Source organism: Oscillospiraceae bacterium MB24-C1, from assembly GCA_030913685.1.
Lineage (GTDB): Bacteria > Bacillota > Clostridia > Oscillospirales > Ruminococcaceae > Yanshouia.
In genome coordinates, this window is sequence record CP133187.1 from 922,744 (window position 1) to 980,414 (window position 57,671).

The window sequence follows — 57,671 nt, forward strand, 5'->3', positions numbered from 1 at the left end:
AAGGGCTGCGGTATTGTGTACATATCCCACCGGCTTGAAGAATTGCAGCATATTGTTGATCGGGTAACCATCATGCGGGACGGTCAATACATCACCACTATGAATTATGCCGACACCACCATTGACGAGATTATTACCCACATGGTGGGACGTGAGATCAAGGAGCAGTTCCCCCGTGTGAGCTGCCCAAAAGGGCAGGAGATTTTTGCGGTTAAAAACCTCAACGCCGGGCGAATGGTGCGGGACATTAGCTTCTCCCTGTATGAGGGGGAGGTGGTCGGTATCGCTGGTCTAATGGGGGCGGGTCGCACTGAAACCACCCGTGCCATCTTTGGTATCGACCCCAAAGAAGGCGGAGAAATTTATCTGGACGGAAAAGAAATTCAGATCAATTGCCCTGAAGATGCCATCAAGGCGGGCGTCGTGCTAGCGCCGGAGGACCGAAAAAAAGACGGACTGTGTACCAAACTAAGCATCCGGCATAATATTGCGCTACCAAATCTGGATTTGCTTTGTAATAAACTTGGTGTGATCGACCGAAAAAAAGAGGATGCACTCTGTGAAAGGGCGATTACCAGCCTTGCGGTTAAAACCACCGGCATTGAGGTGAATGCGGCCAATCTTTCAGGCGGCAACCAGCAGAAGGTGGTGGTGAGCAAGTGGCTGGTGCGTGACAGCCGGGTTGTCATCTTTGACGAACCGACCCGCGGTATTGATGTGGCGGCCAAAGTGGAGATTTACAACATTATCAATCAGCTCAAACAGCAGGGCATTGCAGTGATGATCGTATCGTCGGAAATCCCGGAAGTTATGGGGATATCAGACCGGATTTTGGTGATGTGTGACGGACGGATTACCGGTGAGGTTATGGCCCAACAGACCAATCAAAACGAAATTCTGACTCTTGCCACCCGCTTTGAAAACAAGGTGGCAGGTGCTGTTTGAGAAAGGGAGTAGGCAGGATGAAACAACAATCCGCTCTGATGCGTTTTTTTAAGATTAGGGGGATGGGTACCGCCCTGACCGCCTTTGCCGGACTCATCATCATTTATCTGGCGTTCGGTATTATCAACCCGACGGTGTTTTCCTTTCACAACATGATGAATCTGCTGCGTTCAATGTCCAAATATCTGCTGATCGGCATAGGGCAGAGTTATGTGCTCATTACCGGAAATATTGACCTTTCGATCGGCTCGGTGGTGGGCATGAGCGCCATGATTTCGGCTACGCTGATGACAAAAGGCGTGGCAGCGCCGATCGCCATTTTGATTACGATCATATGTTGCCTCCTCGTGGGGGTAGCAAACGGTATATTGGTGGGCAAATTTAAATTACCGCCCTTTATTGCAACGTTGGGCACCATGTTTGCAGCCCGCGGCGTCGCTTATATGGTAAACGGTAACCGGAATACCGACGCCATCGCCTCAGGCATTGGCAAAGAATCTGCAGATCAGCTGCAAAGCTTCTTTTATTACGGAAAAACCCTTGGTATTTACAATACCTTTTGGATCTCAATTTTATTGTTTGTGGTGTTTTTCTTCCTGCTGTCCAAAACCCGGACAGGGCGGCATATTTACGCCATAGGTTCCAATGTGGATGCGGCTAAGCTTTCGGGTGTAAACGTGGAAATCACCACGACAAAGACCTATTTGGTCAGCGCTTTTTGCTCCTGCGTGGTGGGTCTGATTCTCTGCGCACAGGCAGGCATGGGTAATATGGAAGCGGGCATGATGTACGAAATGTACGGCGTGGCGGCCGGCGTTATCGGCGGTATATCCCCCTTGGGCGGTACCGGAATTCTACTCGGTACATTGGCCGGCTCAGCCGTGTGGCAGACGCTGGAAAATGGCCTGAACATGATCGGTGCCCCTGTTGGCATACAGCGGATTGTCATTGGCGTGATTGTGACATTTTCGGTGCTGTTGGATGTGGTGCTGCGCCGTGGCAACTCGTTTAAAAAAAAGCTGCCAGAAAAAACAGCAGCAAAAGGTTAACAGCCCCGCAGAAAAACTGCGGTTGTTAATATTAAGCGCTGACTGAAAACAAATGAAACAGGCACTGTTTTGTCTCTGAAAAAAGCCGTCGGACACAGGCGGGCTACGCCCGAAGGAAAGATAGCACCGCCAGAAGCAAAGTAGATTGCTCGGTTTATGTGTTTTTAGTTCGTGTCTAGTATGAGATAAGTTAAATGAAGGAGGAATTGTTTTGAGTAAAAAGATCGTGGCAATTCTCTGCACGTTGGGTCTTGTAGCTTCGCTGATAGTCGGATGCAGCAGCGGCGCGCAGCCCAGCACCAGCCAAGTGGCGCAGCCCCAGAGCAGCAGTAGCGACAATAGTGACAGCAGCGGTGAAGGCACCGGCGATGTCAAGATTGCGTTAATTACCATGGATTCCATTGACCAGCACTGGGTTACCCTCAACGAAGGTGCACAAAAAGCGGCCTCCGAGCTGGGTGTGACGGTGCAGTTCCTCTCCCCCAACACCAAAGACGACGCGCAACAGATTGAATGCGTCAACAACGCGGTCGCGGGCGGGTACAACGCCATCATCGTGGCAGCCAACGGCCCGGACGCCATTTCTTCGGCGTTAAAGGAAGCAGCGGATGCCGGCCTAAAGATTGTCTATGTGGACTCCCCTGCTAACGTTGCAGCTGAGGCAACCTTCTCCACCGACAATAAAGCGGCGGGCAAAACCGCAGGCGAAGAGATGCTCAAGGCTTTGACGGCGGCGGGCGTCACCTCGGGCAAGATTGGCATTGTCAACGTCAACGCAGCTACCGACTCCTGCGTCAAGCGCGAAGATGGCTTCCGCTCGGCGTTTGAAGGCAAGGGCTTTGAAATTATGGAGACTCAGTACGGTGAGGGCGACGCGGCGAAATCCCAGTCCATTGCTGAAAACTACATCACACAGGGCGTTGTGGGCATTTTCGGTGCTAACGAAGGCTCCACCACTGGTGCGGGCAACGCTATCAAGGCAGCGGGCGACGGCAAAGTCATCGGCGTGGGCTTTGATAAGTCCGACGCTATCATGAACCTGATTGAAGATGGCCATCTCCTTTGTACCATGGCACAGAACCCCGACGTGATGGGTTACGAAGGCGTAAAGGCAGCGGTTGCATCCATCAAGGGTGAATCTCTGGGCGGTAAGGTGACCGATACCGGCGTTTCGGTTCTGATCAAGACGGGCGGTAGCGCAGTGTCCGCATCTACAACCGCCAGCAAGGACTGGAAGATTGCACTGATTACCATGGATTCCATTGACCAGCACTGGGTTACCCTCAACGAAGGTGCACAAAAAGCGGCCTCCGAGCTGGGTGTGACGGTACAGTTCCTCTCCCCAAACACCAAGGACGACGCACAGCAGATTGAATGCGTCAACAACGCGGTCGCGGGTGGGTACAACGCCATTATCGTGGCAGCCAACGGCCCAGATGCTATTTCTTCGGCATTGAAGGAAGCGGCAGGTGCCGGACTGAAGATTGTCTATGTAGACTCCCCTGCAAACGTTGCGGCTGAGGCAACCTTTTCCACCGACAACAAAGCGGCGGGCAAAACCGCGGGCGAAGAGATGCTCAAGGCTTTGACGGCGGCGGGCGTCACCTCGGGCAAGATTGGCATTGTCAACGTCAACGCAGCCACCGACTCCTGCGTCAAGCGCGAAGAGGGCTTCCGTTCGGCGTTTGAAGGCAAAGGCTTTGAAATTATGGAGACCCAGTACGGCGAGGGCGACGCGGCGAAATCCCAGTCCATCGCTGAAAACTACATCACACAGGGTGTTGTGGGCATTTTCGGCGCTAACGAAGGCTCCACCACCGGCGCGGGCAACGCAATCAAGGCAGCGGATGGCAAGGTTATCGGCGTGGGCTTTGACAAGTCCGACGCTATCATGAACCTGATTGCAGATGGACATCTGCTTTGTACTATGGCGCAGAACCCCGACGTAATGGGTTACGAAGGCGTCAAGGCAGCCGTTTCTGCTTTAGAGGGTGCAAGCCTGGGCGGCATCGTTACTGATACCGGCGTTTCAGTTCTGACTAAATAAAATCAATATCAAACCTGATGCATCGGCCAAAAATCTTGTCATCTCACCAGTAAACTTATAAGACGCCGGTTTTACGATCGGCGTCTTTTTCTTGAAAGGCCCTATTCAATGTGCTATTATCACTAATAGAAATATCGGAGGACTGCCGTTATGAAACGCAGTGAAATTAACGCCGCGCTTAAAGAAATGGAAGCTTTCATTGAAGAATATCGCTTTGCCCTGCCCCTTTTTTGCCACTTTTCTCCAGAGGATTGGCAGCAAAAAGGGCACGATTATGACGAGATAAGGGACAATCTGCTGGGTTGGGATATCACCGACTACGGGCTGGGTAACTTTCACAAGATTGGATTTTCTCTGATTACGATCCGCAACGGCAATTTGGCCATGCGAGATACATATCCCAAAACCTATGCGGAAAAGCTGCTGTTTCTGCGCGAGGAACAGTATTCTCCCATGCACTTTCATTGGAACAAGATGGAGGATATCATCAACCGGGGCGGTGGCAATGTGCTGATTCAGGTATACAATTCCACCCCCGATGAGGATTTGGACAGAACGCGTGATGTTCATGTTCATCTGGACGGACGGGAGTTGGTGGTGCCCGCCGGAACACAGGTGCGGCTCACGCCCGGTGAAAGCATCACGATTCAGCCTTTTTTATATCATGATTTTACGGTGGAGGCGGGCAGTGGCCCGGTGCTGCTGGGCGAGGTAAGCCAATGCAACGATGACAATTCCGACAACCGCTTTTATGAGCCGATTGGGCGCTTCCCCATTATTGAGGAGGACGAAAAGCCCTACCGCCTGCTCTGTAATGAATATCCGCCTGCAAAATAGAAAAGAGGTAGGCTCTATGTACGATGTAACAGCTATTGGCGAGCTACTCATTGATTTTGCTACACTCAGTACAGACAAAAACGGATACCCCACCATGGCGGCCAAGCCCGGCGGTGCGCCAGTGAACTATTTGGCCGCTCTGACCGCCTATGGCAGAAAGACGGCTTTTCTTGGCAAGGTCGGAGCCGATACCTTTGGCGGGTTGTTGGTAGAAGCCGTTAAACAAGCCGGCATTGAAACCGGTGGCATCCTTCAGGATCCCACGGTCTTTACCACGCTAGCTTTTGTCACCTTTGATAAAAATGGCAACCGCACCTTCAGTTTTGCGCGCAAGCCGGGTGCGGATACCTGTTTGCGCTTTGAGGAATTGGATTTATCTTTTATTGATGCAGCGCGGACGTTACACTTCGGCACCCTTAGCCTTACCGACGAACCGGCGCGAACCGCTACACAGCAGGCAGTTGTCTACGCAAAACAGAAGGGTAAGCTGATCACCTATGACCCCAACCTTCGCCTCTCGCTCTGGCGCAGCCCGCAGGAGGCCGAAAAGCAGATTCTCTGGGGGCTTTCCCAAGCAGATATTGTTAAAATTAGCGACGACGAAGTGCGCTTTCTCTGGGGTTGCGATCAAGAAGAAGGCGCAATGCGCATTCTTGAGGAATATGGTGCCCAGCTTGCTATGGTGACATTGGGCCCAAAAGGCTGCTATCTGAAAAACCGCCGAGGCGCTGTGTTCTGCCCAAGTATCGACGTCAAGACTATCGACACGACTGGCGCGGGGGATATTTTTGGTGGTAGCGCGGTTAGCCGCATTCTGGGGATAAACAAATCCCCAAGCAAGCTGACGCTTTCAGAACTGGGCGAGGTGGCCCGCTTTGCCAGCGCGGCTTCCAGCCTCTCCACCTGCAAAATGGGCGGCATCCCTAGCATTCCGCCTATGCAGGAGGTGCTCGAAGCTATAGAGAAGAATTTCTAACCCAGAAAAGCGAAAAGTGGTTGACAGCAGGCAGAAGCAGGAGGTGGCGCGGATGCTTCAAGTGGTGATTGCAGATGACGAGGTAAGAGTCTGCCGTTTGGTGCAGATGCTAGTCGACTGGGATACATTGGACATGGAACTGGCGGGTATCGCTTCCAACGGGCTGGAGGCCTTGGCGTTGGTGGAGCAGACAAAACCGGATGTTTTGATTACCGATATCCGGATGCCGGGTTGCGACGGGCTGGAGCTGATTGAACGGGCGAGGCAAATTTCCCCCGAGCTGGAAATCGTCATTATCAGTGGCTATGCACAGTTTGAATACGCGCAATCTGCCATTCGTTACGGTGTGGGCGATTATTTGCTAAAGCCTATTAAGCAGGACGCGCTGAATGCCACGTTGAAGAAACTGGCTGAGCGCTGCCAAAACCGCGTAGCTTCAGTCATAGCCATGGAGGATTTGCGGCAGAGCAGCAAAAAGGATCATGACCGACTACGCAGCCGCCTGTTGGAAGATTTATTGCAAGGCAGGCTGGAAACCCCCACCTGCGAGCAATTAAAAAACGAATATGGTTTCCCGGTGGGTGCGGGCCTGTTTCAGGTATATATCCTCAAGATGGACTATCCACCCGACGCAGTAGAAAACGCGTCTCTTTCGGTGCTGCAAAGCAAAGTAACGCAAGTGTTGGAACCGATACTTAAGCCGCTTTACACCTCCGGGCTGCTGCAATTTTACCGGAGTACCGGCTACGGCGTGCTCCATTTTGAACCCCATCAAAAAAGCGCTATTCGTCGTGTGCTTCGCGATTGCTTAAATCAGTTGGTAGCACAGCAGTTTTTCTTTGGTTCAGTGGATTTTTCGCTGGCAATTGGCAAAGCGGTACAGTCGTCTTTGGAGCTGCCGCAATCGATGCGCAGTGCTCAATTGGCCATTTGTGAGCGGCTGGTGGAAGGAACCGGACGACTGCTGGAATCGGCACCCTCCCCTTCCCCTTTGCGGATGCGACAGATACTGGACAAATACAACCACGGTATAGAACGGGCTGTCGATGCTCTGAGCGCTGATGAGGCGGATAAGGTGGCTGAGGAGTTGCGCCGTTCGGTAGCTCAGACGCCCAATATTCGAGGCTATGAGCTGTTGGAACTGGTATTGTCCGCCGGCCGAATGTTTGCAGTCAGACTGCATCTAAATGATCAATCCGACCCGGTAAAGAAGTTTGCGGAGCAATGTGAGCTTTGTGGCAGCGGCGAACAGCTTTTTGACCGCCTACGCCGATTCCAGCGCAGGCAGCTGGAGCAACTGTGGGAACAGCAGGAAAATGAGGCCATCCGCCCTATTCGCATTGCCAAGCAGTATATTCAGCAACATTATAATGAGCCCATCTCGCTGGAGGATGTTTGTTCCGCCACAGGCTTTAGCGTCAGCTATTTCAGCACCATGTTTAAAAAGGAGACCGGAGAAGGTTTTTCTAAATATTTGGCTCGGATACGTATTGAACAGGCTAAATCCCTATTGCAGGATACCGGTCTGCCTATCGCGGAGGTATGTGACCGGGTAGGATATAACGACCTGAAACACTTTACCACCACTTTTAAAAAGGTAACCAGCCTGAATCCCGGGCAGTACCGCAAGCTATACGGATAAGCTGCGGTGTTTAGAAAAAGTAGGAAGTTTGAACAAGTTTCAAGCTTCCTTGATTTTAAGTGTGTATTGCGCGCTACGGACAATCGCAATGTATGCACATTATCATCATCCGTTTTGGTCGTTTGTACCTTGAGTAAAGCGAAAGGAATGGTCAAAAGTATGAACCGGATCAAAGTCGGTTGGGGATATCTTTCTTTTCGCTTGGCTGTTCTGCTGGCTGTTGGAAGTCTGGCAGCACTGCTGGGCGCTTTGCTGCCCATTCCCCCTGTGATACTGGTGTCGGGCTGGCTGGCTTTTGCGTATCTGGGTTGGGTACTGGTGGTACGTCCGTATTGGCGAATAGAGCGGATGCTGACTTTGTTTTTAGAGGGGTATCCAATTTCCGAAGCCGAGGAGGTACGCGACTGCGCGGTTTCGCCCGCCAACAAGCAACTTTTTGACCAGATGCGGGAACTGTTAAGCCCCATGCAGCTTTTCCATATGAATAAACGACAGGCACAGTATTTGGCGCTGCAAAACCAGATTAATCCGCACTTTCTTTATAACACGCTAGAAAGCATCCGCAGCGAGACGTTATTGGCGGGGTTAAAAGAGGTGGCTGAGATGACGGAATCGCTGGCAACCTTCTTCCGCTACACCATTACCAAGGTAGAAAACTTAGTTTCGGTAGAGGAGGAGCTGCAAAACTGCGAGACCTATTTTAGCATTCAACAGTACCGCTTCGGCGATCGGCTTAAGCTTGAAATTCGTTGTGCGCCCGAGGAACGTGAAGAAATCTTTCGTTGTCGCCTGCCCAAATTGACAATGCAACCAATTCTGGAAAACAGCATCATTCACGGAACCGAGCTTAAAGTGGGAACAGGGCATCTGATCATCTATTTGGAACAGACTGAGAAGCGGCTGCTCATCCGTATATCCGATGACGGCCTTGGTATGGACGAGGAAACGCTGGCCAAAATCAACCGACGCATGGGCAAGGGGAACTTTGACATCGCCTTGCAAGAGCAAGAAAAAGGTGGCCTTGCCCTTGCCAATGTGAACAACCGCATCCGATTGCTATTTGGTGAGGAATACGGTCTGCATGTGTTTTCTATCCCCGGAGCGGGAACCGATGTGGAAATCACCTTACCCGCCATTAGCAGTGACCGGGAGGTTCAAAATAGCGAGGTACTCTTATGAGACGAGAAGTGCTGCGAATGGAGCGTGTATGCTGTCTGGAGCAAGATGTTATCCAGCTGGAGGATTTTAACCTGAGCATCTTTTCCGGAGAAATTATGGGTCTGCTGCCTTTAAACAACCATGGACTGACCGCGTTGCTAAAACTGCTGCAATACAACACACCGCTGCGGTACGGCTATGTCTATTACCGCGAGGAGCAGGTCAACACATGGCGCACCGCAAATCATCGTTACAACCGTATCGGGCTGATTCAAAGTGAAAGCTGCTTAGTTGAAGATTTGACGGTGGTGGACAATATCTTTGTGCTGCGGCAGGGTTTTAAGTCCTGGCTGGTTGAGCCTCATATCCTACGCGAACAATTGCTGCCTTTTTTAGAGAGCATTGATATTTTTATTTCGGCCGACTCCTACGTAGGGGATCTGTCCCCATTCGAGCGGATTGTGGTAGCTGTGCTTAAATCGGTGGTGGCGGGTTACCGGCTGATTGTGCTACGCGATATTAGCGCAAGCCTTTCAGAAACCGAGCTACGGAAGATACACCGCTTACTTAACCACTATTCGGAACAGGGGTTTTCGTTTTTGTATGTAGACTTCCATTTTGAAGAACTTTGCCAAGTGTGTCACAAGGTGGCCCTGATGTCCAATGGCAGAATAATAAAGATTCTTAAAACAGATGCCGATACACCGGAGACTTTTGAGCATTATACTAAGGTATACAACGGCAAGGTTCGGCCGCAAATTGCCAAAATTGGGACTGCCGATAAGACGTGTGAGCCTGTTTTTGAAATGGCGCATATGCGGGGCCAATGCATCCGCGATTTGAGTTTTCATGTGGCAGCTGGCGAATGTGTGGTTCTTCAGGATTTGGACCACCAGATTTTTGGCGAGCTACTTGCTGTACTCTACGGAGAGACAAAACCCAAAAGCGGCACCATTCGGCTGGCAGGAAAGCCGGTACTGCCCCGGCCGGGTGCGGAGATTGCGGTCATTCAAGAGCTGCCAACCAAAACCATGCTGTTTGAGGAATTAAGCTACTTGGACAATCTTTGCTTTACGCTTGATTGCCGATTGCCCGAAGTTTGGAGAAGCCGCAGCGTACGAGAAGGAATACGCAGAGAGTATACACCGCTGCTCGGCAACAAGGTGTTTGACCGTCGGGTGGATATGCTCAACGAAATGCAAAAATACGAGCTAATATATCATCGGGTGGCCATTCAGCGGCCTAAGGTAACGTTTTGTATTCAACCCTTTCGTCGCGCGGACATGGAACTGCGTATGCACATTTGGGAGCAACTGAAGATGCTGCTAGATCAAGGGATTGCAGTGGTAATTCTAGCGGTCACATTGGCAGACAGCTTGTCGTTGGCCGATCGTCTCATCCGCATTCGAAAAGGAAAAATCGAAAAAATCTACGAGAGATCCAACTTTCACACAATGTCGATCAGTGCGCCGTGGCTTACGTTATATCAGGACGTCTATCCACCGACCGAGGATGTACCCAAATAAAACGAGTGACTCAAAAGGGGTCATTACGAACGTGGGATTGCCCTTCGCTTCAATCAACTCACCCAAGCCCCCAGTCTAGTGGTGTTTTTTGATTATAAACCAAAAGCGGCAGCGATTGATGAAGGCATATGGAAAGCCTGAAAGCGGTAATGGAAAAAAGAGCGTGAACCAAAACACAGCAAAAAACGAATAATGTGAATTTTTTATAATCTTTGTTAATTTTTTAATTTTCTAGTTGACTTTTACATTATTTGTGAGATAATTAAAAAAATAACAATGTTTGATGGAGGTATTACTAATGGCTAGGTTTACACTACCGAGAGACATATATCATGGCAAAGGTGCACTTGAGGCACTGAAAACATTTGAAGGCAAAAAAGCGGTTATCTGCGTTGGCGGCGGCAGCATGAAAAAATTCGGCTTTTTAGATAAGGCCACAGCATATTTGAAGGAAGCGGGAATGGAGGTTCAGATTATCGACGGAATCGAGCCGGATCCTTCGGTAGAAACCGTATTAAAGGGCGCAGAGAAGATGCTGGAGTTCCAGCCTGACTGGATTATTGCGATGGGCGGCGGATCCCCTATTGACGCGGCAAAGGCGATGTGGATTAAGTATGAGTATCCCGACATTACCTTTGAGGATATGTGCAAGGTTTTTGGGCTGCCTAAGCTGCGCAAAAAAGCGCTTTTCTGTGCGATTTCATCCACTTCCGGTACCGCTACCGAAGTTACCGCCTTTTCTATCATAACCGATTATTCCAAGGGGATTAAGTATCCGATCGCCGACTTTGAGATTACGCCTGACGTTGCGATTGTTGATCCTGATCTGGCGGAAACGATGCCCAAAAAGCTTGTTGCGCACACCGGTATGGATGCGATCACGCACGCCGTTGAAGCGTTTGTTTCCACCGCACATTGCGACTACACCGATCCGTTAGCGCTCCAAGCCATCAAGATGGTTCAGAACGATTTGGTCGCGTCTTATAATGGCGATATGAGTAAGCGCGAAACCATGCACAATGCACAGTGCCTCGCCGGCATGGCATTTTCCAACGCACTACTTGGTATTGTTCACTCGATGGCGCATAAAACCGGCGCAGCATTTGCTGATCTGGGTGCGCATATCATACATGGTGCAGCCAACGCAATGTATTTGCCAAAGGTTATCGCATTTAACGCCAAGAACGAAACCGCTGCACAACGCTACGGCGTTATCGCGGATTACATGGGACTTGGCGGTTCTACAACTGAGGAAAAGATTAAGTTGTTGATTAACTATCTGCGTAAGATGAACGATGATTTGAATATTCCACATTGCATCAAGAATTACGGTGCGGACAGCTATCCGACTGAAAACGGCTTCGTGCCGGAAGCGGTTTTCCTTGAGAGATTGCCCCAGATCGCCGTTAACGCAATCGGAGATGCCTGCACAGGTTCAAATCCCCGCCAGATTACCCCGGCTGAAATGGAAAAATTGTTAAAGTGCTGCTACTACGATACTGAAGTTGACTTCTAAAAATAAACTAGTTACTAAAAAGTCAGAACCACCACTAATGTGATGGTTCTGACTTTTTATATACCCGCTATGCCAGTATGGCTTTATCGTTAGCAAATTCTTTACCGGACACAACTTCAAATTTATGCATTAAATCAGCTACTGTTAGCTTTTTCTTTTCTTCGCCTTTAATGTCTAAAATGACCTTGCCCTCGTGCATCATGATCAGACGATTGCCATGGGCAATTGCATCTTTCATGTTGTGTGTAACCATTAAAGCCGTTAAATTGTTTTTGGTAATGATCTGGTCCGTAACACGAAGCACTTTTTCAGCGGTTTTAGGATCAAGTGCGGCGGTATGTTCGTCCAAAAGTAATAGCTTTGGCTGCTGCAATGTAGCCATCAGCAATGTCAGCGCCTGCCGCTGACCACCGGACAACAACCCAACTTTAGCCGTCAAACGATTTTCCAGTCCCAAATCTAAAATTTTTAAAAGCTCATGATACTTTTCCTTTTCCCGCCTAGAGATACCCCAACCCAATGTGCGACACTTGCCGCGGCGGGAAGCCAATGCAAGGTTTTCCTGAATTTCCATGGTTGCAGCAGTCCCTGTCATAGGGTCTTGAAAAACACGCCCCAGGTAAACTGCTCTTTTATGTTCCGGTACGCCGGTAATGTTTTGACCATCTAGAACTATTGCGCCTTGATCAACAGGCCACACCCCTGCAACAGCATTTAGCGCCGTCGATTTACCGGCACCATTGCCGCCGATAACGGTGCAGAAATCACCAACGTTAAGATGCAGGTCAACTCCGTTTAAAGCAACTTTTTCATTAATGGTACCAGGATTAAATGTCTTGTAAACATCTAATATTTTTAACACTTTACTGCCCCCCTTTATTGCACATTGCTTTTAGAGCAGCCTCAGACAACTTTGCAGTGCGTCTAAAGGAACTTTTGCTTTTCGCCTGAAGGTGAGGAACTGCCAGAGAAATAGCAACAATTATTGCAGTGAAAAGCTTTAGGTCATTAGAATTTAGCTTCAGCCAAAGAACTACACCGACAACAATGTAATAAATAACACCGCCAAACACCACAAAGACCATACGGAGTGCAAAGTTCGGGAACTTTCTTAACAAAACACCGCCGAAAACCTCCCCGATGATAACAGCCGCCAGACCAATCACGATGGCGCCGCGTCCCATATTTACGTCCGCGAAGCCTTGATACTGTGCCATAAGTCCACCTGCTAAACCGATAATACCGTTAGAAATTGAAAGTGCCAAAACCTTGGTAAAGTTTATGTTTATGCTGTTGGCTTTACTCATAGCCGGGTTGCAACCGGTAGCGCGAATTGAACAGCCCTGTTCGGTGCCAAAATACCAGTATAAGACCGTAATTAGAACAACAGCCAAAAGACCAGCGGTCAAAATCGCCTTTGAAACATGCATAAGAGAAATCAGCAGCTTATATTTTTGAACACTAATAGCTTGGTTTGCAGCCATTCCCATGATATGCAAATTGATAGAGTACAAAGCTATCTGGGTTAAAATACCGGAAAGAATCGGCGGAATTCCCAATGCGGTATGCAACAAGCCGGTGACAAGGCCTGCTGCTAATCCCGCAGCCACAGCAATAAGTAGAGCGACCGGCACAGGAAAACCGGCAAGCGTTAGCATAACAGTGACTGCGCCTCCAGTCGCAAAAGATCCGTCGACAGTTAAATCTGCAAAATCCAGCAAGCGAAAGGTAACATAAACACCAAGCGCCATAATACCCCAGATCAGTCCCTGCGCGATGCAGCCTGGAATGGCATTTAAAAGGTTAAGTGGGTTAAGGGTCGCAAAATAGTTCATTCTTTTTCCTCCAGTTGAGATACAGAAAGGTACTGCCAAAGCAAATCACAAAAACCGTTTCTCTGAAAATGAAGGGCGCTATATTTCAACAGCGCCCCTTCAATGTTTTAGAAAAACCTTTGCCTATACTATTTGCTCTCAATAGCCGTGTAATTTCCGGGAATTTTAACACCGAGCTTTTCAGCGCGATCGGGCATATATTTATAAGTAGTTTCAGATGCATATTGGACTTCCATTGTAGAAACATCCGCACCGTTTACAAGGATTTCGTAAGCCATCTCGCCTGTTGTGTAGCCAATATCATAATATCTGATTGACAAGGTAGCAATACCGCAGCCTTTGCAAGCACCTTCTTCACCACAAACAACAGGAATACCAGCAGATTCTGCAACGTTGTTGATTGCTTCAGTGCAAGAAGCAGCGGTATTATCAGTTGGAATATAGATAACATCGCTGTTTAAGCAAGCGTTCTGGGCAACAGCAGTAACGTCGTTGGTGTCGGCAAAAGTGTATTCAGTCAACGTGTATCCCATTTCAGTCAGATACTTCCCAATTGTTTCAACCTGATACTTTGAGTTTGCTTCTGCGGAGCAATACAAAATCCCTATATTTTTCGCATTTGGAAAAAGCTCCTTAATCATTTCAGCCTGCTTATCCAGAGGTGCCAAATCAGACGTACCGGAAACGTTGTATCCGGTTACACCGGTCCAATTATCAATATCCAGCGCAGTGGCATAGTCGGTAATAGAAGTTCCAAGTACCGGAATCGTGTTTGTTGAGGAAACAGCTGCCTGTAAAGCCGGTGTCGCATTGCCAAGTATCAGATCATAGTTATTGGAAACAAACTGGTTGCAAATAGTGGAGCACGTTGTGGAATCTCCGGCCGCGTTTTGCTCGTCAAAGACAACCTTATCGCCCAGCTTTTCAGATAGTGCGTCTTTAAACCCTTTTGTAGCAGCATCAAGAGCCTCATGCTGCACCAACTGGCATATACCAATGTTAAATACGGTGTCGGCATTAGAAGTGCTAGCTGCATTGGACGCTTGCGGAGACTTTGTTGAAGCTGCGGCTTCACCGCTGGTATTGCCACAGGCGACTAGGCTCAATGCCACTGTCGCAGCCAGAATAAGAACAAGAAACTTTTTCATTTTTCAAATTCTCCTAATTAAAATATTAATCGCCGCTTTAAAGCTTTAAAGCGACATAATCATTATATCATTTGACTTCAAAAAGTTCAATGTTTATGTTCACCATAATTAGCGATGCTTTAAAGCGCTAAATTCAACTATTTAAACAAGTCTGTGACAAAACTACCGCCGGCTGTATCTAAAAGCTTAAAATTTGCATTCCCTCAAAGATTGTATATGAAAACTGTAAAGAATCACTATCAAAATAAGATGCAGCCTATTTTAGCCTAAAAACACTTGCCGGGATTCTATGCACATTTTTGTCGGCCGGGTTATATGCAAAAATAGTTCCTCGTAAATAAAAATTAACAGCCGGAGGATAGCCCTCCGACCGTTAAAAAGCAAGCGTCTGTTACATTAGCGCAACCTAAACCTTGAACTAGGATACGTCTGTAATAAGGATTTTCTTTTTACTTCATTGATTTAATAAGCCCTATCTCTTTTGCATAATGCTGATATTTGTCGTAGATAGGTGCAGTTTGGATGGTGAACATCGAAGTTGTCCAGGGGTTTGTTACCACCTCGCATTTGTCGCCCTCTAAAAACTTTGCCGCTTTTATTTCCGCCTGGCTGTAAGCTTTGCGTTGAACCGCCACAGACTGTGCAGCAGCCTCGCGTATTATCGCCTGATCCTCTGGCGAAAGCGTATCAAAAACATCTTTTCCAGTTATGAGTATGCTTGGCGCCATAGAGTGCCCATCAAGCGTAATATACTTGGCCTCGATGTAATAGCGGCTGCTTATATAATTTAGCAGACTGTGTTCCAGGCCATTTATACGCCCTGTTTGCAACGAACGGTATATGTCGCCGTAGGCGAGGCTCACCGTCTGCGCCCCCAGAAGCTCCACCATGTCGGAATAGATCTGATTTTTCGGAACGCCAAGACGCAATCCCTCTAAGTCAATGGTACGGCTCACCATCCTTACCGAGTTGCAATAGATGCGCTGTCCTTCATCATAGAAGGCCAGTCCAATTATTTTATTCTTTTCAGCCGATGATAACAGCTTCTGCCCCAGCTCACTATCGAGCACCTTGTGAAGATGTTCCGTGCTTTTTATGAGATACGGTAACTGAAGAATATCCAGTATCGGCGCATAATCCACCAGCGCAGCGGTATCCACACACGCAAAATCTATTCCACCAAACTGCACCTGCTCAGCGATAGCGTATTCGTCGGTTCCAAGCTGACCGTTGCAGAAAAGTTCAATTTTGATTCTTCCGTCAGTCTTTTCAGATACCAGCCGGGAAAATTCCGCTGCGCCCAGCGAGGAAGGATAGCTTGCTGAATGTATTTCTGCAAGGCGCAGATAAATAACATCTTTTTCATCGCCCGATTTGCCGTCCATCACTTGTGTTCTTATTACAACGGTGATTATGATTAAAAAAATTGAAAACGCGAGAACACCAAATACAGAAAAAAATGAACTGGAATATTGCTTATTCGGTTCGTTCACGCCCATCACTCCGTTTCAGTAAGCATTCTTCAAGCTTCAGCGCCTTCTTCTGGAATTTAGAGGGCGACATTCCGGTTTCACGTTTGAACACACGCGCAAAATAATTTGGCTCGCTGTATCCGACGCTGTAGCAGACGTTTTTAACTGATACGCCCGGTGAGGAAAGAAGCTGCTTTGCATTTTGTATCCTCATCTGGGTGAGATATTCTATAAATGACTTATCAAACTGTTGTTTAAAAAGACGGCTGAAATAATAAGTGCTGAAGCCGACTCTTCTAGCAGCGTCCTCAAGCGTTATATTGTTTTTGTATTCCACCTTGATGTAATCGACAATTTCTTGCGGCCAAGTGTCGTTGTCTGCGGCTTCATCAGTTATCAGGCGGTCGATGATCTTTTGCAAATAATGTAATGCGAACTGTTTTTTATCCTCGGCGTCAGAGAGTGCCAGCAGCCGTTCCCACAGCGGATAGCAGGGAGATACCGACACCTTTTCAAGCGCCTTGCGGTTAAGCAGCACAAGCAGCTCATATATCCTTATCGCCGTTCTATCGTTCTCTTCAATTATGGTGTTGAGCAAATGCTCTAGTAGCAGGTGGGTATCATCGAACTGCTTTTGCTCAAGATGCTCACACAACAGTCGCTCCTGCGTACTTTGCGAACCGAAATGCTCGGAGCTGAGCATTTTAGAAGAGAACCAACCGATGATTTCTCCGGCTGGCAGCTTTACGTTTTGCGCTTCGATAAAGCCCATTGGTAGACGCGCAATATCGGGCGAAAGGCTGCCGAATGATGCACTAGCCGTTATGCCGTTTTCAGAAAATATGTTGATGAGTATCTTGATAAAGTCGTTGTAATAATCTTGATCATGATAGCTGTCTGACAGCAGCGCGATATAGAGCTTGTCAAACCTGCGACATGAGGGTACATAAAGACCCTGCGTACCCTGACGCTGAACTGCTGTAATGCAAAACTCGCGGTATTTTGAAACGGCAGCCGAACCTGAAAACCCGGCATTTCCGTTAGATTTCAGCGTTATCACTGCTGCAATACCATATTGAACATCCGGATAAAGCTCGGTTATCATACTTTTGAGCGTTTGCTTGTCCACGCCTGCAAATACAATCTCTGAAACAAGCTCGCTTTCAAGATATCCTGCGCTGCTAAAAGACTCGGCCTCCGCAATGCGAACAGTCGACTCACGTAGCGAATCGACAGCCCTCATGGCGGTTTTAAGGGCTTGTTCCACAGTTTCGTCACTCGCGGGCTTGACGAGAAAATCCACAGCGCCGAGGCTCACGCTGTCCTTGGCGTAATTGAAATAAGTGAAGCCGGTGAGCATTATTATTTTGCAATCGGGATATTTTTCAAGTATCAATTTGGCGGCGTCTATGCCATTCATTCTCGGCATCTTGATATCCATAATGACGATGTCGGGAGCGAATACCTCAGCAATATCCACGGCGCTTCTTCCGTTTTCAGCAAGTTCGATGTCAAACTGTTCTTTGAAAAGCTCATGGGTAATATCTTCAAGCGCTTCGCGCTCAACAGCTTCGTCGTCGGCGATAAGCAGTTTATACATCTTCTTCCTCCCTTTCTTCAAGCGGTAGTGTAATGCATATCAGCGTCCCATGACCTCCGGATTTTATGCGGATACCTGCACCACTTATCAGTCCTATACGCTTTATAATATTTGTCAGGCCTATTCCGGTGGTGTGCCCAGTGTGCTTCATTTTGCCACTGCACAGGTTTTCCAGACATTCTCGAGTCATGCCTACGCCGTTATCATATACGCGTAGCAACATCATATTTTTGCGGCGGCGTGCATCGATTAATATTGCACCGCCTTCCTCAAGATCCTCTATTCCATGGATGATTGCATTTTCCACCAGCGGCTGTAAAAGCATGCTGGGAATAAGTACGTTTTCACATTGGCCGTCGCCCGTCACCTTGTATTGTATTCTCTCGCCGAAACGATGCTTTTGAATGTAAATATATTTTTGAACGATCTCCAGCTCATCCTTGAGTGTAGAAAAGTTATTGATGTGATTCAGGTTGTAACGAAACAGGTCGGCAAGGCTGTAAATAAGCGTGGTTGTGGTTTTGGGCGTATCACGCACTGCTGCGCGCGCAATGACATTGAGGGTGTTAAAAAGAAAATGTGGATTTATCTGGCTTTGTAGCGCCAGATATTGTGACTCGTTGAGCAATTGGCTCATTTTAAGGTTTTCCAGTTCCTTCTGATGCAGCTCCATCTCCAGCTCAGCGCGCTTGTTGAGATGCTCTATTGATTTTTCGACGCTTGCCTTCATGACGTTGAAGCTTCGTGTGAGCTGCCCCACCTCGTCATCATTAGTTATGGGCAGATCAGGCGTGTCAAAGTCGCCGTTGCTTATCCGCTCAGAGGCGTTTGCCAGCGCCGTTATGGGGCGGGCAATGTAGCTGGAAAAGTTGATGGTCAATAGCAGGCAGAACAACGCGTTTGCAGCAAGAAAGGTGAGGTTGAGCGAACTCATGAGATCAGCCCGCTCGGTCATACTTTGTTGGTTCTTGGCGTTTTGCGTCAACAACAGGTTCAGGTGGGCGCTTATGTAGCTCGATAGATACCTAGACTTGCTTTGCATACGGTAATAGGTGATGTAATAATCAACCTCTCCGGCGTTCACCTGCCAGAAAATCAGATTGCAGTCTCGGATAAAATTTTTCGCGGTGTTGCTTATAGCGCGCAGGCTGTAGCTTTCAGGAATGATTGTATCTGTCTTTGAGCAAAGGGATTCAATGAGCCTTTCTACCTTTTTGCGCTCCTCGGAATACACCGTATAGGCCTGCGGTCGCTTTTGCTCTACATATATGTCCACCTGTTTGCTTATCGTCTCAAGAGATGAGGAAAGCGCATTGATACTGTAGTATACCTGCTGACTCTGGGTATTGAAATTTGCTATCGTTTTTACCTGCCGAGAGTAGTAGAGGCTGGTCACGGTATTAAAAATTATCATCAAAGCAAAAACCACCGCCAGCTTATAGCGTAGCGATAACCGCTTGTATCTTGATAGTATTGACATCGTTACCATCTCCTGTATGAAATAAAAACGCCCGAGTACAGCAATCACTTTATTATACCAGCATTCAACCCTGTTGAAAAGAAATAGAAAGCTAAAGCATCCCCATCTGGCTTTAAACCAAACGGAGATGCCCAAAAATGATACTTTAAAATGCTGCTGGAAAGAGAGTTTGGGGTATCACAAGGAAAACGTTGGGGAAGCAAACCAAAATGGTAAGAACCGCCAATGCTGCAAGAAAATACGGCAGCACACCCTTAAAGGCTTCCTCTATGCTCAAGTCGCTAATTGATGAGGCAATGAGCAGGCAAAGACCATATGGCGGGGTGGTGAGGCCGAGCGCAAGCGTGATGACGATGATAAGGCCCAAAATGAGGGGGCTTATTCCAAGTGCCTTGGCAGAGGGAAGGATGATCGGCACAAACAATATCATGGCGGGAACGGAGTCCATAAATGTTCCTACGAACAGGAAGAAGGCCACCGTTACAAGAATGAAAAACATGCTGCCGCCGGGCATATTGAGGAAGAACTTCTCAACGATTACATTGAGCTGATAGTAGCTCAAAAGCTCACCAAGTGCGCAGGCTGTAGCGAGAGCAAACAGCGAAAGCGAGGACTGCTTCGCAGTATCGACGAGAATTTTGGGCAAATCCTTAATGCTTAGCGAGCGATAGAAGAACAGGCCAATGATAAGAGCATAAACGCACGCAAAAGCGGAAGATTCGGTTGGCGTAAACATGCCGGTTACAATGCCACCGATAAGGATAACGGGTGTAAGGAGTGCAGGCAGCGACTCCAGTACCATTTTGATAACGGTTTTAACAGGTACACGATCCGATTTGGGGAAGTTGCGCTTTTTACCCATGACTGCAACGACGCTCATCATGGCAAGGCCTATCATTAATCCGGGGAGCATGCCGCACAGGAACAAAGCGCCGGTGCCAACGTTTGCTATGCCAGAATAGACCACCATCATGATGCTTGGTGGGATGATTGAACCAAGTGTGGAGGAGGCTGCGGTAACACCAACCGCCGTACCCTTGTCATAGCCCTGTTCCTCCATGGCGGGAATAAGAATCTTTCCAACACCGGCAGTATCCGCCTGAGAAGAACCGGAGATTCCGGCGAAAATCATCGAGATAAGTATGTTGGCGTGCGCCAGACCACCCCTGACATGGCCAACAAGCGCAACACAAACTTCGATTAACCGCTTTGTGATAGCGCCGGAGTTCATGAGGTTGGCCGCCAGAATAAACAGCGGGACGGCAAGCAGCGTAAAGCTGTTGAGGCCGTTAAACATCTTTGAGAACACGACCATATTGGGTATTGCATCAAGCGAAAGAATTCCAATGAGTGATACCGCACCAAGAGAGAAGGCTATAGGCACGCCGATAGCGATAAAGACAATAAACAGAATCACTAGAATGGCAAACATTATGCCTCGCCTCCTTTCCTGATAATTTTAATATTGATATACAGCTTTTCAAGGATATAAACTACCATGGTAAACGCGCTTACGGGAACACACAGCCATGTGGGTCCGCGCTTGAACGCGGGGATGCTCACCCACTTATAGTTCCAGAACTTTTTGGTGAGCAGCGTCCCATAATAGAACATGAATACGCAAAACCCGAGCATGACAAGAAGAATAACAATGTTAAGTGCCGCTCTCTTTGTTGGATTGGTAATCTTGTCTTCAAGCGCTGTGAATGCGAAGTGTTTGTCATCTCTGACCATGGCGGCAGCGCCAAGGAACACAGATATGATGAAGGAATACATTGAAACATCCTCGGTCCAAAGGGCGCTGATACCCAGGTAGCGGGTTAGCATCTGCGCTATTACCGCTATAAGAAATATACCCAATGCTACCGAGCAGAAAAACACTTCGACTTTTTGTAAAATGTCGATAGATCTTTTCATTAGTAACTCTCTTTCTCGAAAAAAGCCACCCGAAAACTCAGGTGGCTCTTCGTTTTGCAAGTTGAAACAGGATGCTTTACGAACGGGCAGCGTCGCGAACCATCTTCAGGTAATCTTCCATGCCGTTGTCGGCAGCGAACTTATCCTGAATCGGAATAGCAATCGCCTTGAACGCTTCAATGTCCATATCCTTGAACTCGGTGACAACGCCGCCGTCAGCGATGACCTTAGCCTTGGACTCACCCATCATAGCGTAGGTAACATTGCGCTCTTCGGCAGTGGCCGCAGCAGCTGCTTCGTCAATCCAGCCCTTCTGCTCGTCGGTCAGACTCTCATAGAAGTTGCCATCCATAAGGAAGAGGCGGGTGGTAAAGTCATGGTGAGTCTCACCGACATACTTACCATTGGTAGTTTTGTGATGATCCTTGAGCATGAAGTTAGTGTAGTCGTTCTCAGCAGAGTCTACAACGCCCTGCTCAAGTGCCTGATAAAGCTCGCCCCATGCCACCTGGGTGGGGATAGCGCCACACTGTTTCCAGAAATCACTTACAACACCGGAGGTCTGGGTACGAATGGTGATACCCTTCACATCGGCGGGGGTCTTTATAGCCTTTTTGCCGTAGTAATCACGAACGCCGGCAGACCAGTAGCCCATGATGCGGAAATCCTTGTTGGTCTTTTCGAGAATAACGTCACGCATTGCGTTGCCGAACTCACCGTCGAGGGAAGCCTCCCAGTGGTCAAAGTCATCGAACAGATAGAGAAGGGAGAGCATATCAACTTCGGGAACGCCAATGGCGGTCATGAAACCAGGGGAAGCAACAACCATCTGGCAGGCGCCCATGTTCAGCTTCTCAATAAGCTCGTTCTCGTTCTCACCGAGTGTACCATCATGGCAGGTAACGGTAATTTTGCCGCCAGAAACACTCTCGGCGACTTCCTTAAACTTTGCAAGGCCGAAGTGATAGGGGTTTTCGGCAGAGGTTTGGTTTGAGGCGATTATAAAGTTGAGGGTGGGGGTCTCAGAAGCGGCCGCACTGCTTTCCGCGGGAGCAGCGGAGGACGATGCGTTTGACTTTGTAGAACTGCCACAGCCTGCAAAAAGCGTCAGTGCAAGTGCAGACGAAAGGAGAACTGCGATGAACTTTTTCATTTTTTTCTCTCTCTTTCCTTGAGCACACATTCGTTAATAAATGCGCACAAATTTATTAATATAATAATTATAATGTGAAAATTAGTTTTAATATATATATATTATTGCTGAGTAACAATAATATTTTGTTCGTTTATAAAGCAGTAGCGGGCAATTTTAATTTTATCTTAGCATTTTTTTGCTTAGCAAGATACTTTATTGCTCTATGAGACAATAAAACATCAGTAAATATAGCGATACTACACATTTTTTACCCATCGTGACATAAATCGTTCCTACGTGGAAATCGAAGTTTAGCTTTAGATATCAGGGCCATCCACGCGACAAAACGCGACTGGAAGTCCTTGTTTTTTATTTATCTTCTTTTACCAACCGTTTGATTAGCAAAGCAAGATTATTAACAGTCGTTCGGTCTAGAAAATGCTCAATTTTTTCAACCTGCTCAAGTTCATTTTCAGAAGCATTGAGCGCACATAAAAAACGGTGTATGACATCGTGACGATAAAGGAGATATTCCCCCATCTTCTGTCCCTTTTCAGTTAAAGTGATGTCTCCATATTTTTCGGTGTGAATATATTCGGCGTGGCTTAGCTGCTGTAGCATCTTAGTCACCGAGGACGGCTTTACATGAAGACGTTTTGATAAATTGCTAACCTTTATGCGGTTATTACCCAGCGTTATACGATAAATCATTTCAAGATAATCTTCCATTGCGGTTGTCAGCTCAATCTGTGTATTAAGCTGATAGCCTTTCATTGTATAAAATCCGCTTGTTTTATCCATTTTAATCGCCTCTGTCCCTTCGTATAATCGCTGTAACACATCACAAAGCAGTAGAATAATATAAGGTTGAATGTTTCCTTATCCTAAAATTATTCGAAGGGTGATCATTATATGAACCAGATTAACAGTCTCATCGACTTAATCCCGGGGCAGCATGCTACTGTGCGTGAATTGCGTTCAGCCGGCAGCATGCGACGTCGGTTACTGGATATTGGACTAATTGAAAATACCGAGATCGAGTGTATCGGCCGAAGCCCAGGTGGCGACCCCTCTGCTTTTTTAATTCGCGGCGCAGTAATTGCCATACGCTCGGAGGATTGTCACAATATTTTAATTCAGCCTTGTTAGAAAGCGGTGATTAGAAATGGGCCTGACAAACAGTTCAGTCGGTATTAAAGCGATAGATTCCGGTTTGGAAATTAAAAAGCGCGCACCCACCGATAAGGTGATCGCAATTGCAGGAAACCCAAACGTCGGTAAAAGCACCGTGTTTAACGGATTGACTGGAATGAATCAGCATACCGGCAACTGGCCGGGGAAAACCGTCTCAAACGCACAGGGGTACTGCTCTAGTAAAAGGCACGATTACGTTATGGTGGATATACCCGGTACATATTCGCTGATGGCCCATTCTGCCGAGGAAGAGGTTGCCCGAAATTTTATCTGCTTTGGGGAACCGGATGCCGTGGTGGTCGTCTGCGACGCCACCTGTCTGGAGCGAAACCTCAACCTTGTTTTACAGACAATCGAAATTTCTTCAAAAGTTCTTGTTTGTGTTAACTTAATGGATGAAGCAAAACGAAAAAATATTTCAATTGACTTACCAAAGGTTTCTGAACGATTAGGCGTTCCGGTTGTCGGCACCATCGCCCAAAAGAAAAGGAGCCTCACTAATCTTTTGGGTACGCTCGATAGCATTACGGATGGCGATCTTCATACTGCCCCCCTCAAAGTTCGCTATCCGGAAGAGGTTGAACATGCAATCGCCCTAATCGAACCGATTATCAAGCAAAAAACAGGTGGAAAACTTAACAGTCGGTGGCTGAGTCTAAAGCTTCTAGATCAGGATAAATCGCTCATCAAAGAGATCAACGCCTACCTCGGTGATAACTTTTTACAGGATGAAGAGCTGAGCGCAGCATTAGAAGTAGCAAAACTTCAATTAAAACAGAAAGGTATCGGGCCGGATCAACTTAAAGATAAGGTTGTATCCGCGCTCGTGACGGCGGCGGAAAAGATATGTCGGGGTGCAGTTATTTACGAAAAGGAAAAATACGATGCATTCGACCGTAAGGTTGACCGCATTCTAACCAGTAAGCGAACCGGCTATCCCATCATGATTTTGTTGCTGGCAATGGTGTTCTGGTTAACCATCAGCGGCGCAAATCTCCCTTCACAATTGCTGGCCAACGGTTTGTTCTGGGTGCAGGACCGGCTGACTGACCTTTTCCGCTTTATGAATGCGCCAGAATGGCTACACGGCTTACTAGTTCTCGGTGTTTATCGTGTTTTGGCGTGGGTCGTCTCGGTTATGCTACCACCTATGGCAATCTTTTTCCCGCTTTTTACACTGCTGGAGGATGCAGGCTACCTGCCCAGGGTAGCATACAACCTTGATAAACCTTTTAAATGCTGTTGCGCGTGTGGAAAGCAGTCTTTGACCATGTGCATGGGGTTTGGCTGCAATGCCGCCGGAATTATCGGGTGTAGAATCATTGATTCGCCGCGCGAGCGATTGCTGGCCATTTTAACAAACAATTTCGTACCTTGTAACGGGAGATTCCCCACGTTGATTGCCATATTAACCATGTTTTTTGCCGGCGTACAGGGTGGCACTGCTGCTTCTCTGTTATCTGCCATACTGCTGACTTCAGTAATCCTACTAGGCGTATTTGTCACATTCGCCGTCACAAAGCTACTTTCCAAAACATTGCTTAAAGGCGTCCCATCTTCATTTACATTAGAACTGCCACCTTACCGAAAACCGCAGATCGGCAAAGTGATTGTTCGCTCGGTTTTTGATAGAACACTTTTTGTATTGGGAAGAGCCGTAGCGGTTGCTGCACCCGCCGGTCTGGTGATATGGCTGATGGCCAATATAATGGTGGGTGGAACCAGCGTTTTAAATCATTGTGCTACCTTTTTAGACCCTTTTGCACAGCTGATGGGTTTGGACGGCGTTATATTGATTGCTTTTATTCTAGGCTTTCCCGCAAATGAAATCGTCATCCCAATTATTATTATGGCCTATATGGCCCAGGGGAGCATTCTTGAGCTGGAAAGTCTAGCGGAGATGAAGCAGTTGTTTGTGGCAAACGGCTGGACTTGGGTCACCGCAATCAGTACCATGTTGTTCTCGTTGATGCACTGGCCCTGCTCCACGACGCTGTTAACCATTAAAAAGGAAACGGGCAGCTGGAAATGGACCGCCTTGGCAATGGCTATCCCTACGGCAATTGGTATAGGCGCCTGTATTTTATTTGCGAGCATTGCAAAACTTTTTGTTTAGGCTTTCTCTCCCGCAAGAAAAAACAGCACAGAGCCATATGACGGCCTGTGCTGTTTTTCAGTTTTTATTTTCATAATCAAAAAGCTTTTAGGGAACACATTTGGTTAACCATTCTTGCAATGGTACTAAATATCAACATGCCAAAACTTCAATTCCTATTTATACACCACGCCAGATAAACTCTGGCACGCTCACGAAGCTTACCCTGTGTACAAATCATAGCGTGATACATTTCATCATTCATTTTGAACACGCCAATCTCCCCTGACAAAAGGTTTTCAGGCAACGCTAGTCCAAGGGTCTCAAAAAGCTAAACCACCCTGTCATCCCCACCTTTTCTATGCGCTAAAAGCGCAAGATGTACAGTCTTTTGAAACAAAAGAGAAAAAACGGTTCCATGAAATGAATTGGTATAGACCTGTTTGGCATTGTGGAAAAGTCCCAGCCACTCCTGTACCGTATAGCCAGCACAGGCCTGCGAGCCCATCTGTAAAAATATACCCGCACCAATACCGATTGCGGACACCCCAATTCCAACAAAGATAAGTTCAATGTCGGAATAAGTCTGTGCCAAAATGGACGAAAGGCAAATCGAAAGATGCTCCTGTGCATTATAACACGGCACAATCAGCGTTACGGTTTTGATGTTAGCCCCCTCCCTGCCGCGCTTTGAGGCGGGCGCGCAAAATATTGGCGTAGTCATGTTTTTCCTGATTGGCGAAGCTTATTCCCGTATTACTACCGTGGATGCGTCGGGAAAGCGTCACATCCTCCACACTGGCAACGGGCAGACCGCTATCCTTGAGTTTGAGCTGCCACGCAATGGTTTCGCCACTTTTAAGCGTGGCATCAAATAACCCGACCCGGCGAAATGCCTCTTTGCGTATCAAAGCACAGCCCGGCAAGCAGCCCGAGTAAGGCTCTTTGCGCGCACCGGCCAAATACCGTTGCGCATTCGGGATACCCAGCTCCACAAAATCCTGCGCGCGGGAGAAAACGGCAACCAGGTTGGGGGTTTGATGAAGCGCCTTCCAAAGACGTTGCAAGCTATCGGGGCAGAGCAGGTCATCGGCGTCTAGAAAGAAAAGATACCCGTAGCTACTGTGGGTAATACCATGGTTGCGCGCTGCGGCAGCCCCCTGCTTCACCTGCTGAATTAAGGTCACGCCCAAGCTCTGCGCTTTATCGGCAGTGCCATCGGTGGAACCATCATCCACAACGATAATCTCCAGAGGGAAATCCCTTTGCTGGTGCTGCACGCTTTCAATAACTTTTGCCAAAAATTTTTCTGCGTTATGGGCGGGGATGATAACCGAAACACCAGGCTTTCCCCGTTTATGTACGTCGCGAAGACTTTGGCAGTAGACTTTTTTCAACCGGTTAACCATCGTCTCATGCTCTGGCAATACCATTGTGATCATCAGGTGTTCGGGGCTTTTAATATAAAAAATCCACGGTTTCTTGTGTTGAAACCTTGGATTTATTTTCTACCTAAAGTAGCCAGCCTACAGCTACCGCCTGCTCTCTTGCCTTAAAATGCGCCCTATCTATAGAGCATACCGCAATCGCCGGCAATAGTAAGACTGACAATGGTTTACATCGACGTTATAACGGTCGTTGCTGTACCGATGGTAACTGCGCGCGGGCAAAGCGAATTAACTCCTCGCGTTTATGGGCGCGCGTTACCACACACACCGCCGCCTCCTTACCGCATAGAAAGCATCGGCGCGGCGGCAACCCAATATCACTTCTGCTCCATGCGTGTAGATCCTTCCCCATGACATCCAGATCTAGTAAGCGACCGCCGGGTAGCGTCTCCTCCTGCTCGACGCAAAAACGCTTTAATGATGCAGCAGTACAACGGCAGCCTGTCAACATCATGGGGCCGTCGGCAGTATCTGTAATTTCCAGACAGACCGGCGAAAAACCCGCCTGCGACAAATGCCCCATCAGCACTTGACATTGTTGATGAAACCAGACTGAAAAAGAAGGTTCGCCACGCGCTGGCAATGGTATGCAAAGCGTAGCCGACAAAAGTGACGGCCAGTCTGCCGCCAATGACCGGCGGCGCTGCCATCGCATTTCTCGCACTTTCAAAATATTATCCAGCTGCATATCGACCATTACCTTGCTCCACTTCTCATAATTAATCCACTGTATTTTAGGGCTATCCCGCGTTATACTTCCTTAACCGTTTGCCCCGATCAGCCGGGTGTACACGGTCTCAAAATCCGGACTATTCAGATATGCCCAGGTTGTGGCGGGTACAAGAGCTTGCACCTCGGCCTTCTTGCCTTGTGCCAGCAGCGCTCTGACACGGCTGGCACTTACCGCCTGACCTTTTAGCGCCAGCCTTTCGATAAGATGCACGCGAATACCCGCGGGTTCCAGCTGGGCAACTGCGGCGCAATTGTAAAGCTCGGTTACGGGCGAAAACGGTTCGGTACCCAAAAAGCGATCGGTAATCCCCAAAGAAGGCGCAATATAGCGGGCAAAGAGCGCCATATCGACAGCCGCCTGCACAGCGGCAAGCTCAGTCGAACGCGTAAAATAAGACGGGAAGGTCAAAGACGATATGACATAACGCCCGCCGGACAGCACCGTCACATTTGGCAGATGTGCAACACCCCTGCATAACAGCTCAAACCGCACTTCAAACGGAAATTCCGAGAGATTTTCCTGCACCGCCAGAATAATCACCCGATCGCAACAGCGGCTTGTCTGTTCAACAAGGTGCTGGTGCCCCAACGTGAACGGGTTGCAATTCATGACCACCGCACCCACCCGCCCGCGGGAGGGGCCTGCCTGAGCAGAAAGCGTACGGCAAAACTGATCTACACCCTGTGCGCCCCATTCCAGCAACGCGGCCTTTCCCGGCACAGAAACGACGGCGCGGAATCCGAGCTGTCTGAAATAGTCGGCTTTTTCAGGCTTAGTGAATAAGTGCAGGTGGTAGACGCCTTTTTGAGCAGCCACACGCAGCAGGTGGGTGACAACCTTGGCGGATAAATCCTCCCCCTGACAGGACGGTGAAACCGCGATCATTTGCAGCATATCTCCGACGAGCGAACCAGTCGCCAAAAGCATGTCGCTATCCTCTTCATAAATTCCCACGGTGTAATTCGGCGTCTGAGCTGAGCATGTCAATCCGCAGTGCTCAAGCAGTGGGAGAGCCGCTTGTATCGTGATTTTTCGCTCTAAATACATATCTTATTCCTCTGTTTCTCGGCGGGCTGCGACGTGTGGCACAACAGGTTAAACTGTTGTTTTTCTGGTGCTTGAGCCGCAAAACACGGGGAGCCGTCCCTGTAATCATCGAGCAATCTCCAGATAAATTCCATTCTTATTTATGCATATCCAGAACCCACTGTGGGGCGAGTTGCGGGGGTTCCTGTCCCAAAGCCACAGCCGCTTTGTAGGCCGCGATTGCCGCATCGCGCTTCTCTTCATAGGCTGCCTTTTCCTCGGCCTTTTCCAGCACTTCAAGAATCCTGTCGCGGGGAACGGCGGTAACGCCGTCGTAATCGCCCACGATCAGGTCACCGGGGCTAACGGTGATGCCGCCGCAGGTGACAGGCTGGTTGATCTCTCCGGGGCCTTTTTTGCCGGGGCCGCGCTGCATAAATCCTCTGGCATACACCGGCATGCCCAGCGCAATGCAGCCGTCGTTCGGAATGCCCAACCCCTTCATACCGTCGGCCAGCTGAGCAGTGCTAAGCTTAGAGGCGCGCACAATAATTTCCTCGGGCAAAAGCGCGGGCATTGGATGAAACGCCATACAAATCAGTCCTCCAATTGAATCTTAGTGTTCAGCAGTTGCGCATTGACGACATCTCGCCGTCCAAGCGGCAGACCACCGTCTACTTTTTTAATATTATCAAAGCAGCGCACAATCATATTCACATCATTATCCGCAGTGTTTCCACCGATGTGCGGCGTTATGACGACGTTTTTCATGGTGTAAAACGGGCAATCGGCCCCGGGCGGTTCGGCGGCAAAAGCGTCAAGGCCTGCACCTAACAGCTTTCCGGTCTGCAATGCCTCGGCGAGGTCATCCTCATTGACGATGCCGCCACGTGCCGTGTTGATAAGAATAGCGGTTGGCTTCATCATTGCCAGCCGGGTTTTATCAATCAGGTTGGTGGTCTGTTCAGTCAGAGGTACATGTAAACTGACAATGTCGGAGGTCGACATCAGTTGATCCAGCGGGCAAAACGTGATTCCAAGTGCCTGTTCCTGCGCTTCTGGGATGCGGAACATGTCATAATACTGTACCGTTGCGCCGAAGCCCTGAACAATTTTGGTTACCTTACGACCAATGTTGCCAAGCCCTACCAGACCGACTGTCTTTCCGTTGATAAGGTAGGATGTACTTGAAAATTCATCTTTGGCCCAGACATTTTCTTTTAACCGGCGGTTTGCGGCAAGCAGGTGGCGGTAAACGGCAAGCATGTGCAACACCGCCAGCTCGGCCACCGGCTGAGAATTGATGCCAACACAGGTGGCAACGGGAATATCCCGAGCGCTGATGCCCGGAATATCGAGCGAGTCATAGCCTGCGCCCCACTTTTGAATGAACTGGAGCCGGTCAGCCGCTGCCAGATCGTCACCTTCCAGCCGGATGGTGCGGATAATGATGTAATCGGCCTCGCTTAACTTGCCATAATCCTCCCGGGTGGGGACGTTGTACATCTCAAAACCTTCAGGCAGCATGTGATAAAGCGTTTCCCGCGTTTTGGGATGGTAGGGGCCGACCAATGCAATCTTTTTCAATATAATACTCCCCTTCTTCTAAATGAGGGCGCACATGCCTTCACCGCACAGGGAAGGCATGTGCGTAAAATTAAAAATTATTTCTCCAACTGACGGATCACATCTATAACGGTGCCATCTCGATATTCAACCAGTGCGACAACACGGTCGGTGCAGCGGATAGGCTCCGGAATGCCGGTGATTGTCTCGGCCAGATGCTTCATCTCTTCAATTCCGCATATCGCCACGTCGGCGTTTTTAAGGGAGTCGCGCAGCATATCATAGCTGCGATGCTGCGGGTTTAATGCGACACCCACCTCGGTGACAACGGCTGCAACCGTCTCACCGGGGGTACACAGTGTAAAGACTTTATTGACAATTGAAGGGGTGCGCCCGCGGAACAGCGGCAGGGCCAATATTGGCACCTTTGCGCCGGCAGCAACATCCGGGCCGCCGCCCAATCCCCCAAGCATCTCACCGCTTGATCCGGTCAGTATGTTGACGTTGAAGTTGACATCCACTTCCAGCGCGCCCAGCACGGCGATATCCAAACGGTTGACCATACAGCCCTTGTTGTGTGGGTTTGCATAGCGGTTGGAGTCGCACTCGACAATGCGGCTATTGCCCAACATGGCGCGAGCCGCCACAGCGTCGAAGGACTGCACCGCTTCGACGTAATTGATCAGGTCGGCGTTTAATAAATCAACTATTCCGGATGTGACACCGCCCAAAGCAAAGCCCGCCTTGATGCCCTTTTCCTGCATGTAATCGCCTACGTATTTGGTACAGGCGATCGGGATGGCACCTGCGCCCGTCTGAAAAGAAAAGCCGTTTTCAAAGCAGCCGCAATGGGCGATAACTACGGCGGTGTTTTTAGCAATCAGCAGGTCGCGCGGGTTTCGGGTCAGGCGGGCAGCACCCTTGCCGATTAGATCACTGTCGCCAATTTCATCTAAGCAAACCACCATATCCACCGTCTCCTGACGGATAGTGGCCGGCGTACAGGGGTAAGGCACAATGGTATCGGTAACCGCAATAACCTTTTTGCCGTGCTGTGCATCGACATGGCTGTAGCCCAGCGCACCGCAGGCGTTTTCGCCGATGACGCCGTTGGCGTTGCCGTATTCGTCGGCGGCAGAAACGCCGATAAAGGCAACATCCACCGTCAGCTCCCCGGCTGCAATCGCGCGTGGACGTCCGCCGTGTGGGCGCAGAATGACCGGCTTTTCCATCGCACCCGCAATGACAGCGTCGCCAAGTTCGCCGCGGATGCCACTGGCCTCCACTCGGTCGATTACGCCGCTCTCAATAAAATGTACTATCGAGGGATTGCGCAAATTGACAACGGCGCTCGGCGCAAAGCGCAGGCCGCGTATCCCCATTTCTTCAATGGTGGTCAGAACCTGACCGATAATCTTGTCTCCCTCGCGAAAATGATGGTGAAATGTGATCGTCATGCCGTCTTTCAGGCCACTTTCCTCAATGGCTGCCCGCAGACCGACACACAGTTTACTTCCACCGCCAAAGCCCATTTTTCCTGTTGCGGGGTTGACGGCTGCAAACGGCCCGGTGTAGGGCTTTATGATATGGCCGCCGCATTCCTCCGGGAGATTGACTCCCGCTTTATTCAACGCCATCTTCATCCCCTCCATTCCATTTTCCGGTCGCTTTTGCAAGCGCCATCGTGCGGCGGGCGCGTTCGACCACAGGGGCATCGATCATCTTACCGTCAAGGGCGATAACACCGGAGTTGCGCGCGTTCGCCTCGCGAATTGCCGCAAAAATGCGCATCGCTTTGTCTATCTCTTTGTCAGTGGGGGTAAACAACGTGTTGATACGATCCACCTGACGCGGATGGATGGCGACCTTACCGTCATAGCCGATGTTTTTGATGGCAAGGGTGTCCTCAACCAGCCCCTCCTCATCGTTGATATCAGAATACACCGTGTCGATGGCCTGAATACCCGCCGCTCTGGCAGCCAGTGCAATGACGTTTCTAGCGTAATACAGCTCGGTACCTTTTGCGGTGCGGGTGGTCTTCATGCTCGCGGTAAAATCCTCACCGCCGAGCGATAGTGCGACGAGTCGCTTGCTGGCCATAGCGGTTTCTCGGGCGTTGAGCAGACCAGACGCCGTCTCAATGATCGCCATGATTCCAATGCTGTTTTCCTCGATGCCGGCGTCTCGTTCAATGCGGGAAATTTCGTCGCAGACCTCGTGGACGATCTCTGGCGATTCACACTTGGGTAGGCGTATCAGATCCGGCTTAGCCCGCACGATAGCTTCAAGGTCTTGGCGTCCGAACGGTGTATCCAATCCGTTGATGCGCACGACCAGCTCGCTTTGAGAGATGCGGGGCCGGCGCAACGTGTTATAGACCAGAAAGCGCGCCGCATCTTTTTCAGCGACCGAAACCGAGTCTTCAAGGTCGTAAACCAGGCAGTCGGCGCGGTATAACGGCGCCTGCGCTATATTGGCCGGATTTGAAGCGCTGGCATACAGGACACTTCTTCTCAATCGATCTCGGTTCATTGCACATCCCCCCTGCTCCAGTCAAATGTTGTTTGATCGCCGGCCCGAAGCAAGGCGGTTTGTACCCGGGAGAGGATCACATGATCCAAGGCGCCCCGATCGACGAGACGGATTGCAGCATCGGGAACCTGCATGATCTGGGCGGCGCGGTGGACTGTCTCGAGAATAGACTTGCCAAATTGCGCTTTAAGTACGCTTTCAAGCTCAAGGGTAACACCGCCGCCCTCATTGGGCTCGACCGTCACCAGCACGTCGCCGGATTCCAATCCGCCGGCCTGCGCCATACGAACTATTTTCATTGGTTTTTGCTCCCTCCAAATCAGGCTGTCTTGATCTTTTTCTTGCCAAAAACATATTTTTTGCCGAGACTGTACAAGAACACGCCGATAATGGCAAGAAAGATAACAAGGCTGACGGGGCGTGTGACAAAAATAGCGTAACTACCGCGCGAAAGCATGAGCGACTGGCGGAAATAATTCTCGGTTAGGGGTGCCAGCACCACCGAAAGAATCAACGGTCCGGCGGGATATTTAAGCTTCTTGACGCAATAGCCGAACACGCCGAAGATCACGATGAGCCAGACGCCAAAAAAGTTGTAATTAAGTGCATAGGCGCCGACACAGCAGAACACCAGCACCAGCGGAGAAAGGTTCTTTTCAACAATGCGGATCATATTGACGAACAGCGGAATCATCAGCACGTTGGAAAAGAGTAGGAATAGGTTTGCAAGGCACAGTGCCGCGATCATCTCCCAGACAATTCCGGCAGATTTGACCATGAGTAGCGGCCCAGGCTGCATGCCAAACATAATCAGTACACCCAAAAAGATAGCGGTACCACCAGAGCCCGGAATGCCCAGGGTAATAAGCGGTACCAATGCGCCGGGTACCGAGGCATTGTTGGCGGCTTCGGGGGCGGCGAGGCCTTCTTCAGCACCCTTGCCGAAACGTTCCGGCGTTTTTGAGACCTTTTTTTCGGTTGCATAGGCCAAAAATGTGGCAATGGTGCCGCCCGCACCGGGCAGAATGCCGACCAACGTGCCGATAACTGAACCGCGCAGCATGGAGGGCAATGTCCTTTTAATGACACCAATACCGGGGATGAATTCACTCATTTTAAAGCTTGGCTTACCCAAATTTAAGCGCGTCTCATTCTCAACGTTAAAGAATACCTCGCCCAGACCGTACATACCGATGATGACAAAGACGAAGTCGATACCTTCCAAAAGTTCGGGGGCATAATCCCAACGGACGTAACCCGAGATATAGTCCGCGCCAATCATGCCAATGACAAAACCGATGGCAGTCATCATAACCGCTTTAAGAATCGATTTGCCCGCTAGCAACGCGATGGTTGCAAGGCCGAGCAGCATCAGCATAAAGTACTCTGGTGCGCCAAAGTTGATGACCAGACGGCTGATCGTGGGCGCCAGAAAGATCAGGATGAGCAACCCAAAGCTACCGCCGATAAAGCTGGCTATGGCCGAAAGACCCATCGCCATGCCACCCTTGCCCTGCTGCATCAAGGGGTAGCCGTCCTCGGCCGTCATGATGGCGGGGGCGTCGCCGGGGGTGTTGATTAAAATGGCGGTAATTCGTCCGCCATACATGGTGCCCATATAAACGCCAACCAACAGTGCCAGCGCCTGGTCAACAGGCAGCGTAAAGGTCAGCGGAATCATCAGTGCAATGCCGGCAGAAGGGCCCAGTCCGGGCAGCGCGCCGACAACGGTGCCCACAATGGAGCCGAGCGCGATAATCAGCATATTGGTTATGGTTAGCATTGAGAGCGCGCCCTGCCAGAGTGCAGATAAGGTTTCTATCATAGTTTTGACCCTCCTTTACAGAAAATTGAAGATGGTGATGGGGATATCCAACCAGAGGTCAAAGATGGCCCATACCACCAACGTTGCCGTTAGTGCAACTTTTAGGCTGTCTAACAGCGGATTTTTCTCCACCCAAAATACAATGTAAAATATGAACAACGCTACAGAAGCAATGATCCCGAAATGCTCCATCAGAAGAATCATTGCGATAAGACCTACAAAATACAAACCCAAGCGAATGAGTTGGTGCTTGTTCAACGAAAAGTCCGGCGTGGACTTGTCAAAAAAGAACAGTATCACACAGCAAGCAATGATAAGGCATAGCATAACCACCGGCAGGAAGCCCGGCCCTATTGTGTACTGCGTCTTGAGCGGCCACCCGATGGCCGCAGACAGCATAACGCCGCTGAGCAGTGCCATAACCAGCAGAAACAGCCGGTTACTGGAAAGTTTCATAATGTTTCCTCCTGTTAAAGTCGTGAAAGAATAGAGGTTAGAACACGCATTCTTTAAATAAGTGAAGGAGCGATAATTGACGCTCCTTCACTTAGAGGTTGCGAGGTATAGACAGTAACGCCTGAAAGACTCCTAGATGAGGCCCATTTCCTTCATGGCGGTTTCATACTCACCGTTGAGCGTATCGAGATAGCTAGCGAAATCATCGCCTAACAACAGGTTTTTCTGAACGCCGTTGGCTCCCAGATACTGTTCGTTCCAGGAATTGCTAGCGCTCAGTTCGGTGAACAGCCCCATATAATACTGCTTGGCTTCTTCAGAGATATCCTTGGGGGCGGCAATGCCACGGAAAACACCAAGGTTGATATCGTAGCCCTGTTCGATGAGTGTGGGGATCTCGGACAGCTCTTCATTGCGCTCGGCAGTAGCCAGACCAATGCCGATAAAGTCGCCGGTAGCGAGATACTCACTGCAGCTATTGACGTTGGTGCAAATGAAATCTACCTGCTTGCCGAGCAATGCGGTAACCAGTTCGCCGTCGCCCTGATAGGGGATGTAGTTGATATCCTGCTCGGAAGCGGCGATCAGCTTATTGCAGATGATGTTGTCGATAGACCCGGTGCCGGTACCGCCAGCGGTACGGGGTGCGGATAGCAACTCTTCCATGCTGGTGATGCCGGAGTCTTTATGTACCACGATGATCGAAGGATCAATGCCCAGGCAGGCAATGGGGGTAAAATCCTTGTAGGTCACACCGGTTTTGGTCGACAGCGGCGTGGTTAAAAAAGACGAGGTGACGCACATCAGGTAATAGTCGTCGCCCGCGTGGGTATTGACATAACCCATGCCCACAGCACCGGAGCCGCCTTCCTTGTTCACAACGTTCATGACAGCACCGTCAGCAAGGTTTTCAGCGTTGATTATCTTGAGCGCGGTGCGCAGCATAATGTCATGTCCGCCGCCCGGACCGTAGCAGGCTACCAACTCGATAGGCCGTTCCGGAAAGGTGCTGGTCGCAGGAGAAGCAGCGGACGAACCAGCCGCGACAGGGGCTGCCGACGGGGCGCTGCTGCTCTTGCCGCCGCAGGCAGAGATACTCATCACCATCACTGCGGTAAGTGCAAAGGCTATCAGTTTTTTCATTATCTTTTCCTCCTTATTTTTACCCTTATTTCAAAGCACTCTTGCTAAGAAACCTAAATTAATCAGTTCTAAACCTCATAAATGTTCTAGTCCAAGATACAAATCTAAGGGAACTGTTTTAAACTTGAATTACTGGGGCCTCGACATTGCTGAATGACCCAACAGGCGGAATACTTTGATGATATCGGCTATGCTAAAACATGCTGTGAAGTAGTGGCAAATATTCATTTAGCACATTTGTCTTAACGATTAATATTTTATCAAGATTTTGACTAAATTGTAAGCATTTTTTCAAAAATTACAAAAATACAGCGTTGTATCTAAACATTTGATTGAATTAGCTACTTTTCGCTTTCATTTGCTTGTCTAATTATAAAATTCGTGATAAAATTTATTACATATTATTTCAACCTGCAGGAGGACAGTTATGTCTACAGATATCATAATGACGCTAGAGCAGCAACTACCGAATATGACAAAATCGCAAAAGCGGGTTATTAATTTTATTATCGATAATCCCGTACGGGCAGCTATGGCTACCATCAACCAGTTGTCAACTGAATCGGGAGTTAGCACCGCTACCATTGTGCGCACAACCATCGCGCTGGGGTATGGCAGCTATTCAGACTTTCAGCGTAAGCTTCAGTCACATCTGATGCTATACGCCGTTCCGCTACGCCGCATCGAGTCACTGTCCGAGGGCAATGATTCAGAAAAGGCATATGCCGTCAATACCATTCTTCAACAACAAATAGACAATCTTGTCCAAACCAGCAGCCACATTACCGAGCAACAGGTTGACGATAGTGTTAAAATTTTGAAAAAGGCGTCTCATATTTATATTATTGCTGAAAGAAATTGCCGTGTAACCGCTTACTACCTGTACCACAATCTCAACCGCATAACCGACCGTGTCGATCTGTTGACCTACTACGATTTTAACCTTCCTGAGCATTTGCATCGTATCAAGCCGGGTGATGCCGTTATCTCAATTTGCATGCCGCGCTATGCTGCGCGAATTGTCAACGCCACCCGCATTGCAAAAGAGCGTGGTGCAAGTGTCATCAGCATAACCGACGCCGCCACCTCGCCCTTAGCGGAGTATTCCGACTGTCTGTTTTCGGTACGTCAGCAGAGTTACGGTCTGCACAATTCGCAAATGTCTTCCCTGCTAATTGCGGAAATTCTGATCATTCGCATCTGCTGGGAGGATGTTGAAACAGCAAAAAATAATCTATCGGAGGTCGAAGAGATTTTTCAGTCGCTGCGCCTAAAGCCTGCACACGCGCTAGTTTCCCGTTGAGTAAATCAACCGCCCAGAAAATAAAATTATCTTTACAGGTAAGCTTTATATAATGCTGTTAATCGACCTACTCAAAAGATATTAAAAGTGTCGAAGAACGGGGTTTACGCAAATGCGTAAACCCCGTTCTTCGTATAAGCGTGCAAAAATCCAGATATGAAAGTACAAGGAGCCCCTTTTCAACTAATCAATTTTTAGCCCTATTTGTCGTCCAAGACAGTACGTAATCATCTCATAGCTGTTTTTCATATTTTTTCAATTCGCTACCGGGATAGCGTAGATTGCTAACTGATCCCCTAGCTTTTTAGTTCTTTTTAACAAAACCATTCTAGCTCCGTTTTTTAAAATAAAAGCCCCTGCATTCTTTGCAAGTCTAGCCCAAGGGCTGCCCACTCAATAATTGTCATTTTTTTTAATTTCTAAAGTATTTTTAGTGATAAATTTATTAATTTTCCCCTTGAAAAACAAATTCAAAAATGATATGATTTATTAAGTTTTGTGTTTTTGGCATTAATTTACAAAAATATTTTTTATTATCGTAATATTTTTTATATTTCCTACAAATTATTATTTTGCTACAATATTATCCCCCGTATTTATTGTGAATTATGCCGTATTAAACTGATTGTTGTTGAAAAACTCAGGCGGTTTTTAATAATGAAGCCAAAATCTGCACTACGAAATAAGGAGAAGAGAAAAGTGTTAATGTTAACAAAAAACGGATTCTACAAAACACTATCGTTTGCTATGGCATGTCTCTTGATGATAAATGCCTGTTTGTTTACGATAAATGCCGCTACGGATGATGGATCACTTTACAAAAACGGAATACGTTTAAAAGATGGAGACCATGTAACAGAAACCGATGAGCTGACATGGCAGTTAAGTATTTCTGATAAAGCAATGGCACAGGGTGTCACCATTATTTTGCCGGATAGATTGCTGCCAAATATCACGGGAGCTAATCTGGATGACCTTTTTGCTACGACTGAAGGCAACGAGGTTTATCTTTGGTCTGAAACCAATCATGACTCTGGCAATTTGGATTCTGGAGAGCTCGTTTCTGGAGATCCCGATTCTAGTGAGGTGACAATGCGCACAGTGCGCATCCCCTGTATCATCGATGTTTCACAGGTTCACGATGGCCAGATTAACATCGCTGGTATGAATCTGAATGTCATTTTGTCTGCTGCTATGCCCTTATCTACACCGACGTTTAAAGCAATGACAGCAGATCCCGTCATTTCTTTGTTTACTACAAAAAGTGAAGCTGGTAAGACAGTAGCAGATCAAAATATCTCCGATGTCGCTTCTGTCAGTATGTATGATGAATTTTTGCTTCGCTTTAACTGGGATAATTTAGGCTCGTCGGCCAGTCCGTCAGACTTTTATGAGTTTGACCTACCCGAAGAGGTGAGCAGGCCGACCAGTACAGATTCCATGAACATATATCCTGTCCCCACTGCCGCCTACCCCGGTTTCCCGGTAGATAAACCTTTCGCGGTTTTAAGCTGGGAAGCAGGTAATCCCACTCTACGCATTACGTTTCAAGATCTGGGCCAATATGAATATGGTGGAAACATATATAACGCATTTGAATTGTTGGGCCAAACCGAGATAAATTTTCTATGTAATCTAGATCGCGATGCGCTTGATGCAGACGATCAGGGAAGAGTGACGATCGGTCTGCCTTCTTCGGTGACGGTTGTTATCGACGAATTGGTTCCCAAGCCACCACAGCTCAATAAAACAGCCGGAGAGATTGACGAGCACGGTGAGGTAGAGTGGACTATTACATATACACATCCCACCCAAGCTTATCACGGCGAAATCCCCACAAAACTGGTTGATGTGCTGCCTGATGGCATGGATTATGTCGCCAACAGCGCCCTGACCTCGGTAGATAACGTTGCTCAAACCGGTTTGGTCAATTTCCAAGACGGTATACTTAGCTGCGACTTATCTTCTATTGGGTCTGGCGAAACTTTAACACTCACCTATAAAACCCGCTTGACAGATTCTGAACTACAAAAAATATGGCTTTCTACTAGTCCGGACCAAAGATACTCCAACGCCGTCACCGCCGTTCACGACAGCGGAGCGGTTACAACCGAGGGAGATGGCAGCTATACTGTTGTTGTTGACGACAGCTGGCAAAACAGTATTGTCATTCAAAAAGACAGTCGCACCATCGCACCTGCTTCGGACGGTGACCTTTGGAGAATCGACTGGACAATTACCGTTCGCACGGCAAGTCGTAACTTTAAAACCCTTGAAGTGATCGACACCTTGGGTAAAGGCCTTAATTTAGAGCCTGGATCTATCGTCATCAAAGCGGATGATAGCCCCTACACCGCCGATACCGTTATCACATCAATGGACGGAAAGACCGTTATGACTGTTAAGTTGATTGAAAGCGGCATTCCCGAAACTGCCGCCGCAAAATACGAGATCAAATATTCAACAACTGTAAAACCTGAGTATTTTGAGCAAACAGGCGACCTAACCGATGAAAGCCTCAAAAACTTCGCTCAGCTTAGATATGAGTGGAAAGATTCTGGCAGTGGCACCGGTTTGGTATCACCCCCAGCAATTGAGAAAAACCCCTCTGATATTAATAATGATTTAATTCGAAAAGATAACGGTCAATATGATTATGTCAACCACAAAATGCCATGGACTATAACTGTCAACCCTAACAAAGTTAATTTAACCGAGGTTAAGTTAGAGGATGATTTGTCGTCGTCGTCCCCTGCGCATCGGTTTGTCGCCGATGACGGAGATTCCGTTAAGGCCATTGACGATATTAGAGCAGCTGTCATCGACGGCTTGACGCAAGCAGGGCTTGATTCAGCTGTTTTAAGCGATGTTACGATAGTTGATAATAAATTGACTATATTGCTCGGGAATCTTGGAGAAAACAGCTTTAAGTTTACAATTAACACCTATGTTTCTGACAATACGTTTTGGGCAAGCAATCAATCCGGAACCTTTAGAAATACAATTGTCATGAAGCAGGATGGAACCAAAGTCAATGGTCTGCCCATCTCTAAGGATGTTTCTGCAAATGATTACATCAAAGTTTACAATGAGGTACTCTCCAAAAAGCATATTGGCTTTGACCCCAAAACCAAAAAGGTGACATGGGCGCTTACCGTCAATAAAAATGCGTTGAACTTAGGTGACGTCACCATTACCGATACGCTAGCGCAGCATCTCATTTGTAATGTTGACGACGCTAAACTTGACGGCACCGCTTTCAGTGGTGACAACACTTTTGAGGTCGATGGACAGAACATTACAATCCGTCTAAAAGATGTACAGAGCAAGCATATCATTACTTTTACGACGACCATTGACATTAATGCACAAGAGCTGCGAGAACAACCTGAAATCTCCTTTGTCAATTCGGCCGACATTGTTAGCACAACTAATAATATACCGGTAAATAGCGGTAACGCTAATCTAAAGGTAATCACTAAAGTGCTCAATAAAAATTCCCCATTAATTAGCGGCATGATTGCCCACTACACCATAGACATCAACCCTTTGGGTCTAGATTTGCTTGATGATCAGGCTGCCGGCAGCAAACTTCAGGCTGAGGATACCCTTCCTGACGGTCTTTACCTTGATTTAGAAAGCATCAAGCTGTATGAGGCAACGCCCAGTTGCGTGTCCTCTGGCGGTACATATTCTGTTGTTTTAACACCCAACAGTACACCCATAGAAAACGCGACTATTGATTTTGATCCTCAAACTCGGAAGCTAACAGTGGATATTCCAAACGCTAGTGCAAGATATGTTCTTACTTACGATACTTTTATCGTTCGTACGGATACCAATCTTGTAAATAGCGTATCTCTGGTGGGCAGCGTAATTCCGCAAAGCAGCGAAAACAGCAACGCGCTAAACTCCATGTATATTAGCAGCTCGGGCTTTGCACGCATGACTTTACCTGCGCAAAAGTTTGTTTCCATTCAGATCAAAAAGATCGATGGCAGCAAAAATATATTGCAAGGCGCTAAATTTGGACTTTTCGCCAATAAAACGGATACCGAGCCCCTGGTGCAGGCAACTTGCGACGATGCCACCGGAATTTGCACGCTGGCCGTTCCTAAAAGCTTGGTGAACGGATTAACCACCCTTTACTGGAAGGAGCTTGCAGCGCCCAGTGGCTATGCACTCAGTAACGAGTGGCATGAGCTGGATATAGCCAGTCATGATCCAACCGCAGTTATTGACGTCGTAAATGTTGATGCTGCACAGTCAACCAGTGCCAGAATCGAGCTGATTAAGACAAATGATGTCAGCGAAGGTCTTGCAGGTGCAATTTTTGCTCTGTATTTAGACAACGAGTGTACAATTCCGGTTTTAAACAGCTCAGGCGAAGAAATGGTTGCCCTGAGCGACACCGACGGAAAGGTAACCTTTAATGATCTTTATCCAGAACAGACCTACTATATAAAAGAGCTGCGCGCTCCGGTAGGATATGTCCTTTCTGAACTTGTAACAGCCTTAACTGCCAAGCAGACATGGGCTTCACCACACCAAATTGTAAACGAAGCGAACAATGTTACGCTTACGCTCACAAAAACAGACGCTATTGATGCGCAAAACCTTCTTGCCGGTGCAGTTTTTGCACTGTATGATACTGCTGATTGTTCAGGGCCAGCAATAGCACAAGAAACCACTGATTCTGGCGGAAAATTAAGCTTCAGTGGATTGGCACCCCAAACGCACTATTATGTCAAAGAGGTTTTAGCACCGGGGGGTTATCTGAGAACGACTGATATTTACCATTACTTCTCAGATACGAACAACAACACAATCACCGGCCAGATTGGCAACTATCCAATTGGTTGGGATGAAAAGGGCATGATAACCATTACCAAAACGAATGTCGACGGCACACTAAAGCTTTCGGGCGCACGTTTTGCTTTGTATCGTGATGATAAGGTCACACGCATAGGCGAAAAAGATACTGACCAAAATGGCATTTGTACTTTTACCGGCCTTGCTGCGGGTACCTATTACATCAAGGAAGTACAAGCGCCGTCGGGGTATGCACTTTCTAGTGAATGGTTTTCTGTAAAGGTTACGCTTAATTCTTCAGAATCCATTACCATAGAAAACAAGCCCACTCGACGGGCACCCAAAAAATATAACGGCGAAAAACCGAAGGATCCTTGGGAGAATTTTAATTTAATTAAAAAGCCCGCTCCCCTCCCCCCTGTCGTTGAAAAAGTGCCTAACCCCAAAACAGGTGCCGAAGATATCTAAGCATTGGTCGTTTTCTTTGACAAACACCCGCCCACTATCACCACCTATGTGTACGTTAATAGAATTTGTTTTCTAGAAAAGCACTGAACATGAGATTTTTTCTAACAAACTAATCACGGCTAGTAATAAAGTCTGCTGCTCCCTGTGTTTAGCTAGGGATGTAGCGGGCTTTATTGCTAGCCGTTTGATGTTTACGTATGAACAAAATACAAAAGGTGAAAAGAAGGTATATAAATAGCAGCAAAAATCGCAAATCAGATTTCAGGCTTTAAAAATGTCATGCGCAAAAATATTATGGACATAGATAAATGTATCATATCTTTTCATCGTTGCAGCAACAGGCCGCGCTGCAGCAGCAAACACCGTCAACGTAATCGCCCGCGCTGCGCCTTTCCATCAAAACAATATTTCTCCAGTTCCCAACGCGGTCGCGACCGATTTTTTCGCGATAACCCACCATTCGAAACCCACAGCTTTCATGCAGGCGGATGCTTACCGTATTATCTTGCATAATCCCAGACTCAAGCGTCCAGAAGCCATTTTCCTCGGAAGATCGAATTAGTTCAAGCAACAGTACCTTTCCCACGCCATGTCCACGGTAGTTCTGTGCTATGTAGACACTAACCTCCGCCACACCCGCATATGCACAGCGGCCCGACACTGCGGTCAAAGCTGTCCAACCAATTACCTTACCATCTTCTATGATAACCAACCTGCAATCTTTAAGGTGTGAGGCATTCCATTCGCCCCAGGTCGGACATTGCGACTGAAATGTCGCCAGGTTGGTATTCAACCCCTCCTGATAGATTTGTCTGACTTCGGGCCAGTCGGATTCAACCATTGCTCTGATTTGATAAGCCATTGCCTTCAAACCACCTTTCGTATCATTTGCGATTTTTTATAAGTGTTCGTTTTGCTTCTATCTCAAGCGAGCAGTTCACATAAAATTTATTGGATGTGATATAACTTAATTTTAAAATTAAAATTTGTCAATATTTTTTCACCATATTTCAGTTATTAAAATTACAAATATCATTGCTGCATCAAATAACGCTTGCGGCAGTTTAGATGTTATGCATATAATAAATTGCCATCAGCTTGTGCCGATGGCAATTTGCATTATCGTTAACTACGCACTTGCGCGGCACAAGGTTTTATATCAGCGCAATGTAACGCAATTGTATGATTGGCTTGTGTTTATTATCCCTAGGTGCGAATAAACTTTCTAGGATTTTGGTAGTAAGCTGGCGGCAGTATCGAAACGATACTGCCGCCAAATTTTATAATTTAGTCAATTATCAACACCAGCTGATTGAGGTGATCGCCATCTATTTGTTACTTGCTTCCTGATAAAATTCCCAGGCTTCCTTATCGGTGAATCCTTCGTGAACAATCTTGGCGACTGCTTCAGCCATGACGGCAGGGTGATTGCTCTGAAAGATATTTCTGCCCATATCCACGCCCGCTCCGCCATGCAAAATGACATTGTAAGCCAACGTAAGCGCTTCATTTTCCGGCAATTTTTTGCCACCGGCAACGACAAGTGGAACAGGGCAAGCTGCGACAACTTCTTGAAAATCATCGCAGTAATATGTTTTGATGATATTTGCGCCTAACTCCGCCAAAATGCGGGTGGCTAGCTTAAAGAATTTTGGTGTCCGTTCCATTTCCTTGCCGACCGCTACAACGCCCATAGTGGGAATGCTGTAACGCAGACCGGCGTTGACTGCTTTTGAAAGATTATCTAAGCTTAAAAGCTGCCCATTGCCGCCTATAAAGGTTTGAATTGCCATGCAGTCGGTGTTCATACGAATGCAGTCTTCGATGTCAACTGCGATCACCTCGTGAGAGAGATCGTCATTGAGCATAGAAGAGCCAGAAGTAACACGCAAAGCGATTCCCTTTTCGCACTCTGGTGGGACGCAGGTGCGCAGCGCACCGCGCGTGCCCATTAAAACATCCACATGGGGCAATAGCTTTGGGATAATCAAATCCAGTCGCTCCAAGCCCGCAGTCGAGCCCATGAAGTAGCCGTGGTCAAATGCAAACATAACAGTTTTTCCGCTTTTTTTATTAAAAATGTTGGCAAGGTGCTTTTTCATGCCCCAGTCAAGATTATTTGCACCTTTGACGTAGAAACTCTGGTCGTTTGCAAATGGCTCATCCACATAATAGTTTTTGGATACTTTGATGCCATCGAGATCTGCCATAATGAAATCCTCCTTTTTACGGTTGATAATATTCAATGCTCTATGCCTTGCGCATCAGCGGGAAATGTACTTTCCTGCTGATGCGCAAGGCATAGCTGTAGGCAAATGATGCCACAGCCACACCAAGCGGAAGATGAGAGAAATGTAATTTAGAAATCGTAGTTATTTACGTTATCTTTGTTGAAGACGGCGCGCTCGGGGAGAAGCACCACACCATTGTTTGTCGGCGCAGTGGTAGCACCTTCAACCAGGCAGTCGTTGGGCATAATCTCAACTGTGCCAATGTTCGGGATGTCTAACTTATCTCCGACCTTAACAGTATTACCTGCTGCGAGGTAAGCGGCGAGATAGACGCCAATACCACCCTGAAGACCGCAATCCCACAGGCCCCACTGCTCAATGATTCCAGCCTCGCAATAATCCTTGATGGACATTGGGGAGGCAAATCCGGTGATGGTTATGTCCTTCTGAGTCAGTCCAGCATTCTGCACAGCTTTAAGCTGGCCAGGCAACGCGGTAGAGTCGTTACAGATGATGAGGTCAATATCTTTCTGTGCCTCGAGAATGGAAGCACCGATAGAAACGGCCTTTTCAGCGTCCTGCTCCGAGTAGTAGTTGGACGGCGCAACATTGACCCAGTTCGGATACTTTTCTTTAATGTAGGCTTCGCCGGCTACCTGCCAGGAGTTCTGGTCGGCAACCGTTGCCTGTGAGTAGTGCCAGCAATATTTTACTTCGTCCTTGACGGGGTCTACACCGCGGTTCTTCAAGGAATCCGCGCCCATATCCACCAACATTTTACCGAGGAGATCAGGTGTGCCCTGAGAGACCATCAGGCTTCGCGCAGTATCAGAAACGTCCGAGTCCCAGGTGACGACGGTCATGCCCGCAGCAATAGCGTCTGTTAGCGCCGAGTCAAGACCGGTAGCGTCAACCGAAGAGACACAAATGGCATCTGCACCTGTCGCAATGGCGTTGTTGATGACCTGCACCTGATCGGCAACAGCGGCATTGGGGCTGCCCTGATAATCAACGGTGAATCCCCAGCTTTTGGCATATTCTTGTGCGCCCTTGTTGGCAGATTCAAAGAATGCGTTTCCGGTAAGCTTCGGGACAAATACGACGGTTTTGCCTTTCACCGATCCGTCGGTCGCGGCTTCTTGAGATGCCGGTGCGGCAGCGGAAGAAGGCGTTTGCGGAGCCGAAGCGGGCGCCGCAGTGGAAGAGGCAGGGGCGGAATTTCCGCATGCAGCTAATGAAAGCGCCAATGTCATTGCAAGCGTGAGAGCCAAAATCCTTTTCATTCAATTTTCCTCCTGTTTTAGTCAGTTTTATTTGAAACACATTTGTGTTTACAAATATACATTAACTTAGGTGTTTTTTACTCCCGCCTTGAATAGTTTGCGAAACATTATAGAAAAGCTGCGGTTTTGTGCCAGAGAGCGCCCGATTATAACAATAAGCAGCAGCATACCCACTGGGATATCAAGATATTGCGTGCTTACCTTAAAGCAGAGAGGAAGTCCAAACTTGAGTACGCCGATCACCACGGCAGCCAGCGCTGTACCGATGATGCTGCCCTTGCCACCAGTGTTAAGCGTTCCGCCGAGGACAACGGCCGTGATAATAGGTAGCGTAAACGAAAGGCCGATATCGCTCTTGGCGGTACCCAGATAAGCGGTCAACACAATACCGGCGATGGAAGCCCCCACGGCTGAAAGCATATAGGTACTCATGATGACGAGACGTGTGTTAATACCCGACATTTCGGCTGCCTGTTGATTAACTCCAACCAGAAATACGCGTCTTCCGTATTTAGATTTGTGCAGCAATATGTAACAAATGGTAATTAACACGACAAACAGAATGATCTGGAATGGGATAACGCCGAACATTTTATATTTGGCTATGCGGGTGAACTGCTCCGGAAAGCCGCTGATGCCCTTGTAGCTCGCAGTTGCAGAAAGATTTGATATCAGCAGGGCCACGCCAGAGTAAAGAAAGCTACCGCCTAGCGTCACCACCATGGGCTGCACTTTACAGTAAGCTACAAAAAAACCCGAAAGTGCCCCGCAAAATGCTGCTATGACCATCGAAAGAATAACCGCTACCCAGATATTCAACCCCGCGTCCTGCCAGCTGACCCCAATAACAATAGAGGTCAAACCGACAATAGAACCAGCTTGTATATCAATTCCGCCTGTAATCATAACAAAGGTCACAAACAGGGAAATGATACAGATTGAAATGATGTCATTGATCGACAGGAGCATACGTGCCAGAGTAAACTTGCTGCTGGCCATAGAAAAAATGACAATTTCCAAAACGAGGATGGTGAGCAGTGCCGCTTCCCAACTGGCTAAAGGCTTTTTTAAGCGCTTGATAAACGTACTGTTCATGTCGTTTGCCCCCCCTTGGTTATTTGCACTGCCGAGGTGCGGGCTGACAGCCGCTCTCTGCGGTTTTTCTCAGCCACTCGCTGTTGCATCAGGGCGTCTACAACCACGATTGTAATTAACAAAACACCAGTGATGGTATTGTCGTAGTCGGATGAGAAACCGAGAAAAACCAGTATGCGACTGATTGAGGACATGATTATGGCCCCTATTGACGAGCCGATGATGCTGCCCAGTCCACCGGTAAGGCTTATTCCACCGAGGACGCAGGCTGCGATGGCTTTCATCTCGTAGTTGACGCCGGCTGTCGGCGTAATAAAGCCGATTCGTGAGGAGTAGACAATGCCTGCGACAGCGGCAAAAGCGCCGCACAGAATATAAGCGCAAATTTTTGTGGTGCGCACCGGAATTCCAACCAGCGTTGCGCCGGCGGCATTGTCACCAACCGAAATAAAATATTTACCTCGGCGCGTTCGGGTTAAAATGACATGAATTGCAATGATGGCGATTAGGACAACGGCATAAAAAACAGTTAAACTGCCAACGAGCTTTTTCTGCGATACGAGGGTGAATTCAGCGGGCAGATTCTCGACCCAGGCACCATGGGTGTAAACATAGATCAGCCCTCTAACCACGCCGTTTGTGCCTAATGTGAATATAAGGGAAGGTATGCCCATGACCGCGATGCCCCAGCCATTGATTAGCCCGATGACGCTACCTACGCAAATTCCGGCGACAAAAGCGATACCCCAGCTTGCTCCGTCGCGAAGCAACGTTGACGATACTGCCGCCGAAAGGCCCAGTGTGGCACCTATCGAAACATCAATCTCACCGGTCAGTATGACAAATGCGATACCGGCTGCGAGCAAGGTAAAAACAACACTGTCATTCAGGCAGTTGATCAGTGAAGTGGGTGCAAGAAAAGCTGGATTGATCAAGCCGACTCCGCCGAATAAAAGAACGAGAAACATCAGGCTGCTTATCTCGCGCGCTTTAATAAACTTTTTGATTAGGTTCATGTGCGCACCTGCTTTCCGTCCAATACGCCAAAGGCGGCCGACATCAGGCTGTCCTGATTGATCTCTTCCTTTGAAAACTCGCTGTTAATTCGCCCCTGATACATCGTGACAACACGATCTGAAAGTTCGATTATTTCTTCCATATCCGAAGAGATGAGCATGATGGCGACACCCTGATCGCGTAGCTTGTGGATTATGGTGTATACTTCGGCGCGTGCTGCGGCATCTATTCCTCTGGTGGGCTCGTCGAGTATAACCAGATTGGGATTGGTGGAAAGCGCTCTGCCAATGACGATTTTTTGCTGGTTTCCGCCCGAAAGGCTGCCCGTTATCTGATCCTGACCGGTCACCTTAATGTGAAAATCCTGAACGTAGCATTCAGTTAGGTCGCACTCCGCCTTTTTGCTGAGAAAAAACCTGCCCATCGAAAGATTATAAAGGATGGAGGAAGTTGTATTTGCCGCCACATCGCTAATCTTAAACAGACCATGCAAATGCCGGTCCTCCGGTACATAGTTGATGCCGGCCTGTATGACTTTGGCTGTGGAAAAACCGGTGATATCCCTGTCTTTCAGCAGGACTTTTCCACTTAAAATAGTATCCCGCCCGATTATGGTGGTTGCAAGCTCGGTTCGTCCGGCACCCACAACGCCCGCAACGCCCAATATTTCACCCGGATAGACCTCTAAATTGATGTTGCTAAACCCGTAACCAGAAAGTTCTTTGACAGTGAGCACCGGCTTCAAAGTTGTGTAGTCAATTGCGGTTATTCTGCACCCGGTCTTTTCGTCACATTTCACCTCGATACTCGGGGGTAGCAGACCCTTGACCAACATTTCGCGCGTGAAGTCTTCTATCGGCCCGCGCAGTGTTACAATGCCATCTCTAAGAATAGCAACGTGAGTGGCAATTTCGAACACTTCGTTAAGACGATGCGTGATATAGATGATGCCGATGTTCTTGGCCTTTAAATCGGCTATGCAGGCAAACAAGCTGCCTACCTCGTCGAAGGTAAGGGCGCTGGTTGGCTCATCCAAAATAAGTAGACGCGCATTTCGCAGCAGCCCCCTTAGTATTTCTACCAGTTGCTGCTCCGCTATCGAAAGACTACTCGCCTTTCTGTTCATATCCAGCTGCCAGCCTACTTCATCCATAAGCGTCGCTAGTCTGCTGCGCAGGATGGAGGTTTTCTGTTCAAAACCGATAAGAATGTTTTCCTCTACCGTCATATTCGGGAATATCATCGGCTCCTGTGGCACCATATATATGCCGTGAGACAAGGCCAGCGCGGGCTTTGTAAGATGAACCTTTTTGCCATCAATTTCAATACTGCCGTTGTCCGGCTGGTAAATTCCCATAATAATTTTCATTAAGGTGCTTTTGCCTGCGCCGTTGCCGCCGATAAGCGCGACCACTTCGCCTGCGTTGACCGTTAGATCAATGCCTTTAAGAACGGCGTTTTGCCCGAAAGACTTATGGATATTCAGGGCGGAAAGAATAGTAGCATTGGCCGCCTTTTGTTCTGCCATACCCGTACCTCCGTGTAACTCTTTGCTTCGTGAACAAAAGTTTTGATTGACGATTTTTATTCCATGTTCTTTTGAGACAATGATAATTTATTTAAAAACGATTGTCAATTGATCGAATTGTGCCCTCCTTTCATGAAATTGGATATTTTACATAATTACCCGTTGCTAAATTAGGCGTTATTAAGAATAAAGGCGCAAAATTAGTCGCTCTGCACAAAGGAAACAATTGGGATTCTTATAAATTCCTCAAAAATAATTTTTCCGATATTTGTTTGACAACGCTATGCTTTGGCTGATATACTTAAACAAAAGAAAACATTAATTACATTTGTTTAAGAAAAGTGGAGAATTGAATGAATTACGAAGAGTCGTTGATCATTAAAACAGCATGGTACTATTATTTAGAAAATATGACGCAGCAGCGCATTGCCGAGATATTAGGAATTTCTCGCATACGCGTCATTAAACTATTAGAAAAAGCAAGGCAGACTGGTGTCATCCAGTTTAAAGTGCGTAGGGACAGTGCCGTCCGCATGACCCTTGAAAAAAAGCTTTGCGAAAAATATCATTTACAAGATTCTTTTGTCGTGCCGACCAACCCAGAGGCAGATGGTGTCAATGAAACCATCGCCAAAGCCGCGGCAATGTATATTAGTGATCGCATCAACGAAAATACTTATATCAATATCGGCTACGGTGATACACCCAGCCGTGTACTTAATAATCTTGCTATGATGAGCGAGAAGCCAATCACCTGCATTTCGCTTACCGGTGGTGTCAACTATTACCTGCCCAACACGCATTCGCAGACTTTCAACGCCAGACTGTTTTTGATGCCCGCTCCGTTGATCGCCTCTTCTGACACGCTGGCCCACGCCATGCGCCAAGAAGCGTCGGTGACCGAAATATCGCGCATGGCTATGCTTGCGGGCATCACAGTCGTCGGCATCGGTGGCATGTCGGAGGACGCCACTATTTTCAAATCCGGCATCTTGAGCAAAAATGATCTGCTCTATCTTAAAATGCAGGGTGCGGTTGGCGATATGCTCAGTCATTTCCTTGATGAAAATGGCAACCTTTTAAACCACGATGTTGAAGATCGGTTGATCAGCACGCCTTTAGAAACGATCAAAGGGCTTGACAATGTCATAGGTGTAGCAGCGGGCAATGACAAGGTTGCCGCTATACGTGCGGTGCTGCGCGGCTCTTATCTCGATGTGCTCATTACCGATGAGAATACAGCACATCAGCTTTTAGAGAACGAATAGCGCCAGAGCGCAAACGAAGCTTAATGGCAGTTATTCACTGTTTCAGGTCGTCCATGCAGTTTTATTTTACAATAATCCCGGGTTAAATCAGCGCGTTTTATGGCAGCAAAACCTGATATAGAAGCTAAAAGGAGGTTATCAATCGTGTCTCAGAAATATTTGATGGCGCTTGATGCAGGTACAGGCAGCGTTCGGGCTGTTGTATTTGACATTTGTGGGAACCAGGTCGGTTGTGTCCAGCGTGAATGGACACATGCTGAAAACCCACAGTGGCCCGGTAGTATGGATTTCAACTGGGTACATAATTGGACTCTTGCCTGTGAATGCATTCAAAAAGTTCTAGTGGAAGCGCAAATCTCCTCTGCTGATATTGCGGCGGTGTCCACAACTTGTATGCGTGAGGGCATTGTGCTTTACGACGCTACTGGAACCGAAATTTGGGCCTGTGCAAACGTAGATGCCCGCAGTACCGATGAAGTAGGCCAGCTTATCGCACTAAACCCTGAGCTAGAGAAGGAAATTTATCTTGAGTCAGGTCAGACCTATGCACTAGGCGCCCTGCCACGGCTGCTTTGGGTTAAAAATAAGATGCCTGAAGTTTATGAAAAAACTGCAACCATTGGTATGTTCAACGACTGGTTGATATATAAACTGACGGGCGTACTTGAAATTGAGCCTAGTAACGGTTCCACAACCGGTATATTTAATCTTAAAAACAGAGCGTGGAACGCTGAAATTGCACGCAAATGCGGCCTTCGGGACGACATATTCCCACCTGTACGCGAATGCGGCTGCAAAATTGCACAGGTCAGCGAACAGGGCGCCCGGCAGACTGGCCTAGCGACCGGAACCGCCGTTGTTGTCGGCGGAGGCGACGCGCAGCTGGGTTGCATCGGTGTCGGAGCCGTTGACGCGGGTCAGGCCGCGGTGTTTGGCGGCAGCTTTTGGCAGTATGAATATAATACGGCTGACGGCAGTACCGACCCTGGCTGCCGGGTGCGTGTCAACTGTCATGCCGTTCCGGGCATCTGGCAATATGAGGCACTGGCTTTTAAGCCCGGCTTGGTCATGCGTTGGTTCAGAGACGGTTTCTGTCAGCTCGAACAGCAGTTCGGCTGTCAAACAGGGCAAGACCCTTATTATTTAATGGATCAAGAGGCCGCAAAGATACCCGCTGGTTGCTACGGTATGATGTGCGCTTTTTCGGATGTCATGAACTATATCAACTGGAAGCACGCCGCACCTACTTTTACCAACTTTGATCTGGATCCCCAGCGCTTTAATCGCTATACATTTTACCGCGCTATTTTAGAAAATACCGCGCTGATCACAAAGGGCCATCTAGAACTGGTGCGCGAAGCTACCGGCAATGCGCCGGATGAAATTATTTTTGCCGGGGGCGCTTCGAAAAGTCCACTCTGGTGTCAGATTCTTTCCGATGCCCTCGGTATACCTGTAAAGGTGCCGGTTGTAAAAGAAGCCACCGCGCTTGGCGCTGCAATCCTTGCGGGATATGGCGTCGGTATTTTCAGCGATATTTCTCAGACGGCACATAATCTGGTTAAGTGGGATAGAACCTACACCCCCAACATGGAAAATCACGCGGTTTACAGCGAGAATTATCAGCGTTGGAAACAGGTTTATAAGGCACAACTTACACTTTGCGACCAAAAACTGACCAAAAATATGTGGATTGCCCCCGGGCTTTAGATTTGAGTCATTTCAAGCGAGAAGTCTAAGTGCTCTATCTAGCAAAACGATTGACTTTTGCGCCATCATCGCGGCGTATCCAATGCATAATAATTACTAAAAAGGTGGGTGTACTAAATGTATGTATTAAATGAAAGCGAACGGGAATATCGCTTTGGCAACAGCGGGCCAAAATATTTGATGAAAGGCCCCCGAATGAATTTTGCTGTGGTACAGTTTTTGGCGGGAGAAGATTTCACCGCACATTTCCATAACACGATGGAGGAGAATTTCTTCATTTTAGAGGGTGAGATTGATATTGTCGTCGATGGCAAGGTCAATAAGCTTAAGCAGGGAGATTTTATACATATTGAACCGGGTGAAATTCATTATTGCGTGAACAACTCTAACGCGTTAGTAAAAATGATTTCAACTCTTGCACCTTTTCAGGAAATAGACAAGGTCGATATTCCAGACTATAAGTACTGATTGTCGCATCGCCTAACAGCGGAAAGTTTATATTTGCTACCCAAGTACCATCAATTGATCACTCCTGTTTATCAATCCAACAAATCCCAACTCAATCTATTGCCGGCGGTTGCTTTTTACATGAGGAAAGCAACCGCCGGCAGCTTATGTCAAAAATGCGGGGTTAGAATATCTACTTTTTTGTATAAACAGTAAGAGCACCGAGATAATAGCAATAAAAAGAGGTATCATATGGAAGCAGTAGAAAAAACTTTACAGCAATCCGATATCGTTTTGATTCTAAGCGGTATTATCATGGGTACGGTGGCTAGAATAATCACGCTAAATGTCGACTATCGCCAAAATCCGAGTTATCCGGGCGGCTTTTTGATCAACCTGATAACTGGATTTGTGGCCGCAGTACTGGGTTCGGTTGCAATTCCGGCGCTCTTGGCTAGGAACTTTACCGCGGTTACATTCTTAACAATCGGCGTACAGCATTTTCGTGATATCCGAAAACTCGAGATGAATAGCTTATCCAAATTGGAGGATATAGAATATACCCAAAGAGGAGCTGCCTATATTGATGGTATTGCAAAAACGTATGAGGCTCGAAATTATATTTCTCTGCTGACGTCTTTGTTCACCGTATTGGCCATGAAAATTTTTTATGCCGATAACCTTATCGTTGATTGTCTTGTAGGGTTGGTTACTGGCTTAATAGCAATTTATATCTTTAAAACTTTTACTAAAGGAAAGACCATTGGTGACATATGCGACATATCTGAAGGTAAAATCACTATCGAACACTCAGAGCTATTTGTAGACGGCATGTTCGTCACCAACTTATTAGGCACCGACAGAAGTCGGGCGCTATTTCTTAACGAAGGTATCGCGGTTGTTATTACGCCCAAAAAAGATATATTTAGAATAACCCTCGATAACTTTGGGCAGCGACAGGCTATTCTATTTGAAGCTGCCAGATCTTTTGGCGTTAAACGTTTTAGATTTACGAGAAAAAACTACAAGAGCGGCAAATTAATAGTAGCTTTTGTTCCTATAATTCATAATATTGATGCATTGGTTAGCGTAGTTAAAAAGACACCCATTCTAGAGAACAGCAGAAAGATTCATTCGATTATGTCATCTTATTCAGGAGGCAATCAAAATGGGTAAACAATCTCCCGAAATAGCGGTTTATATAACAACCAATAGAGACAGGGTTATAACAGGCAATGCTTTAACACTAGTAATACCAGATGAAAATGAAAGAAAGAAAAGTGTCACAGATATCTCTAAGGCTCTTAGAGGAAATGTTTTGCAACTTCAAAATGGCGATTATTTAATTATTGTTTAATTAAATAATCACATAAAGCGCCATCCTTTTTGGGTGGCGCTTCTTCTAGTGAATATTTTAAAATTTGGAAGTGAACACTTCATATATATTTTACTATAAAGGTGTATAACCAAATGAATACTGCCATTGGAAAAAATGTTCAGCGCAAGGAAGCCTGGGACAAGGTTACAGGAAGAGCCCAATATACAGACGATCTGCCTAAGATAGGCGTTCTGTTTGCCCGTTTGCTTACAAGCACCTATGCCCATGCCCGCATTGAAAGCATCGACATTTCTAAGGCTATCGTTTTAAAAGGTGTAAAAACAGTGTTAACCGGCGCGGACTGCTCCGAATTATTTGGACCATTGTTGCAAGACCGTCCAGCGCTAGCGCGCGATGTCGTGCGTTATGCCGGAGAACCGGTGGCGATGGTGGTTGCGGTAGACGAGCCCACAGCTGAAAAAGCGGTGCGATTAATCAAAGTTCAATACCGACAGCTACCAGTTGTTTTGACGCCTTCTCAAGCGTTATGCAAAGACGCAGTACTGGTGCATAATCAGGCTAATGAATATAAAAAAGTATTAAAGGACATTTATCCCGAATCGGGAACCAATATTGCCAGCCGTTACTGCATGCGCAAGGGAAATTGTGATTTTGCTTTTGCCGGTTGCGATCATATCGTTCAAAAACGTTTCTTCTTGCCGCCTTCTGACCATCTTGCTATGGAGGTTCGCTCAGCCAGAGCAGAAATTTCTGCGGATGGTACCGTTCATATTACCACGTCCTCACAAGCGCCCTACGCCGTTAGAAAACATGTTTCAAAAGCATTTTCAATTTCCTCCGGAAAAATGCAGGTGCATGTACCGTTCGTCGGGGGCGCATTTGGCGGAAAAGCTCCTGTTACGCTAGAAATCTTAGCTTTTCTAGCTTCTCGAAGCGTAGGCGGCAAAGCCGTGCAGCTTACCATTCCCAGAGAACAAGACATGGCTTCAGCCCCCTGCCGCATTGGGCTGGAGGCTAATATTAAAATTGGCGTTAATAAAAAGGGGGTTATCCAAGCGGCAGAATTAACTTATTGGTTAGATTGCGGTGCTTATACCGACATTTCACCCTATATGACCAAAGCCATTGCAGTAGACTGCACCGGACCTTACCATGTTGAAAACCTCTCGTGCGATGCACTTTGCGTATATACCAACCACACCTACGCCACATCTTATCGAAGCTTTGCGCACGAATCGTATACCTTTTGCATAGAACGGGTTCTGGATATTTTGGCACGAAAATGTCAGATGGACCCCCTTGAACTTCGCATCCGAAATGCAATCCGCCCCGGTAGCCTGACACCTTCACGCGTTCTGATGGGCGATTTGCCAAAGTGCCTAAATCAAGTAAAACATCTGTCGCAATGGAATGGTGGAACCCCTGTTCTAATAAAAAAAGACACCGTTAACGCCAAGGGGGTGGCGTGCTTTTGGAAAACTGAAAATCCGCCTACAAACGCGATATCCGGTGCGCTTATCACCTTTAATCCCGACGGAAGCGTCAATTTGAACACGGGCGTTGTTGAAATGGGTTCCGGCGGACAGACCCATCTCGCGCAAATACTAGCCGAAAAATTAAAGATTGATGTGCAGCAGGTTCACGTTGTTATGGATGTTGACACGCGAGTTGCACCAGAACACTGGAAAACCGTAGCCAGCCTCACTGAATACATGGCAGGTTTTGCCGTGTTAAAGGCCGCCGATGACCTAATCTATCAGTTAAAATGCAACGGTTCTCAAGCTTTTGGATGTACCTTGGATGAGATTGAAGTCGCCCACGGACGAGTGTACTGCAAAAAAAATCTGAAGCAATATATAGAGTTTAAAGAAATTGTACAAGGGTATAAAGCGCCTGACGGCACCTCTATCGGAGAACCTGTGATGGGGCGTGGGGGTTTTATGCTCAAAGGGCTTTGTATGCTTGACAAGGAAACGGGACAAGGTAAAACCGGTCCCGACTGGTCGCTAGGCGCACAAGTAGTCGAAATAGAAGCGGATTTAAAAACCTATACCTATCGCATTATCTCCGCTTCTACTGTGATGGATGTAGGCAATGTGATAAATCCTGAAGCAATGCGTGCCATGGTGGCGGGTGGCATGGCAATGGGTATTAGTATGGCTAGCCGCGAATCATTTTCATTTAATTCACAAGGCATTTTGCAATCGCCTACTCTGCGAACCTATAAGCTATTGCACATCGGTCAGGAGCCTGATTATCGCGTCGGATTTGTGGAAACACCGGAAGACGGCTCACCCTATGGTGTACGAAGCTATTCAGAGCACGGCATCATCGGTATACCTGCGGCACTAGGAAATGCCTTGTCCGCCGCTTTCGGGATAGAGCTTGTATCACTTCCGCTGACACCAGAGAGAATTTGGCGAATGGCTAAGGAGAGCAACGTATGATTCCATTTGAATTTATCTATTGCCGCCCAAATACTTTGGCTGAAGCCGTGGAAGCATTTGTTCAACTGCAAACTGAAGGGCAAAATCCATTTTATTACGCGGGCGGAAGCGAGATCATTACAATGTGTAGAGCGGGCAGTATCCACCCTGGCGCGGTGATAGATATAAAGTCTATTCCAGAGTGCAACCAGCTTGAGGTGGATAACGACGTTTTAAATATCGGCGGGGCGTGCAGTCTTAACAAGATTAAAGAATCCAAGCTGTTCCCTTTGCTTAGATTGGCCTGCGGACGCATTGCAGACCACACCAACCAATGCCGTATCACGCTGGGCGGAAATCTGTGCGGAACCATCATTTACCGCGAGACCAGTCTTGCACTTCTTGTTTCGGATGCTCAGGTAACTCTGCTGGGACCAGAAGGG

At 47.8% G+C, this 57,671-nt stretch carries 48 protein-coding genes and 1 pseudogene (2 of these 49 only partly in view); 21 read left to right on the forward strand and 28 right to left on the reverse strand.

Features of this window, described 5'->3' with window-relative positions:
• From RBH76_04525 to RBH76_04570, 10 genes and pseudogenes are all read left to right on the forward strand, one after another.
• Positions 1-945 carry the 3' portion of a sugar ABC transporter ATP-binding protein gene (locus RBH76_04525; protein ID WMJ84698.1) on the forward strand. The gene continues 567 nt to the left of window position 1, outside the view, so 945 of the gene's 1,512 nt are visible here — the last part of the coding sequence; its start codon lies off the left edge, out of view; it ends in the stop codon at positions 943-945.
• Between the two features lie 17 nt (positions 946-962).
• Positions 963-1,994, forward strand: coding sequence for an ABC transporter permease (locus tag RBH76_04530; protein ID WMJ84699.1), 1,032 nt, complete (start codon positions 963-965; stop codon positions 1,992-1,994).
• A 376-nt stretch (positions 1,995-2,370) separates the two neighbouring features.
• A pseudogene (locus tag RBH76_04535) lies at positions 2,371-3,180 on the forward strand (substrate-binding domain-containing protein).
• 15 nt (positions 3,181-3,195) lie between these two features.
• Positions 3,196-4,041, forward strand: a complete 846-nt coding sequence (locus RBH76_04540; GenBank protein WMJ85202.1) for a substrate-binding domain-containing protein — start codon at positions 3,196-3,198, stop codon at positions 4,039-4,041.
• Between the two features lie 150 nt (positions 4,042-4,191).
• Complete coding sequence (locus RBH76_04545) at positions 4,192-4,878, forward strand: D-lyxose/D-mannose family sugar isomerase (protein WMJ84700.1); 687 nt, start codon at positions 4,192-4,194, stop codon at positions 4,876-4,878.
• A gap of 16 nt (positions 4,879-4,894) precedes the next feature.
• Positions 4,895-5,854, forward strand: coding sequence for a carbohydrate kinase (locus RBH76_04550; protein WMJ84701.1), 960 nt, complete (start codon positions 4,895-4,897; stop codon positions 5,852-5,854).
• 52 nt (positions 5,855-5,906) lie between these two features.
• Positions 5,907-7,496 (forward strand): response regulator, encoded by a 1,590-nt coding sequence (locus tag RBH76_04555; protein ID WMJ84702.1) that lies wholly within the window; start codon positions 5,907-5,909, stop codon positions 7,494-7,496.
• A 159-nt stretch (positions 7,497-7,655) separates the two neighbouring features.
• Positions 7,656-8,675: a sensor histidine kinase gene (locus RBH76_04560; protein ID WMJ84703.1), complete on the forward strand. Its 1,020-nt coding sequence runs from the start codon at positions 7,656-7,658 to the stop codon at positions 8,673-8,675.
• The gene (locus RBH76_04565) at positions 8,672-10,180 is read left to right on the forward strand and encodes a sugar ABC transporter ATP-binding protein (GenBank protein ID WMJ84704.1); all 1,509 of its coding nucleotides are present in this window, start codon (positions 8,672-8,674) and stop codon (positions 10,178-10,180) included. Before RBH76_04560 ends, RBH76_04565 begins: the two co-directional genes overlap by 4 nt.
• 298 nt (positions 10,181-10,478) lie before the next feature.
• A complete protein-coding gene (locus RBH76_04570; protein WMJ84705.1) occupies positions 10,479-11,696 on the forward strand; it encodes an iron-containing alcohol dehydrogenase in 1,218 nt (405 codons plus the stop codon).
• Between the two features lie 67 nt (positions 11,697-11,763).
• Here the strand turns inward: RBH76_04570 and RBH76_04575 are convergent, their stop codons facing one another.
• The 10 genes from RBH76_04575 to RBH76_04620 all read right to left on the reverse strand — a co-directional run bounded on the left by RBH76_04575 (position 11,764) and on the right by RBH76_04620 (position 23,084).
• Positions 11,764-12,558 (reverse strand): ABC transporter ATP-binding protein, encoded by a 795-nt coding sequence (locus RBH76_04575; GenBank protein WMJ84706.1) that lies wholly within the window; start codon positions 12,556-12,558, stop codon positions 11,764-11,766.
• 1 nt (position 12,559) lies between these two features.
• Positions 12,560-13,531: an ABC transporter permease gene (locus tag RBH76_04580; protein WMJ84707.1), complete on the reverse strand. Its 972-nt coding sequence runs from the start codon at positions 13,529-13,531 to the stop codon at positions 12,560-12,562.
• A gap of 128 nt (positions 13,532-13,659) precedes the next feature.
• Complete coding sequence (locus RBH76_04585) at positions 13,660-14,679, reverse strand: ABC transporter substrate-binding protein (GenBank protein WMJ84708.1); 1,020 nt, start codon at positions 14,677-14,679, stop codon at positions 13,660-13,662.
• 449 nt (positions 14,680-15,128) lie between these two features.
• The gene (locus tag RBH76_04590; protein ID WMJ84709.1) at positions 15,129-16,172 is read right to left on the reverse strand and encodes a DctP family TRAP transporter solute-binding subunit; all 1,044 of its coding nucleotides are present in this window, start codon (positions 16,170-16,172) and stop codon (positions 15,129-15,131) included.
• Positions 16,156-17,751, reverse strand: a complete 1,596-nt coding sequence (locus RBH76_04595; GenBank protein WMJ84710.1) for a response regulator — start codon at positions 17,749-17,751, stop codon at positions 16,156-16,158. The genes RBH76_04590 and RBH76_04595 overlap by 17 nt, the downstream gene beginning before the upstream one ends.
• Positions 17,744-19,231 carry a sensor histidine kinase gene (locus RBH76_04600; protein ID WMJ84711.1) on the reverse strand — a complete coding sequence of 496 codons (1,488 nt, stop codon included), beginning with the start codon at positions 19,229-19,231 and terminating at the stop codon, positions 17,744-17,746. Before RBH76_04600 ends, RBH76_04595 begins: the two co-directional genes overlap by 8 nt.
• A 145-nt stretch (positions 19,232-19,376) precedes the next feature.
• A complete protein-coding gene (locus RBH76_04605) occupies positions 19,377-20,663 on the reverse strand; it encodes a TRAP transporter large permease (protein ID WMJ84712.1) in 1,287 nt (428 codons plus the stop codon).
• A complete protein-coding gene (locus RBH76_04610; GenBank protein WMJ84713.1) occupies positions 20,663-21,148 on the reverse strand; it encodes a TRAP transporter small permease subunit in 486 nt (161 codons plus the stop codon). Before RBH76_04610 ends, RBH76_04605 begins: the two co-directional genes overlap by 1 nt.
• Positions 21,149-21,224: 76 nt before the next feature.
• Positions 21,225-22,301 (reverse strand): TRAP transporter substrate-binding protein, encoded by a 1,077-nt coding sequence (locus tag RBH76_04615; protein ID WMJ84714.1) that lies wholly within the window; start codon positions 22,299-22,301, stop codon positions 21,225-21,227.
• Positions 22,302-22,652: 351 nt separating this feature from the next.
• Positions 22,653-23,084, reverse strand: a complete 432-nt coding sequence (locus RBH76_04620; protein ID WMJ84715.1) for an iron dependent repressor, metal binding and dimerization domain protein — start codon at positions 23,082-23,084, stop codon at positions 22,653-22,655.
• 111 nt (positions 23,085-23,195) lie between these two features.
• Between RBH76_04620 and RBH76_04625 the strand changes: the two genes are divergently transcribed.
• Together RBH76_04625 and feoB are read left to right on the forward strand one after the other, a co-directional pair.
• Complete coding sequence (locus RBH76_04625; protein WMJ84716.1) at positions 23,196-23,432, forward strand: FeoA family protein; 237 nt, start codon at positions 23,196-23,198, stop codon at positions 23,430-23,432.
• Positions 23,433-23,448: 16 nt separating this feature from the next.
• Positions 23,449-25,593, forward strand: coding sequence for a ferrous iron transport protein B (gene feoB / locus RBH76_04630; GenBank protein WMJ84717.1), 2,145 nt, complete (start codon positions 23,449-23,451; stop codon positions 25,591-25,593).
• A 310-nt stretch (positions 25,594-25,903) separates the two neighbouring features.
• Here feoB and RBH76_04635 read toward each other — a convergent pair whose 3' ends face one another.
• The 12 genes from RBH76_04635 to RBH76_04690 form a co-directional block, all read right to left on the reverse strand.
• Complete coding sequence (locus RBH76_04635; protein ID WMJ84718.1) at positions 25,904-26,296, reverse strand: polysaccharide pyruvyl transferase family protein; 393 nt, start codon at positions 26,294-26,296, stop codon at positions 25,904-25,906.
• Positions 26,241-26,981: a glycosyltransferase family A protein gene (locus RBH76_04640; protein ID WMJ84719.1), complete on the reverse strand. Its 741-nt coding sequence runs from the start codon at positions 26,979-26,981 to the stop codon at positions 26,241-26,243. The genes RBH76_04635 and RBH76_04640 overlap by 56 nt, the downstream gene beginning before the upstream one ends.
• A 217-nt stretch (positions 26,982-27,198) precedes the next feature.
• Positions 27,199-27,717 carry a citrate lyase holo-[acyl-carrier protein] synthase gene (locus RBH76_04645; GenBank protein WMJ84720.1) on the reverse strand — a complete coding sequence of 173 codons (519 nt, stop codon included), beginning with the start codon at positions 27,715-27,717 and terminating at the stop codon, positions 27,199-27,201.
• Between the two features lie 63 nt (positions 27,718-27,780).
• A complete protein-coding gene (gene citC, locus RBH76_04650) occupies positions 27,781-28,800 on the reverse strand; it encodes a [citrate (pro-3S)-lyase] ligase (protein WMJ84721.1) in 1,020 nt (339 codons plus the stop codon).
• 136 nt (positions 28,801-28,936) lie between these two features.
• A complete protein-coding gene (locus RBH76_04655; GenBank protein ID WMJ84722.1) occupies positions 28,937-29,371 on the reverse strand; it encodes a hypothetical protein in 435 nt (144 codons plus the stop codon).
• Between the two features lie 5 nt (positions 29,372-29,376).
• A complete protein-coding gene (locus RBH76_04660; GenBank protein ID WMJ84723.1) occupies positions 29,377-30,366 on the reverse strand; it encodes a 2-hydroxyacid dehydrogenase in 990 nt (329 codons plus the stop codon).
• A 77-nt stretch (positions 30,367-30,443) separates the two neighbouring features.
• On the reverse strand, positions 30,444-31,982 hold the full coding sequence (gene citF, locus RBH76_04665; GenBank protein ID WMJ84724.1) for a citrate lyase subunit alpha: 1,539 nt from the start codon (positions 31,980-31,982) through the stop codon (positions 30,444-30,446).
• Complete coding sequence (locus tag RBH76_04670; GenBank protein ID WMJ84725.1) at positions 31,969-32,877, reverse strand: aldolase/citrate lyase family protein; 909 nt, start codon at positions 32,875-32,877, stop codon at positions 31,969-31,971. The genes citF and RBH76_04670 overlap by 14 nt, the downstream gene beginning before the upstream one ends.
• Positions 32,874-33,176: a citrate lyase acyl carrier protein gene (gene citD / locus RBH76_04675; GenBank protein WMJ84726.1), complete on the reverse strand. Its 303-nt coding sequence runs from the start codon at positions 33,174-33,176 to the stop codon at positions 32,874-32,876. The genes RBH76_04670 and citD overlap by 4 nt, the downstream gene beginning before the upstream one ends.
• Before the next feature lie 20 nt (positions 33,177-33,196).
• Positions 33,197-34,702 carry a tripartite tricarboxylate transporter permease gene (locus RBH76_04680; GenBank protein ID WMJ84727.1) on the reverse strand — a complete coding sequence of 502 codons (1,506 nt, stop codon included), beginning with the start codon at positions 34,700-34,702 and terminating at the stop codon, positions 33,197-33,199.
• 15 nt (positions 34,703-34,717) lie between these two features.
• Positions 34,718-35,158, reverse strand: a complete 441-nt coding sequence (locus RBH76_04685; GenBank protein WMJ84728.1) for a tripartite tricarboxylate transporter TctB family protein — start codon at positions 35,156-35,158, stop codon at positions 34,718-34,720.
• Between the two features lie 132 nt (positions 35,159-35,290).
• Positions 35,291-36,301, reverse strand: coding sequence for a tripartite tricarboxylate transporter substrate binding protein (locus tag RBH76_04690; GenBank protein WMJ84729.1), 1,011 nt, complete (start codon positions 36,299-36,301; stop codon positions 35,291-35,293).
• Positions 36,302-36,728: 427 nt separating this feature from the next.
• Between RBH76_04690 and RBH76_04695 the strand changes: the two genes are divergently transcribed.
• Both RBH76_04695 and RBH76_04700 read left to right on the forward strand, forming a co-directional pair.
• The gene (locus RBH76_04695) at positions 36,729-37,604 is read left to right on the forward strand and encodes a MurR/RpiR family transcriptional regulator (GenBank protein WMJ84730.1); all 876 of its coding nucleotides are present in this window, start codon (positions 36,729-36,731) and stop codon (positions 37,602-37,604) included.
• 705 nt (positions 37,605-38,309) lie between these two features.
• On the forward strand, positions 38,310-42,884 hold the full coding sequence (locus tag RBH76_04700; GenBank protein ID WMJ85203.1) for a SpaA isopeptide-forming pilin-related protein: 4,575 nt from the start codon (positions 38,310-38,312) through the stop codon (positions 42,882-42,884).
• 313 nt (positions 42,885-43,197) lie between these two features.
• Here the strand turns inward: RBH76_04700 and RBH76_04705 are convergent, their stop codons facing one another.
• From RBH76_04705 to RBH76_04730, 6 genes are all read right to left on the reverse strand, one after another.
• The gene (locus RBH76_04705; GenBank protein ID WMJ84731.1) at positions 43,198-43,746 is read right to left on the reverse strand and encodes an N-acetyltransferase family protein; all 549 of its coding nucleotides are present in this window, start codon (positions 43,744-43,746) and stop codon (positions 43,198-43,200) included.
• A gap of 466 nt (positions 43,747-44,212) precedes the next feature.
• Entirely contained in the window at positions 44,213-45,094 is an 882-nt protein-coding gene (gene lsrF / locus RBH76_04710; GenBank protein ID WMJ84732.1) for a 3-hydroxy-5-phosphonooxypentane-2,4-dione thiolase, read from the reverse strand.
• A 149-nt stretch (positions 45,095-45,243) separates the two neighbouring features.
• Positions 45,244-46,398 (reverse strand): substrate-binding domain-containing protein, encoded by a 1,155-nt coding sequence (locus RBH76_04715; protein WMJ84733.1) that lies wholly within the window; start codon positions 46,396-46,398, stop codon positions 45,244-45,246.
• A 66-nt stretch (positions 46,399-46,464) separates the two neighbouring features.
• On the reverse strand, positions 46,465-47,493 hold the full coding sequence (locus tag RBH76_04720) for an ABC transporter permease (protein ID WMJ84734.1): 1,029 nt from the start codon (positions 47,491-47,493) through the stop codon (positions 46,465-46,467).
• Positions 47,490-48,509 carry an ABC transporter permease gene (locus RBH76_04725; protein ID WMJ84735.1) on the reverse strand — a complete coding sequence of 340 codons (1,020 nt, stop codon included), beginning with the start codon at positions 48,507-48,509 and terminating at the stop codon, positions 47,490-47,492. The genes RBH76_04720 and RBH76_04725 overlap by 4 nt, the downstream gene beginning before the upstream one ends.
• Positions 48,506-50,038: a sugar ABC transporter ATP-binding protein gene (locus RBH76_04730; protein WMJ84736.1), complete on the reverse strand. Its 1,533-nt coding sequence runs from the start codon at positions 50,036-50,038 to the stop codon at positions 48,506-48,508. The genes RBH76_04725 and RBH76_04730 overlap by 4 nt, the downstream gene beginning before the upstream one ends.
• 353 nt (positions 50,039-50,391) lie before the next feature.
• On the opposite strand from RBH76_04730, the gene RBH76_04735 reads away from it, so the two are divergent.
• The 7 genes from RBH76_04735 to RBH76_04765 form a co-directional block, all read left to right on the forward strand.
• Positions 50,392-51,306 carry a sugar-binding transcriptional regulator gene (locus RBH76_04735; protein ID WMJ84737.1) on the forward strand — a complete coding sequence of 305 codons (915 nt, stop codon included), beginning with the start codon at positions 50,392-50,394 and terminating at the stop codon, positions 51,304-51,306.
• Positions 51,307-51,450: 144 nt separating this feature from the next.
• Entirely contained in the window at positions 51,451-53,016 is a 1,566-nt protein-coding gene (gene lsrK / locus RBH76_04740) for an autoinducer-2 kinase (protein ID WMJ84738.1), read from the forward strand.
• Positions 53,017-53,133: 117 nt separating this feature from the next.
• A complete protein-coding gene (locus RBH76_04745) occupies positions 53,134-53,484 on the forward strand; it encodes a cupin domain-containing protein (GenBank protein WMJ84739.1) in 351 nt (116 codons plus the stop codon).
• A 231-nt stretch (positions 53,485-53,715) separates the two neighbouring features.
• Positions 53,716-54,639 (forward strand): YIEGIA domain-containing protein, encoded by a 924-nt coding sequence (locus tag RBH76_04750; protein ID WMJ84740.1) that lies wholly within the window; start codon positions 53,716-53,718, stop codon positions 54,637-54,639.
• Positions 54,632-54,820 carry a hypothetical protein gene (locus RBH76_04755; protein ID WMJ84741.1) on the forward strand — a complete coding sequence of 63 codons (189 nt, stop codon included), beginning with the start codon at positions 54,632-54,634 and terminating at the stop codon, positions 54,818-54,820. Before RBH76_04750 ends, RBH76_04755 begins: the two co-directional genes overlap by 8 nt.
• 113 nt (positions 54,821-54,933) lie before the next feature.
• Complete coding sequence (locus tag RBH76_04760) at positions 54,934-57,249, forward strand: xanthine dehydrogenase family protein molybdopterin-binding subunit (protein ID WMJ84742.1); 2,316 nt, start codon at positions 54,934-54,936, stop codon at positions 57,247-57,249.
• On the forward strand, positions 57,246-57,671 hold the 5' portion of the coding sequence (locus RBH76_04765; GenBank protein ID WMJ84743.1) for an FAD binding domain-containing protein. The gene runs 414 nt beyond the window's last position; 426 of the gene's 840 nt are visible here — the first part of the coding sequence; the start codon lies at positions 57,246-57,248; the stop codon falls past the right edge of the window. Before RBH76_04760 ends, RBH76_04765 begins: the two co-directional genes overlap by 4 nt.

Excerpts from the sequence above, each read along its gene's own strand:
- RBH76_04725 (WMJ84735.1), bottom strand. The coding sequence starts at position 48,509 with ATGAACCTAATCAAAAAGTTTATTAAAGCGCGCGAGATAAGCAGCCTG.
- RBH76_04720 (WMJ84734.1), bottom strand. The coding sequence starts at position 47,493 with ATGAACAGTACGTTTATCAAGCGCTTAAAAAAGCCTTTAGCCAGTTGG.
- RBH76_04560 (WMJ84703.1), top strand. The coding sequence starts at position 7,656 with ATGAACCGGATCAAAGTCGGTTGGGGATATCTTTCTTTTCGCTTGGCT.
- RBH76_04595 (WMJ84710.1), bottom strand. The coding sequence starts at position 17,751 with ATGTATAAACTGCTTATCGCCGACGACGAAGCTGTTGAGCGCGAAGCG.
- RBH76_04620 (WMJ84715.1), bottom strand. The coding sequence starts at position 23,084 with ATGGATAAAACAAGCGGATTTTATACAATGAAAGGCTATCAGCTTAAT.
- RBH76_04705 (WMJ84731.1), bottom strand. The coding sequence starts at position 43,746 with ATGGCTTATCAAATCAGAGCAATGGTTGAATCCGACTGGCCCGAAGTC.
- lsrF (WMJ84732.1), bottom strand. The coding sequence starts at position 45,094 with ATGGCAGATCTCGATGGCATCAAAGTATCCAAAAACTATTATGTGGAT.
- citC (WMJ84721.1), bottom strand. The coding sequence starts at position 28,800 with ATGTATTTAGAGCGAAAAATCACGATACAAGCGGCTCTCCCACTGCTT.
- RBH76_04530 (WMJ84699.1), top strand. The coding sequence starts at position 963 with ATGAAACAACAATCCGCTCTGATGCGTTTTTTTAAGATTAGGGGGATG.
- RBH76_04690 (WMJ84729.1), bottom strand. The coding sequence starts at position 36,301 with ATGAAAAAACTGATAGCCTTTGCACTTACCGCAGTGATGGTGATGAGT.
- RBH76_04700 (WMJ85203.1), top strand. The coding sequence starts at position 38,310 with ATGTTAACAAAAAACGGATTCTACAAAACACTATCGTTTGCTATGGCA.
- RBH76_04655 (WMJ84722.1), bottom strand. The coding sequence starts at position 29,371 with ATGGCGTTTCATCCAATGCCCGCGCTTTTGCCCGAGGAAATTATTGTG.
- RBH76_04570 (WMJ84705.1), top strand. The coding sequence starts at position 10,479 with ATGGCTAGGTTTACACTACCGAGAGACATATATCATGGCAAAGGTGCA.
- feoB (WMJ84717.1), top strand. The coding sequence starts at position 23,449 with ATGGGCCTGACAAACAGTTCAGTCGGTATTAAAGCGATAGATTCCGGT.
- RBH76_04750 (WMJ84740.1), top strand. The coding sequence starts at position 53,716 with ATGGAAGCAGTAGAAAAAACTTTACAGCAATCCGATATCGTTTTGATT.
- RBH76_04645 (WMJ84720.1), bottom strand. The coding sequence starts at position 27,717 with ATGGTCGATATGCAGCTGGATAATATTTTGAAAGTGCGAGAAATGCGA.
- RBH76_04745 (WMJ84739.1), top strand. The coding sequence starts at position 53,134 with ATGTATGTATTAAATGAAAGCGAACGGGAATATCGCTTTGGCAACAGC.
- RBH76_04600 (WMJ84711.1), bottom strand. The coding sequence starts at position 19,231 with ATGTCAATACTATCAAGATACAAGCGGTTATCGCTACGCTATAAGCTG.
- RBH76_04555 (WMJ84702.1), top strand. The coding sequence starts at position 5,907 with ATGCTTCAAGTGGTGATTGCAGATGACGAGGTAAGAGTCTGCCGTTTG.
- RBH76_04615 (WMJ84714.1), bottom strand. The coding sequence starts at position 22,301 with ATGAAAAAGTTCATCGCAGTTCTCCTTTCGTCTGCACTTGCACTGACG.
- RBH76_04640 (WMJ84719.1), bottom strand. The coding sequence starts at position 26,981 with ATGGTTAACCGGTTGAAAAAAGTCTACTGCCAAAGTCTTCGCGACGTA.
- RBH76_04545 (WMJ84700.1), top strand. The coding sequence starts at position 4,192 with ATGAAACGCAGTGAAATTAACGCCGCGCTTAAAGAAATGGAAGCTTTC.
- RBH76_04605 (WMJ84712.1), bottom strand. The coding sequence starts at position 20,663 with ATGTTTGCCATTCTAGTGATTCTGTTTATTGTCTTTATCGCTATCGGC.
- RBH76_04760 (WMJ84742.1), top strand. The coding sequence starts at position 54,934 with ATGAATACTGCCATTGGAAAAAATGTTCAGCGCAAGGAAGCCTGGGAC.
- RBH76_04580 (WMJ84707.1), bottom strand. The coding sequence starts at position 13,531 with ATGAACTATTTTGCGACCCTTAACCCACTTAACCTTTTAAATGCCATT.
- RBH76_04670 (WMJ84725.1), bottom strand. The coding sequence starts at position 32,877 with ATGAACCGAGATCGATTGAGAAGAAGTGTCCTGTATGCCAGCGCTTCA.
- citD (WMJ84726.1), bottom strand. The coding sequence starts at position 33,176 with ATGAAAATAGTTCGTATGGCGCAGGCCGGCGGATTGGAATCCGGCGAC.
- RBH76_04550 (WMJ84701.1), top strand. The coding sequence starts at position 4,895 with ATGTACGATGTAACAGCTATTGGCGAGCTACTCATTGATTTTGCTACA.
- RBH76_04585 (WMJ84708.1), bottom strand. The coding sequence starts at position 14,679 with ATGAAAAAGTTTCTTGTTCTTATTCTGGCTGCGACAGTGGCATTGAGC.
- RBH76_04565 (WMJ84704.1), top strand. The coding sequence starts at position 8,672 with ATGAGACGAGAAGTGCTGCGAATGGAGCGTGTATGCTGTCTGGAGCAA.
- RBH76_04680 (WMJ84727.1), bottom strand. The coding sequence starts at position 34,702 with ATGATAGAAACCTTATCTGCACTCTGGCAGGGCGCGCTCTCAATGCTA.
- RBH76_04610 (WMJ84713.1), bottom strand. The coding sequence starts at position 21,148 with ATGAAAAGATCTATCGACATTTTACAAAAAGTCGAAGTGTTTTTCTGC.
- RBH76_04695 (WMJ84730.1), top strand. The coding sequence starts at position 36,729 with ATGTCTACAGATATCATAATGACGCTAGAGCAGCAACTACCGAATATG.
- citF (WMJ84724.1), bottom strand. The coding sequence starts at position 31,982 with ATGGCGTTGAATAAAGCGGGAGTCAATCTCCCGGAGGAATGCGGCGGC.
- RBH76_04735 (WMJ84737.1), top strand. The coding sequence starts at position 50,392 with ATGAATTACGAAGAGTCGTTGATCATTAAAACAGCATGGTACTATTAT.
- RBH76_04685 (WMJ84728.1), bottom strand. The coding sequence starts at position 35,158 with ATGAAACTTTCCAGTAACCGGCTGTTTCTGCTGGTTATGGCACTGCTC.
- RBH76_04755 (WMJ84741.1), top strand. The coding sequence starts at position 54,632 with ATGGGTAAACAATCTCCCGAAATAGCGGTTTATATAACAACCAATAGA.
- RBH76_04715 (WMJ84733.1), bottom strand. The coding sequence starts at position 46,398 with ATGAAAAGGATTTTGGCTCTCACGCTTGCAATGACATTGGCGCTTTCA.
- RBH76_04635 (WMJ84718.1), bottom strand. The coding sequence starts at position 26,296 with ATGACTACGCCAATATTTTGCGCGCCCGCCTCAAAGCGCGGCAGGGAG.
- RBH76_04730 (WMJ84736.1), bottom strand. The coding sequence starts at position 50,038 with ATGGCAGAACAAAAGGCGGCCAATGCTACTATTCTTTCCGCCCTGAAT.
- RBH76_04625 (WMJ84716.1), top strand. The coding sequence starts at position 23,196 with ATGAACCAGATTAACAGTCTCATCGACTTAATCCCGGGGCAGCATGCT.